Below are 56,255 nucleotides of genomic sequence, written 5' to 3'. Positions count from 1 at the left end.
TTCGTCGCCGCTCCACCGGTTCGTTCCTCACCGGTGCCGGGCTGCGCCCGGGCGCCCGCCTCGCTTCGCTCGGCCCGTGGTCACCACCGGTGGTTGAGGTGTGAGTGCCGCCTGCGGCGCGAGCCTCGAAACCCCGTGCACCTGACGGGGAGGGGAGCCCCGATCTCCGACTTTCGGCGGACGCGGACCGGGGTCCTGAGCCACTAGCGTCGGGCCCATGGGGGTACAGATCGAGGTCGATCACCTGACGATGCGCTACGGCGCCGTCACCGCGGTCGAGGACATCAGCTTCACGGTCGCACCGGGCGAGTTCTTCGGCCTGCTCGGACCCAACGGGGCGGGCAAGACCACGACGCTCGAGACGATCGAGGGCCTACGTAGCCCCACGAGCGGCCGGGTCTCGGTCGACGGTCGCGACCCGGGCAAGCGGGAGCCCGACCTGCAGCGCCGCATCGGCGTGCAGCTGCAGTCGTCGGCGTTCTTCGAGCGACTCACGGCCGTCGAGCAGCTGCAGACCTTCGGGGCCATCTACGGGGTCCCGACCTCGCGCCTCGACGACCTGCTCGAGCAGGTGGGCCTCACGGAGAAGGCCAGCGCCCAGGTCCAGGACCTCTCCGGTGGTCAGAAGCAGCGGCTCTCGATCGCCTGCGCGCTGGTGCACGATCCCGACGTCGTCTTCCTCGACGAGCCCACCGCGGCGCTCGACCCGCAGGCACGGCGAAACCTGTGGGACGTCCTGCGCGGCATCAACGACTCCGGCCGCACCGTCGTCCTCACGACGCACTACATGGAGGAGGCCGAGGAGCTCTGCGACCGCGTCGCGATCGTCGACCACGGAAGCCTCCTCGAGATCGACACCCCGGGCGCGCTGATCCGCCAGCTCGACGCCGCGACCCGCATCGGGCTGGCGGTCGAGACGATCACGATCGACGACGCGCGGGCGCTCCCGGGCGCGGACTCGGTCACGCTGGGCGGCTCCGGCCTCGTGATCGAGACGCGCGAGCCCGCGACGGTGCTGGCCGAGCTCGGTCGCCGCGAGGCGCTCGAGGGACTCAGCGTCAGCAAGGGCACGCTCGAGGACGTCTTCCTCGACCTGACCGGACGGGAGTACCGCGCATGAGCACCAGCACCAGCACCAGCACGAGCACGAGCACGGGGACCAGCGCCGGGCCCGGCAGCCGGACCGAGCCGTCGACGGGTGCCGGCGACGCGAAGGCGGCCCGCCCGCTCAAGGCCCTCACCGTCGCGATGTTCAAGGGCTTCGTGCGCGATCGCATGACGCTGTTCTGGGCCATCGCCTTCCCGCTGATGTTCTTGGTCCTCTTCGGCGGCATCTTCACGAGCCAGGGCGACCTGGACCCGGCCGAGGTCGTCGTGGTGGGCGACGTCTCGGTCATCGACGACGCACCCGACGAGGCGCGGGAGTCCATCGACCAGTCGGTCGACATCACCCGCTCCGACGACCTCGACGCCGCGCTCGAGCAGGTCCGCGAGGGAGACGCCGACGCCGTCCTCACCGAGGAGGGCGGTGAGGTGACGGTGCGCTACTCGGCGGCCGACCCGGTCGCGGGTGCCCAGATCCAGAGCGTCGTGCAGGCGATCGTGCAGCAGGCCAACACCGCCGTCTACCAGCAGACGACGGGGGAGGCACCGGCCTTCACGTTCGCCTCGAGCCAGGTCGAGGACGAGTCGCTGGAGCAGATCCAGTACGTCACGCCGAGCCTGCTCGGCTGGGCCGTCGCGATGAGTGCCACGTTCGGCGCCGCCGCCAACCTCGTGATGTGGCGCAAGAGCGGCCTGCTGCGCCGCTTGCGCCTGGCGCCGGTGCGCACCAGCTCGGTCGTGCTGGCCCGGGTCGGCGTCAGCCTCGTCATCGCGCTCGTCCAGGCGGTCATCTTCGTCGGACTCGGCGTCGGGGCGTTCGGGCTGCAGCTCTCGGGCTGGTGGCCGCTCGTCGTGCCGCTGCTGCTGACCGGCACGCTGGCGTTCCTCTCGATCGGCATGCTCGCGGGCGCCGTGTCCAAGACCGAGGAGGGGGCCATCGGGCTGGCGAACTTCGTCGTGCTGCCGATGGCCTTCCTGTCCGGCTCGTTCTTCCCCCTCGACGGGGCGCCGACCTGGCTGCAGGTCGTCAGCAACTGCCTGCCGCTCAAGCACCTCAACCAAGGCATGCTCGACGTCATGGTGCGCGAGCAGGGGCCGTCGGCGATCGTGCTGCCGATCCTCATCCTCCTGGGCTTCGCCGCCGTGTTCGCCACGGTCTCGGCGCGCCTGTTCCGCTGGGAGGCGTGAGGCTCACGTGAGTGGTTCCTCGTGGACGTGGGACCAGCACGCCTGCCTGCCGCTGAAGCCCGACGCCGACGTGAGCGTGCTCGATCGGTACGACCGACCCGGCGGCGGGTTCGTGTCGGTCAACGTGGGCTACGCGCCGCAGACCGGTGACGACGCGCGGGCGCTCGTGGCGGCGTTCCGGCGCGGCGTCGAGGCGCGGCCCCGGCTGAGCCTGGCGACGACGCTGCCCGAGCTCGCGGCGGCCCGCGGGGCCGGGCTGATCGGTGTGGCGTTCGACCTGGAGGACTCCGCGCCTCTCGACGGTGACCTGGGGAACGTGCGGGCCTTCGTCGAGGCTGGCGTGCGCACCCTGCTGCCGACGTACAACCACGCGAACGCCGCGGGCTGCGGGTGTCTGGACACCCACGACACGGGCCTGACCCGGTGGGGTGTCGACCTCGTGCGTGAGATGAACGCGGCCGGCATGGTCGCGGACGGCTCGCACTGCAGCGAGCGGACCGGCCTGGACCTGTGCGCCATCTCGGAGAAGCCCGTCGTCTACAGCCACTCCTGCCTTACGTCGGTGTGGGACCACCCGCGCAACATCACCGACGACCAGGCCGTGGCCTGTGCCGAGACGGGCGGGGTCGTCGGCATCACGGGGGTCGGCATCTTCCTGGGGCCCAACACCCCCACGCTCGACGCCATGGCGCGGCACCTCGAGGCCGCGGTCGAGCTCGTCGGCATCGACCACGTGGGCGTCAGCACCGACCACTCCTTCGACCAGGCCGACTTCCACGCCGAGCTGGCGACGAACCCCGATCTGTTCGACGAGAGCTACACGCGCTGGGGGCCGCTCCAGTGGGTGTCGCCGGAGCTCTTCGTGACGCTCGACGACGTTCTCCTGGCTCGCGGCTGGTCCCAGCGCGACGTCGACGCGGTCGTGTCCGGAAACTTCCGGCGCGTGGCCGAGGCCGTCTGGTGACCAGCGCGCTCGCCCACCCGCGAACGGGTGCCGGCGTCATGGCTGCGCGTCAGCGTCGGCGCCGGGCAGCAGCTCGCGGGCCTCGACGCTGACGGTCTCAGATGCCGCGTAGGTAGTCGGGGTCGTCGTCGGGGCCGCGGGGCGGCCGCGGACCGCGACGGGGGCCGGGACGCATGCGCTTCGTGCCCGCGAAGATCCAGGCCAAGGCACCGAAGACGGGGATCAGCAGGATCACGATCAGCCACGCCGGCTTCGGCAGGAGCTTGACCTGCTGGCGCGGTGTGGCGATGGCGTCGAAGAACGCGTAGATCACGAGCACGACGGCGATGCCGACGAGGATGGCCTTGCCCATGGCCACACCGTAGCGAACGGGCCCAGCGATTCGGCTGCTGCACGTCTGCTGACTACGCTGGAGTCATGTCGCCGTTCTGGACCTACACGCTCTCCCGCCTCGGACTCCTCGCCGCCACGTACGCGGTCCTCGCCGGCGTGGGCTTCGGGTTCGGCCTGCTCGAGTTCAGCGAGCTGACCAACCTGATCGTCCTGTTCGCCGCGATGGTCATCTCGTCGGCCATCGGTTTCGTGCTCCTGAGCCAGCAGCGCGAGGCCCTGGCCCTGCAGGTCCAGGAGCGCGCGGAGAAGATCTCCGCCCGCATCGAGGAGTCCCGCAGTGCCGAAGACGTCGACTGAGCAGCGGGCCTGGATCGCCGAGGCGGTCCGCATCGTCGAGGCCGACGCCAACCGCAGCGCCGACACGCACCTGCACGTCCTGGACCTGCCGACCCCGGGCGTGGGCCTCTACCTCAAGGACGAGTCGGTCCACCCGACCGGCAGCCTGAAGCACCGGCTCGCCCGGTCCCTGTTCCTGTACGCGATCTGCAACGGCTGGCTCGGACCCGACTCCACCGTCGTCGAGGCGTCGAGCGGGTCGACCGCCGTCAGCGAGGCGTACTTCGCGCGGCTCATCGGCCTGCCGTTCGTGGCCGTCATGCCGCGGACCACGAGCCGGGAGAAGGTCGCGCTCATCGAGTGGCACGGCGGACGCTGCCACTTTGTCGAGTCGTCCTCCCACACCTACGACGAGGCGCGCCGCCTCGCCGCCGAGTGCGGCGGGCACTACATGGACCAGTTCACGTTCGCCGAGCGCGCCACCGACTGGCGGGGCAACAACAACATCGCCGAGTCGATCTTCGAGCAGATGGCGGCCGAGCCGCATCCCGTGCCGAGCTGGATCGTCGTCGGGGCAGGCACCGGCGGCACGTCGGCCACGATCGGTCGCTACGTGCGGTACCGCCGGCACGACACCCGCGTGCTGGTGGCCGATCCCGAGGGGTCGGCGTTCCTCGAGGGCTGGACCACGGACTCCTCCGACGTCGTCACCGGCACGACGTCGCGGATCGAGGGGATCGGTCGCCCGCGGATCGAGCCCTCGTTCGTCGGAGGTGTCATCGACGACATGCTGGAGGTGCCCGACGGCGCCTCGCTCGCCGCGATGGCCTGGACCTCCCACCGCCTCGGTCGTGACGTCGGACCCTCGACGGGCACCAACGTGTGGGCGGCGCTCACGCTGGCCACACGCATGGCCGACGCGGGGGAGCCGGGGAGCATCGTGTCGCTGCTGTGCGACGGCGGGGAGCGCTACCGCGCGAGCCACGCCGACCCGGCCTGGGTCACCGAGCAGGGCATCGACCCGGCGCCGTTCGCCGCGCAGCTCGACGCGTACGACGCGACCGGCCGCCTGGCCTGACCCCCCCCGGCCGGCGGGGTGTGCCGGGGGTCAGGCGAGGCAGAGGCCGACGGTGAGACCGAGGGCGAAGACGAGCTCGGCCACGCCCGTCGACTGGAGCACGGGGATCAGCGCCGGACCCGTGGCGCCCGAGGTCACGACGCGCACCCCGCGCACGGCCAGGGGGGCGAACAGCAGCGCCAGCAGCGCCCAGGGGGTCTCGGTCACGGCGAGACCGACGGCCGTGGCCACGGCCACGAGCACGAGCGCGACGTAGAACCCGCGGGTGCGCCGGTCGCCCAGCAGGACCGCCAGGGTCCGCTTGCCCGCGACCGTGTCGGTGGCGATGTCGCGCAGGTTGTTGGCCACGAGGATCGCGCACGCCAGCGCCCCGACTCCGACGCCGGCCAGCACGCTGGCCCACGTGACCTCCTCGACCTGCACGAAGGTCGTGCCGACGACCGCGACGAGGCCGAAGAACAGGAACACGCTGACCTCGCCGAGCGCACGGTAGCCGTAGGGCGACGGGCCCCCCGTGTAGGTCCACGCGGCGCCGAGGGCCGCGGCGCCGACGAGCAGCAGCCACCAGGTCGTGGTCGCGGCCAGGACGAGCCCGAGGACGCCGCCGAGGGCCAGGAACCCGAGCGCCGCCGCCTTGACCCGAGCAGCCGGGACGAGTCCGGAGCCGACGAGCCGCAGGGGACCCACGCGGTCGTCGTCGGTGCCGCGCACGCCGTCGGAGTAGTCGTTGGCGTAGTTGACGCCGACCTGGAGCGCCAGCGAGACGCCGAGCGCGAGCAGGGCCTTCCACCAGACGAAGCCGTCGGCCAGCACGGCCGCACCGGTGCCGGCCGCGACCGGGGCGACGGCGGCGGGCAGGGTGCGGGGCCGCGCGCCCGCGAGCCACAGGGCGAGGCCGTGCGGCGTCTGCGACGTGGGGGGCGTGGGGCCGGCGGTCATGGACGATGAGTCTGCCAGCCCCCTGATCGGTACGGTGGAGGGGTGGACCGTCCATTCCCGTGGGGCCTGCTCGTCATCGGTGTGCTGCTGGGCTGGGGCACGCTGTCGCTCGAGGACGGCTGGGTGCGGTACGGCGGCCTGGTCGCTGTCGTCGTCGTGGCCGGTGCGCTGGCCTATCAGATCACCCAGCGCGACAAGGCCCGCGCCGACGCGAAGCGACGTGCGGCCGAGGAGGACGCCCCCGACCCGTGGGACGGGGCCTGAACCGATGACGGCGTCGCTCCGTCCGGTGTCGGGAACGGCTGACGAGCTCGTCCCGCTGCTGCGCACCTGGATCGAGGGCGAGGAGCCCCTCTGGATCCGCACCAGCGGCAGCACGGGACGACCGAAGGACGTCGTGCTGTCACCGCATGCCGTGCGCGCGTCGGCTGCCGCGACGCACGCCCGTCTCGGGGGTCCGGGGCAGTGGCTGCTGGCGGTGCCCCCGACCGGGGTCGCGGGACTGCAGGTCGTGGTGCGGTCGCTGCTGACCGGCATCGATCCCGTCACGTCCCTGGACTCGTACACGGCGGAGCGCCGGTATGCCTCGCTCGTGCCCACCCAGCTGCACCGGCTGCTCGAGGCGGGTCGGGCCGGGCCGTGGGCCGCCTTGGACGCAGTGCTCGTCGGTGGCGGTCCGGTCCGGGCGTCGCTCGTCGAACGGGCGCAGGACGCCGGGATCAGCGTCGTGCGCACCTACGGCATGTCGGAGACCTGTGGCGGGTGCGTCTACGACGGGTTCGCGCTTGACGGCGTGCGGCTGCGGATCGACGACGGCCAGGTCATGGTGGCGGGAGACGTCCTGTTCGACGGCTACGTCGACGCGCCCCGTACGGACGAGTGGTTCGCGACGAACGACCGGGGCGAGATCACGAACGGTGAGCTGCGGGTCGTGGGCCGCCTCGACGACGTCGTGCTGAGCGGCGGTGTCAACGTGCCGCTGCCCGCGGTCACGGCGGCCCTGCAGGACGCCGCGGGCGTCGCCGACGCGCTAGCGGTGGGGGTCGACGACCCGGAGTGGGGGCAGCGCGTCGTCGCGCTCGTGGTGCCCGCCAACGCGGTGTGCCTCGAGGGCCTGTCGGCCGAGCGCCTCCGCGATGCCGTCGAGGAGGCGGGCCACCCCCGCACCTGGGGACCGCGCGCCATCGCCCTGGTCGACGCGATCCCGCTGCTCCCGAACGGCAAGCCCGACCGCCTGGCCGCTCGCGCCCTCTTCTCCTGAGTGCCGCTCGCGAGAGACTTTGTGTGTGCACAGGAGAGACTTTGTTGCTGCCGCGGACCAACAAAATCTCTCCTGACCACCAACAAAGTCGCTCGTGACCACCAACAAACTCTCTCGCGAGCGGGACGTCATCCTGCGGGTGGACGACGGGGGTGTGCGGCTCGCCTAGGGTCGAGGACGTGCTGGAAGGGACGCGGGCGCAGGCGGAGCGCGAGACGGGGGTGCGGGCGCCGTGGCGACCGGGACCCCGGCTGCGCCGACTGCTCGATGTCGCACCGGTGGGCGTCCTCGCCCTGGTGGTCGTGCTCGTGGGCGTCCAGTCCGGCGACCGGTGGTGGCTCCTGCTCGGCCTCGCCCAGACCGTGCCGCTCATCTGGCGCAGGAGCCATGCCGGCATGGTCTACGCGGTGGTCGCCGGCGCGAGTGCGGTGCAGGCCCTCGTGGTCGACATCCCCATCGTCAGTCAGCTCGCCTATCCCGTGGCGCTCTACAACCTGGCCCGTCACCGTGGTCCGCTCGCGGGCGCGATCGGCCTGGGGGTGGGCCTCGCCGGCGCCGTCGTCGCCTCGGTCGTGTGGGTCGAGGGGTATCGACCGCCGTACGTCGAGCGGGTCTGGGCCGACTACGTCCCGTACGCGTTCACGGTGGGCGCGATCGTCGTCGTGGCCTGGGCCCTCGGCACGCTGAGCCGGGTGCGCGAGTCGTACGTCGCGGCGATCCTCGAGCAGGGCGAGCGGAGGGTCGTGGAGGCGGAGCAGCGTGTCCTGCTGGCGGCCGGCGACGAGCGGGCCCGTATCGCCCGGGAGATGCACGACGTCGTGGCCCACGGCCTCTCGGTCATCGTCGTGCAGGCCGACGGCGCCCGGTACGCCGCCGCCCAGGATCCCGACGTCGCGGTGCGCACGCTGGAGACCGTGGCAGCGACCGGCCGCGCCTCCCTGGCCGACATGCGACGGTTGCTCGGCCTCCTCCGCACCGGCGAGCAGGCCGAACGCGCGCCGCAGCCCGGCCTCCCGCAGCTGGACGACCTGATCGACCTCGCGCGCGGGTCCGGCACGCGCGTGACCGCCCGGCTCCCCGCGGAGCACCTCGAGCTTTCCGAGGGGGACGGGCTCACGGTGTACCGGATCGTGCAGGAGTCGCTCACCAACGTCCGCAAGCACGCCGGTCCCGACGCATCGGTCGCGATCTCGGTGCACGTCGGCCACGAGGTCGACGTCACCGTCTCCGACACGGGCAGCGGCGGGCGGCCCCTCGCCCCCGGCGGCGACGAGCGCGGGCTCGGGCTCCTCGGGATGGGGGAGCGGGTCGCCGTGCACGGCGGTGAGCTCACGGCCGGCCCCGGGGTGGACGGCGGCTGGGTCGTGCGGGCACGGTGGACGCGATGACGTCCCCACCCCGCTCCGTGATCCCGACCACGGGCCCGATCCGGGTCTTCGTCGTCGACGACCAGCAGATGGTCCGCGCCGGGTTCCGCATGCTCGTGGAGAGCCAGGCCGACATGGTCGTGGTGGGGGAGGCCGGCGACGGCGGCGAGGCGCTCGAGCGGCTCGCCGTCACGACGGCCGACGTCGTGCTGATGGACGTCCGCATGCCCCGACTCGACGGCGTCGAGGCCACCCGTGCGCTGCTGGACCGGACTGCCGAGGCCGAGACCGCCCCCCGGGTCATCGTGCTGACGACGTTCGACCTCGACGAGTACGCGTTCGCGGCGCTGCGGGCAGGGGCGTCGGCGTTCCTGCTCAAGGATGCCGCGCCGCCGGAGCTCCTCGGCTCGATCCGCTCGGTGCACGCGGGCGATGCCGTGGTGGCGCCGTCGACGACGCGTCGCCTGCTGGAGCACTTCGTGCGAGGTGCACCGGAGGGCGGTTCGTCGTCCGCCGGACCTGCCGTCCCGGCGGAGACGCACGCACGTCTCGCGGCCCTGACCGAGCGCGAGCGCGAGGTCCTGCAGCTCGTGGCCGCGGGGCGCTCGAACACCGAGATCGCGGCCGACCTCGTCGTGGCCGAGGCCACGGTCAAGACCCACGTGAGCCGGCTCCTGGCCAAGACCGGGTCGCGCGACCGGGTGCAGCTCGTGGTGCTGGCGTACGACGTGGGTCTGACGGGCCGCTGATCCCCGAGGTCGTGGGTACGACCAGGGGTGGACCCGCGACCGGCCGAGACCGTCCTGCGGGCAGACGATCGCGGGGCGTGATCTTCCTAGCGTTGTCGACATGAACCAGACGACCTCGACCCACCCGTCCCCGCCCGCCCCGTCGCCGGACCCGGACACTGCCGCCGCGGCCCGCGGACTGTCGCGCACCTACGGGTCCGGCCCGACCGCGGTCCATGCCCTGCGCGAGGTCGACCTCGACCTGCCACGGGGGCGGTTCACCGCGATCATGGGTCGCTCGGGGTCCGGGAAGTCGACCTTGATGCACTGCCTCGCGGGCCTCGACCAGCCGAGCGCCGGCACGGTCACGATCGCCGGCACCACGATCACGGGTCTCGGCGACGACGACCTGACGCGCTTCCGGCGCGATCACCTCGGCTTCGTGTTCCAGGCCTTCAACCTGCTGCCGATGCTCACCGCCCGCCAGAACGTGCTGCTTCCGCTCGAGCTCGGTGGGCATCGTGTCGACCGTGACGTGCGGGCGCGGCTCGACCACGTCGCCCGGGTGCTCGACCTCGGCGATCGCCTCGACCACCGGCCCGGTGAGCTCTCCGGCGGTCAGCAGCAGCGCGTCGCGATCGCCCGGGCACTGGTGAGCGAGCCCGACCTGGTGTTCGCCGACGAGCCGACCGGCAACCTCGACAGCGAGACCTCGGCCGAGGTCCTCGGCCTGCTGCGCCGCGGGGTGCACGAGCTGGGGCAGACCGTCGTGATGGTGACCCACGAGCTCGAGGCCGCGGCCCATGCCGATGACGTCGTGGTGCTGGCCGACGGTCGCGTGCGCGAGCACCTGATCTCGCCGGACGCCGAGACCGTCGTGCAGGCCCTGCACGGCTCGGCGCTCGGTGCGCCCGTCGGAGGTGCGCGATGAGGACCGTGCTGCTCGCCTCCCTCCGGGTCCACACGCGGCGCTACGTCGCCGCACTGCTGGCGGTCGGACTGGCGGTCGCCTTCGTCGTCGCGACCGACGCCCTGTCGTCGGCCGCACGGTCGGGGCTCAACGCCGGTGTCGGCGCGCCCTATGCAGGAGCGGACCTCGTGGTCGGCGAGTCCTACGGGACCTCGCTCGACGACGAGGCGCGGGCGGTCGAGGCGGTCCGCGACGCGGGCGGCTCGACCGCCACGATCGGTCGGGCGTGGGAGCAGCTCACGTCCGAGGACGGGCGCCAGCTCGACGCCGAGACCTCGGTCGGCACGGTCTCGACCGACGAGGCGTTCCGCTGGCAGGAGGTCGCGGCGGGTCGCGCGCCGACCGATGACGACGAGGCGTTGGTCGACGAGCGTGCGGCCGCCTCGCGGGGCATCGAGGTCGGTGACACCCTGACGATCGGGTCCGGGTCCGACGTGCTCGAGATGACCGTCGTGGGTCTCGCGGCCCCGACGTCGTACCTGTCGTCGACGATCTATGTCCCGTGGGACGCGCTCCGGGCGCTGCCCGGGGCGCAGCCGGACGTCGTCCTGGCCGCCGCGGGAGGGTCGGGCGCCGACGTCGACTCCTTGACCGCCGACCTGGCGGGTGCGGTGGGGACCTCGGTCCGCCCGACGGCGGACTTCGTCGACGAGCGCCGGACCCAGGTCAACAACGGCATCGACGTCGTCTCGTACCTGGTGCTCGTGTTCGCGGCGGTGGCAGCGTTCGTGGCGGTCCTGGTCGTGGCCAACACCTTCACGATCCTGTTCGCCCAGCGCGCGCGTGACCTCGCGCTGCTCCGCGCCGTGGGCGCGCGCCGCAAGCAGCTCCTGCGCGCCGTGCGCGTGGAGGCGCTGGTGATCGGCCTGCTCGCCTCGACCCTCGGCCTTGTGGCCGGCGTTCTCGGCGGCCTCGGGATCACGGCGGCCGTCCGAGCCGTCGCGGGGCCCGAGCGCATCGGTGCGGTCTCGTGGTCGCCCGGCTGGTGGGTCGCGGCCTTCGTCGGCGGCGTGCTGGTCACGGTCGTGGCCTCCTGGTGGCCGACCCGGTCGGTCGTGCGCATCAGCCCGTTGGCCGCCCTGCGTCCGGAGGAGCCGACGCACGCGCGCAGCGCGGTCGGACGCCGGCGCATCGTGCTCGGCACGGCCGTCGCCGCCGTCGGAGCCGTGCCGCTCGGCCTCGGGGTCGCGACGATGCACCTCGCACTGGCGATCCTCGGGTGCTTCGCGACGTTCGTCGGGGTGCTGGTGCTCGGCCCCGTCGTGATGCCGGCCGTGATCCGGCTCATCGGCCGGTTGCTCGGTCGGGCTGGGGCGCCGGCCCGCCTCGCGGTCGACAACGCGGTCCGCAACCCGCGCCGCACGGCGGCGACCACCGCGTCGTTGCTCGTCGGCGTCACGCTCACGGCGACCGTGCTGACCGTCATGGCGACGGGACGCGGCGCGATGCAGGCCCAGATGGACCAGGAGTACCCGATCGACCTGGCGCTCTCGTCCGCGAGGGCCGCGTCCGACGAGGTGCTCGCGAAGGTCGAGAGCACGCAGGGCGTCGAACGCGCGGTCGGGGTGCCGGGGACGACCGCGACCGTGGGTGATCTCGGGGAGGTGGTGGTGCTGGCGCCCGGCGACTCGGCCGCTGCAGCCACGCGGGACGGCGGCGCGGCGCTGGACGTCGGTCGCGAGGAGGTGCTGGTGCCGTACGACGCCGCTGGCCTGGGCGACGTCGGGATTCCGGAGCGGCTGACGCTGACCGGTCCTGCGGGAGTCGTCGAGGTCGCGACCCGCGTCGTGCCGGCGCGGTTCGGTGGCGCGTACGTCGTCTCGCCTGCCACCCTCCAGCGGCTCACGCCCGAGCCCGAGCTGCAGGCGGTGTGGGCCCGGGCCGAGGTGGGCGCGGACGGCGACGAGCTCGGCGGGAGCCTCGGTCTGATCGCTCGCGAGAGCGGCCTCGAGCTGACCAACCAGCTCGACCGGAGAGCCAGGGTCGACCTGCAGCTCGACGTCCTGGTGGGTGCGGTCGTCGGCCTGCTCGGCATCGCGGTCCTGATCGCGCTCGCCGGCATCGGCAACACGCTCGGTCTGTCGGTCCTGGAGCGTGGCCGTGAGAACGCCCTGATTCGCGCGCTGGGGCTGACCCGCGGTCAGCTGAGGCGGTCGCTGGGGGTGGAGGGCCTGCTGCTGGCCGCGGCGGCCGGCCTGCTCGGCACGGTGCTCGGTATCGGGTACGCGTGGGCCGGTGTCAGGACCGTGATCGACGTCGCGGTGCCCGACGCCACGATGGTGGTGCCGTTCGGCCAGCTGTCCCTCGTCGTCCTGGCCGCTGCGGTGGCCGGGCTCCTGGCCTGCGTCCTGCCGGCGCGACGAGCGGGTCGCATCGCTCCGGCTGAGGGGCTCGTCGCCGACTGAGCGGAGGGCCGATCACGCACGAGACGTCTGCACCCCGGCCGGGGTGCAGACGTCTCGGGGGAGCGGGTCCCTGTCAGTGATGGCCGGCGGTCGCCTGGGTGACGGCCTCGAGCACGGGGGTGGTGCCGCCCACGACGTCCCACTGCTGGCGGACCGAACGGCCGTCGTCGACGACCGCGGCGATCGCGGAGGCGACGTCCTCGCGGCTGATCTCGCCCCTCGCTACGTCGACGCCGAGCGTGATCTGCCCGGTGCCGGGATCGTCGGTGAGACCACCCGGACGCAGGATCGTCCAGGACAGCGACGACTCCCGCAGGTGGGCGTCGGCATCACGCTTCGCCTCGACGTAGACGCGCCAGACGGGCTCGACGTCGTCGCCGAGCGGCTCGTCGACACCGATCGCCGAGACCTGCACGAAGCGGGCGATGCCCAGCGTCTCGGCCGCCTGCGCGGACCGGATGGACCCCTCGAGGTCGACGGTTCGCTTGCGGGCGGCGTCCCCGTCGGGTCCGCCTCCAGCGGCGAAGACGACGGCGTCGGCGCCCTCGAGCGCGGCGCGGAACGCCTCGTCGTCGTCCTTCTCGATGTCGAACAGGCGGGCCTCGACGCCGGCCTGCTCGAGCTCGTCAGCCTGCTCCTGGCGACGGACGAGGGCGCGGGGCTTGTGCCCGGCATGGATGAGCTTGGGATGGAGGAGGCGAGCGATCTGGCCCGCCCCTCCGACAATTGCGATGGTGGCCATGTCTCGAGCCTACGGTCGCTCGGGTGACTAGGCTCCCTGAGTGTGGACCCCCGTGTGACGCCGATCGTGTTCTCGCTGCCGCTGCGTGACCGGTTCCGCGGCATCACGCACCGCGAGGGTGTCCTGCTCGAGGGGCCGTCGGGCTGGGGCGAGTTCGCGCCCTTCCTCGAGTACGACGACGCGGAGGCCGTCCCGTGGTGGTCCGCGGCGCACGAGGCAGCCCGGCTCGGGTGGCCCGATCCGGTGCGCGACCACGTTCCGGTCAACTGCATCGTGCCGGCCGTCACGCCGGAGCGCGCCGCCGAGATCGTGCGGGCGTCAGGATGTCGCACGGCGAAGGTCAAGGTCGCCGAGCAGGGTCAGGACCTCGCCGACGACCTCGCCCGGGTGGCCGCGGTGCGCGAGGCACTGGGCCCGGACGGGCGCATCCGCGTCGACGCGAACGGCGGCTGGGGTGCGACCGAGGCGTTCGTCGCCGTGCTGGCGCTCGACGACGAGGTCGGGCTCGAGTACGTCGAGCAGCCCTGCATGCGGGTCGAGGACCTCGCGCGCGTCCGGCGCGAGACGGGGGTGCTGGTCGCGGCCGACGAGTCGATCCGCAAGGCGGACGACCCGTACCGCGTCGCCGAGCTCGAGGCCGCCGACATCGCGGTGCTGAAGGTGGCCCCGCTGGGCGGTGTCCGCGCCTGCCTGACGATCGCGGAGCAGATCGGACTGCCGATCGTGGTCTCCAGCGCCGTCGACTCCTCCGTGGGGCTCGCCGCCGGACTCGCCCTCGCCGCGGCGCTGCCGGAGCTGCCGTACGCGTGCGGTCTCGGCACCCAGGCGCTGCTCGAGGCCGACGTGGTCGCCGACGTCCTGGCGCCGGTCGACGGGATGCTGGCGATGCGTCGTCCCCCGATCGACCCCGAGCTCCTCGAGGGGGTCCGCGCCGACGAGGAGCGCACGGCGTGGTGGCTCGACCGGCTCGCGCGGGTCGAGGCGCTCGCGGGCGGTCCGGCGTGACCCCGCGCCCCACCGCCGTGGAGACGGCCCGCCACCTCGTCGAGCGACTCCTGGCCCTGGGTGCCAGCGAGGCGGTCCTGGCGCCCGGCTCGCGGTCCGGGCCGCTGGCGTTGGCCCTGCACGCGGCCGACTCGCAAGGGCTCCTCCGCCTGCACGTCAGGGTCGACGAGCGCGAGGCCGGCTTCCTCGCGCTGGGCCTGTCGAAGAGTCTGCGGCAGCCGGTGCCGGTCGTCACGACGTCGGGCACCGCGGTCGCCAACCTGCATCCCGCGATGCTCGAGGCGTGGCACACCGGCGCCCGGGTCGTCGCGGTCACGGCCGATCGGCCGGCGCGCATGCGGGGCACCGGGGCGAGCCAGACCACCGACCAGCGCGCGATCTTCCCGCGCGTGCGCTTCGTCTCGGCCGTCGCCGACCTCGCACCGATCGGCGGACCCGTGCACCTCAACCTCGAGCTCGACGAGCCCCTGGTCGAGCAGGTGGCGTGGGACTTCCGTGTGGAGCGGCTCGCTCCGCCGCACCCCATGCCCGCACCGGGGGAGCGCCTCACCGCCGGTCCGCGGACCGTCGTCGTCGCCGGTGACGGTGCCGGCCCGACAGCGCGCGAGATCGCCGAGGCCGGGGGATGGCCGCTCCTGGCGGAGCCGAGCTCGGGCGCGCGTGACGACCGGGCCCTCGGTGCGTACCACCTGCTCCTGGCCTCGCACCCGCTCACCGCACGGATCGAGCGGGTCGTCTCCTGCGGGCACCCCACGCTGTCGCGGTCCGTGACGGCCCTGCTGATGCGCGCCGATCTCGACGTGGTCCACGTCGGGGGTCCTTCCACGTTCCCCGGTCCGGCGGGGTCGAACGTCCGGTTCGCCTCGTGGATCGACGTCGACGAGCCCGACGACACCGACTGGTTCGACGCGTGGCGCGAGGCGGACCAGCTCGCCCGCACCGCGATCGACGCGGTGGCCCCGCCCGCGCACCGGCTCGCCGAGGCGGTGTGGCGCGCGACTGCGGGGGGTGTGCTGGTCGTCGGCTCCTCGAGCGTCGTCCGCGACCTCGATTTGGTGACTCCCGGCCCGGGGCCGGACGTCGTGGTGGCCAACCGCGGACTCGCCGGGATCGACGGCACGGTCTCCACCGCCGTCGGTGTCGCGCTCGCGACGGGCCGACCCACCACCGTCGTGATGGGCGACCTCACGTTCCTCCACGGCGCGAACGGGCTCCTGATCGGCCCCCGAGAGCCTCGGCCCGACCTGCGCGTCGTGGTGGCGTCGGACGACGGGGGAGCGATCTTCTCGCTGCTGGAGCAGGGTGCTCCGACGTACGCCGACGCGTTCGAGCGGATCTACGGCACCCCGACGGGCGCCGACCTCGCAGCCCTCTGCCGGGCGTACGGAGCGGGCCACCGGCTGGTCGACGTCGACGACCTCGCTGCGGTGCTGGCGACCGCACCCGAGGGGCTATCCGTGGTCGAGGTGCCGCTCGACCGCACGACCCGCCGGGCCGACTCCGTGGCGGTCGCGGCAGCGGTCCGGGCCGCATTCTGACAGTGCCACTGGCACGGTCAACCGACCGGGAGTACGGTGGTGGCGTGGGTCACAACGCTGAGGTCTTCGACTACGTCATCATCGGGTCCGGAAGCGCGGGCGGCGTCATCGCCGCCCGGCTGAGCGAGGACCCCCAGGTCAACGTGCTGCTGCTCGAGGCAGGGCCGATGGACGACGACGACATGATCCATCTGCCGGCCGGGTTCTCGACGCTGTTCCGCACCAAGTGGGACTGGGCGTACCGCACCACGCCGCAGAAGATGCTGTCCGGACGCCGCTCCGACTGGCCGCGCATGAAGGCGCTCGGCGGCTGCACGTCGATGAACGCCATGATCTACATCCGCGGCAACCGGGCCGACTACGACGAGTGGCGTGACGCCTACGGTGCAGAGGGCTGGGGCTACGACGACGTCCTGCCCTACTTCAAGCGCTCCGAGGGCAATCAGCGTCTCGGCGGCGAGTACCACGGGTCCGACGGCCCGCTGTGGGTCGAGGACCGTCGCTACAACCACGAGCTCACGCACGCCTTCGTCGACTCCGCGGTCGCCTCCGGCTTCAAGCCCACCGACGACTTCAACGGCGCCGAGCAGGAGGGTGCCGGGCTCTACCAGGTCACGTGTCGCAAGGGCCGCCGCTGGTCGGTCGCCGACGCCTTCATCCGGCCCGCGATGGACCGTCCGAACCTGACGGTGCGCACCGAGGCGTTCGTCACCAAGATCGAGCTCGACGGCACGCGCGCCACCGGTGTCACCTACCGGCGCCACGGGGTCACCGAGACGGTCAGGGCCGAGGCCGAGATCGTCCTCTCCGGCGGCGCCGTCAACAGCCCGCAGCTGCTGATGCTCTCGGGCATCGGTCCGGGCGCGCAGCTGCGCGAGCACGGGATCGACGTCGCGGTCGACTCCCCGGAGGTGGGCCGCAACCTGCAGGACCACCCGATCACGGCGGTGCTGTTCGACACCAAGAACACGTCCGACCTGTCCGAGAACCTGAACCTGCTGAACCTCCTGAAGGCGCAGAAGCTGGGGCGCGGTCCGCTGAGCTCGAACGTCGCCGAGTCGGGGGCGTTCTTCAAGTCCAGCGAGGACCAGCCGGCGCCCGACCTGCAGCTGCACGTCCTGCCCACGGGCTTCTGGGACAACGGCCTGCACGAGGTCACCAAGCGCGGCCTGGTCATCGCGCCCACCCTCGTGCGGGTCGAGAGCGTCGGCCAGATCACGCTCCGCTCGGCCGATCCGACCTGGCACCCCGAGATCGACCCCGCGTACTACTCGGAGCCGTCGGACATGGACCGCATCATCGTGGGCATGCGCAAGGCCTTCGAGGTCGCCTCCACCGGGGCCTTGACCCGCTACGTCGACCGCCCCTGGACGCCCAGCAGCTGGAACCCCACCGACGACGAGATCGTCGCCACGGTCTCCCGCCTGGGCCAGACCGTGTACCACCCGGTGGGCACCTGCTCGCTGGGCAAGGTCGTCGACGCCGACCTGCGGGTCATGGGCGTCGATGGCCTGCGCGTCGCCGACGCCTCCGTCATGCCCCGCGTCCCGCGCGGCAACACCAACGCCCCCACCATCATGATCGGCGAGAAGGCCGCCGACCTCATCAAGGAGTCTGCATGAGCGTTAGTCCTACCGGCCCCGAGATGTCCGGTCCGCTGTTCGGCGCCGGCGAGCCGCCCGTGTCGTCCCTCCCGGTCCGCGAGGGCCCCACGTTCGAGTCGCTCGACCCCCGCACGGGTGACGTCGTCGGCGAGCACGCGATCCACAGCGCCGAGGAGGTCGAGGCCGCCGTCGAGAAGGCCCGCCTCGCCGCGATCTGGTGGCGCGACATCGGCTTCGAGGGTCGCAAGGAGTTCCTGCTGCAGTGGCGCAGTGTCATCACGCGCCGGCTCGCGCAGCTCTCGCACCTCGTGCACCTCGAGACGGGCAAGCCCCACGGCGACGCGCAGCTCGAGATCGGGCTCGCGATCGACCACGTCAACTGGGCGGCCAAGAACGCCAAGAAGGTCCTGGGCGCCTCGTCGGTGTCGTCGGGCGTCTTCGCGATCAACCACGCGTCGTCGGTGCGGTACAACCCGCTCGGCGTCGTCGGCGTGATCGGCCCCTGGAACTACCCGGTCTTCACGCCGCTCGGCTCGATCACCTACGCGCTCGCGGCGGGCAACGGCGTCGTCTTCAAGCCCAGTGAGTACACGCCCGGCGTGGGCCGCTGGCTCGTCGACACCTTCACCGAGGTCGTCGGCGGACGCCCGGTCCTGCAGCTCGTCACGGGCTACGGCGAGACAGGTGCGGCGCTGTGCCGCGCCGGCGTCGACAAGGTCGCGTTCACGGGCTCGGCCAACACCGGCAAGCGCGTCATGGCCGCGTGCGCCGAGAACCTCGTGCCCGTCGTGATCGAGGCCGGCGGGAAGGACTCCGTCATCGTCGACGAGGACGCCGACATCGCCGCCGCCGCCGAGGGTGCGCTCTGGTCGAGCATGTCCAACGCCGGTCAGACGTGCATCGGCGCCGAGCGGGTCTACGTGCACCGCGCGATCTTCGAGCCGTTCATGGCCGAGCTGCTCGAGCAGGCCCGCGCGGTCACGGCACACGCCGCCCCCGACTCGCTGATCGGCCCCATCACGATGCCGTCGCAGCTGCCGATCATCCAGCGTCACATCGACGACGCGATCGCCAAGGGTGGCCGGGTCGTGCTGGGTGGCTCCGACGCGGTCGGCGAGCGCTTCGTGCAGCCCACGATCATCACCCACGTCCCGGAGGACTCCCAGGCCGTCACGGAGGAGACCTTCGGCCCGACGCTCGTCGTCAACCCGGTCGACGACATGGACGAGGCCGTGCAGCTCACCAACGCCACGGAGTACGGGCTCGCCGGCTCGGTCTACGGCAAGCGGCGCGCGGTCTCGATCGCCGAGCGGGTCCGGTCGGGCATGACCTCGATCAACGCCGTGGCGATGTTCGCCGGGGTCCCGTCCCTGCCGTTCGGTGGTGTCGGCCAGTCCGGCTTCGGCCGGATCCACGGCCCCGATGGCCTGCGCGAGTTCACGTACGCCAAGGCGATCACGCGTCAGCGCTTCAAGCCGCTGCTCAACCTCACGTCGATGCAGCGCGACGAGTCGACCGACAAGAACGCCGCCCTGCTGATCAACCTGCTGTACGGCGGCCGCAAGACCCTGCGCTGACCCAGCTCTGACTCCGTCAGCAGCACCCCACGTGACCCGCCGGGCGAGAGTTGCCCGGCGGGTCACGTGTCGTTCACCGGCCGCCTGACCGGTGGCCGCCGTGGTCCCCGTAGCCTGCAGGGGTGACGAGGCGGATCATCCACCGGCGGTTTGTCGCCCTCGGCGACTCCTTCACCGAGGGGATGGGCGACCCCGATCCGCAGCGCCCGAACGGGGTGCGCGGCTGGGCCGACCGGGTCGCCGAGCAGATGTCGGTCGCGACGCCGGGCGTGCAGTACGCCAACCTCGCGATCCGCGGCAAGCGGCTCGAGCAGGTCGTGGCGGAGCAGCTCGGTCCGGCGCTCGCGCTGCGCCCGGACCTGGTGGCCCTGTTCGCCGGGGTCAACGACCTGATGCGCCTACGCGTGCGCATGGACGAGCTCATGGCGGCCTACGAGGACGTCGTGGTCGCGGTCCGCGCCACCGGGGCCCGCGTGCTGCTGTTCACGATCAGCGATCCCGAGCCCGTGTGGGTCTTCCGTCCGTTCCGTGGGCGCATCGCGATCTACAACGAGCTCGTGCGTCGCATCGCGCGCCGCCACGACGCCACCGTCGTCGACCTCTGGGACGTGCTCGACCTGGGCGATCGCCGGTTGTGGGGCGACGACCGCCTCCACCTGGCTGCATCCGGCCACGCGGTCGTGGCCGGCGCGGTCTGCGCGGCGATCGGACTCGCGCCCACCGCGTCGGTCGAGCCGGAGCTGCGCGCCGCCTCACGCGGACGCCGTCACCGCCTGGCGTGGCTCGCGCGCCACGCCGTCCCGTGGGTCCTGCGCCGTGTGCGGGGGCGCTCGCTGGGCGACGGCCTCGCGCCGCGCTACCCGGCACTGACGCCGCCGGTGCTGTCCGGTGCCCCGGTCGTGGGTGCGACGTCGCCGTCTAGCCTTCAGGCATGCGATTCCGCCGTTACGTCGCCCTCGGAGACTCCTTCACCGAAGGCGTCGGCGACGCCGATCCCGGCCGACCCAACGGGGTTCACGGATGGGCCGACCGATGTGCCGCCGCCCTCGCGCAGCGCGATCCCGCACTGACCTACGCGAACTTGGCGATCCGAGGTCGCAAGCTGCGGCCGATCCTGGCCGAGCAGGTCGCCCCGGCGCTGGCGCTGGAGCCGGACCTCGTCTCGATCTACGGCGGTGCGAACGACGTGCTGCGGCCGCGGATCGACATCGACGCCCTCGTGGCGGAGTACGACACCGCGGTGGCGCGGCTGTCGGAGCGGGCGCACGTCGTGATGTTCACGGCCTACGACCCGGGCGAGGCGCCGGTCTTCGCGTTCCTGCGGGGCCGGTTCGCGATCTACAACGAGCTCGTGCGGGAGGTCGCCGAGCGGCACGGGGCGACCCTCGTCGACTTCTGGCGGCTGCGCGAGTACCGCGACGACCGCTACTGGGACATCGATCGCATGCACATGTCGCGGGCCGGCCACGAGCGCATGGCGATCGCGGTGCTCGACGCGCTCGGCGTCGACCACGACCTCCAGCCGCCGGTGCTGCCGCCGCCCCCGCCCCGGTCACCGGCCGAGCGCCGGTCGGCCAACGTGGCCTGGGCCCGCGAGCACGCCGGCCCCTGGATCGGCCGCCGCCTCCGCGGCACGTCCTCCGGCGACACCCTCGCCCCGCGCTTCCCCACGCCCGTCACCCCCACCTGACGTTCCGCTCGCGAGAGACTTTGTTGGTGGTCAGGAGCGACTTTGTTGGTGGTCACGAGCGACTTTGTTGCGCTTCGTGGTGGACGACCTCGAGGCGCGACGCGCCCACGCTCTCGCCGGCACCACCAAGCCCCCTCGCGAGGGGAACGTTCAGTCGCGGGGGGAGAGGGCGGCGCGGACCGGGATGAGCTTGGCGTCGGACTCGGCGAGCTCGTCGGCGGGAACTGATCCGGCGACGATGCCGCAGCCGGCGAAAAGCCGGGCCGAGCGGGCGTCGGGCGCGAGCTCGGCCGACCGCAGGCCGATGCCCCACTCGCCGTCGCCGTTGCCGTCGATCCAGCCGACCGGACCGGCGTAGCGGCCGCGGTCGAGTCCCTCGATCTGCGCGATCAGCGCGATGGCGTCGGCCGTGGGGGTACCGCCGACGGCGGCTGACGGGTGCAGGTCGGCGACCACGGACAGCACCGAGGTGCCGGCGGGCACGACGCCCGCGACGTCGGTGGCGAGGTGCATGACGTTGGGCAGGTGCAGCACGAACGGCGACTCCGAGCGCTGCACCGCCGAGCAGTGGCTGTGCAGCGCGTCGGCGACCGAGCGCACCGCGTACTCGTGCTCCTCGAGGTCCTTGCTCGACCGGGCGAGCGAACCCGCCAGGGCGGCGTCGTGCGCGTCGTCGCCGGTGCGGCGGATCGTGCCGGCGAGCACGCGCGAGGTCACCAGGCCGCTGTCGAGCCGCACCAGCATCTCGGGCGTCGACCCGAAGAATCCGTCGACGTGGAACGTCCAGCAGGCCGGGTAGTCGCGGGCGAGGCGGGCCAGCGGCCACCGGACGTCCAGCGGGTGCTCGAACTGAGCTCGGCTGGCCCGCGCGAGCACGACCTTGTCGAGCTCGTCGTCGTCGATGCGCTGCACGGCCGCGGCGACGGTGGCGGTCCACGCCTCGACGTCGCCGTCGTCGAACGTGACCGGCCCGGGCGGCGCCGGTCGGTCGGTGGGTCGCAGGTCGGGAACCGGGGTGAGGGCGGCGCCGATCGTCGAGACCCAGGTGCGTCCGTCGCGCCGGCCCACCACGACCTCGGGCACGGTGAGGTGCCCGGCCCCGTCGGCGGCGAAGTCGAACGTGCCGAACGCCACGAGGCCCGAGCCGGGCGCGCCGACCTCGTCGCGCACGACGGCCTGGCGCCGCACGGTGTCCCACCAGCGGGAGGCCTCGGCGAAGCGGTCGGTGCCGGTGACGTCGTACGTGGCGGCGCGTCCCCACCCCACGAGGCCGTCGCCGTCGTGCACCCAGGCGAGGAAGTCGTGCGAGGGGACCAGGGCCAGCAGGTCGTCGACCTCGACCTCGCGGGTGCGGACCAGGAGACGCACGGGGGCGTCCGAGGCGGCAGGTCCGGCGGGGTTGGTCACGACGATCCACGATACCCGTGGGAGAGTGATCGGGTGAGTCGAGCCGGATTGGACAAGGACCCCCGCGCGGTCGCGAGCATGTTCGACCAGGTCGCGGATCGCTACGACCTCACGAACGACGTCCTCTCGCTCGGGCAGGACCGTCGCTGGCGCCGAGCCGTCGTCGACCTCGTCGACCCGCAGCCGGGGGAGCGCATCCTCGACCTCGCGGCCGGCACCGGGACCTCCAGCGAGCCCTTCGCGGCCGCCGGGGCGCTCGTGGTGCCCTGCGACTTCTCGCTCGGCATGCTGCGCGTGGGCAAGCAGCAGTTTCCCGACCTGCCGTTCACGGCTGGCGACGGGATGCGCCTGCCCTTCGCCGACGACTCCTTCGACGCCGTCACGATCTCGTTCGGCCTGCGCAACATCCACGACCCGGTCGAGGGCCTGCGCGAGCTGCTGCGCGTCACCCGCCCCGGCGGGCGCGTCGTGGTGTGCGAGTTCAGCACGCCGACCTGGGCACCGTTCCGTGGCCTCTACGTCAACTACCTGATGCGGACGCTGCCGCCGGTGGCGCGTGCGGTGTCGTCGAACCCCGACTCGTACGTCTACCTCGCCGAGTCGATCCGCGCCTGGCCCGACCAGAAGGGCCTCGCGCTGCGGTTCGTCGAGGCGGGCTGGGGGCGGGTCGAGTGGCACAACCTCTCCGGCGGCATCGTGGCGCTGCACCACTCGGTCAAGCCCGGCTGAGTCGCAACAAAGTCTCTCCTGGCCACCAACAAAGTCTCTCGTCGGCACCAACAAACTCTCTCGCGAGCGGTACCTAGGGGGCTTGGGCGCGGAGCGCCTGGAGGTACGCCTCGGTGTCGGCCTGGCTCCTGAGGTGGACCAGGGCCAGGTCGGGGTGGGCGGCGCGTGCCTCGGGCACGAGCGTGCGGTAGTCGTGGCGCGTGCGCCAGGCCCAGCGGACGATGTGGTTCGGCTCGGTGAAGACCGTGCGCAGGGGCGGCTCGACGTTGCCGGCCCAGAGCTCGGTGCGGTTCCGCACCCGGCCCACGGTGCGCCGGGTCAGTCGCGTCATCGTGACCCGCACCGGCAGGTCGAGCCACACCAGCAGGTCCGCGTGGGCCGCCAGCACGGGACGAGCCTGCGGGTACTGCCACTCCGTGACCCAGGCCTCGGACGTGGCGAGCGCCAGCACGTCGTCGTCGAACTGCGGCCGCGGCGTCCAGTCCGGACCGTGGTGCAGCGCGTCGAGCTCGGTGTACGGCACATCGGCTGCGGCGGCGACCTGCCGGGCGAGCGTCGACTTCCCAGCGCCGGGTCGGCCCGCGACGAGGATGCGACGAGCGGCGGGCACGGGTCCATCCTCTCGCAGGCGCCGGGGCGGACCACGCCTCCGATCTTCTTAGTGTGACCTAAGTTACACAAGGCTCTCAGGCGGGCGTAGCGTGTGCCGCGACGCGGATGTGACCCGGTTCACAGCCCGTCATTCATCCGACCGAATGCCCTGCGGGAGGTGCGATGGACGCCTACACCCCGGTCCTGGTGCTGGGCGCTCTTGCGGCGGGCTTTGCCGTCTTCAGCATCGCGATCGCCCCCTTCACCGGCCCGCGTCGGTACAACCGCGCGAAGCTCGACCGGTACGAGTCCGGCATCTCGCCCAGTCCCCTGCCCGACGGCGGCGGCAAGGTCAGCGTCAAGTACTTCTTCACCGCGATGATGTTCATCGTCTTCGACATCGAGATCGTCTTCCTGTACCCCTTCGCGGTCGCCTTCGACCAGCTGACGTGGTTCGCGGTCCTCGCGGTGCTGCTGTTCCTCGTCAACCTCACGATCGTCTACGCCTACGAGTGGCGTCGCGGTGGAATGGAGTGGACCTGATGGGTCTTGAGGAGAAGCTTCCCAGCGGAGTCCTGCTGTCGACCGTCGAGGGCCTCGCGGGCTACATGCGCAAGGCCTCGTTCTGGCCGGCCACGTTCGGCCTCGCGTGCTGCGCGATCGAGATGATGACGTTCGGTGCGCCCCGGTTCGACTCCTCGCGCTTCGGCATGGAGGTCTTCCGTCCCAGCCCGCGCCAGGCCGACCTGATGATCGTGGCCGGACGCGTCAGCAACAAGATGGCCCCCGTCCTGCGACAGATCTACGACCAGATGGCCGAGCCGAAGTATGTGCTCGCGATGGGCGTGTGCGCGAGCTCGGGCGGCATGTTCAACAACTACGCGATCGTGCAGGGCGTCGACCACGTCGTGCCGGTCGACATGTACCTGCCGGGCTGCCCGCCGCGACCCGAGATGCTGATCGACGCCGTGCTCAAGCTGCACGACAAGATCCAGCACACCAAGCTCGGCGTGAACCGCGAGAACGAGATCACCGAGCTCGAGACCGTCGCGCTGTCCGCCACCCCGACCCTGGCGCAGAAGGGCCTGCTGCGGTGAGTCAGGACGACCAGACGACGCCCGAGACGGCCGTCGTCCCCAGCGACGCCCAGCAGCTGGAGGTCATCGGGGTCCGTGAGGGCGCCTTCGGCGTCACGGGCACGGGCGACACGAGCGGCTTCGGCGGCCTGACCCGACCGGTCCTCATGCCGCCGCCGAGCACCGCACCGTTCGGCGGCTGGTTCGACGAGGTCGCCGAGCACCTCGAGGACGGGGTGGCCGGCGCGATCGAGAAGGTCGTCGTCGACCGAGGCGAGATCACGTTCCACGTCCGCCGCGAGCTGCTCGTCGAGACGGCCCGTCACCTGCGCGACGACCCCACGCTGCGCTTCGAGCTGTGCTCGTCGTTGTCGGCGGTGCACTACCCCGGCGAGGTGGGCCGCGAGCTGCACGTCGTGATCCACCTGACCTCGATGAGCTTTCGCCGCCGCATCCGTGTCGAGGTCTCGGTCGCCGACGCCGATCCGCACCTGCCGAGCATCACGGGCGTCTACCCCACGGCCGACTGGCACGAGCGCGAGGCGTGGGACATGTTCGGCATCGTCTTCGACGGCCACCCGGGCCTGACCCGCATCCTCATGCCCGACGACTGGCCGGGGCACCCGCAGCGCAAGGACTACCCGCTCGGCGGCATCCCGGTCGAGTACAAGGGCGCCACGATCCCGGCCCCGGACGAGCGTCGGAGGTACTCCTGATGAGTGCAGTCGGCATCCATCACCGCTCCCTGAGGTGCGAGCGAGGAACGAGCGAGCCTCGAAGGGCGCACCTCAACCACCGGTGGTCGAGGTGCGAGTGCGCTCCGGCGCGCGAGCCTCGCAACCTCGGTCAGTGCGAAGGAGCCCACGCATGACCACCACGAACGACCCGTACGCGGGCACGACCGACTCGGCCGACGGCCCGGTCTTCACCGTCACCGGTCAGGACTGGGACACGATCGACCCGTCCCTGGCCGACGGCGATCACATCGTCGTCAACATGGGCCCGCAGCACCCGTCGACGCACGGCGTGCTCCGCCTCGTCCTCGAGATCGACGGCGAGTCCGTCACCGACGCCCGGGCCGGCATCGGGTACCTGCACACGGGCATCGAGAAGAACATGGAGTACCGCACCTGGACGCAGGGCGTGACGTTCTGCACCCGCATGGACTACGTGGCCCCGTTCTCGAACGAGGCGGCCTACGTCGCGGCGGTCGAGCGGCTCCTCCAGATCGAGGACCAGATCCCCCAGCGCGCCCAAGACATCCGAGTCCTGATGCTGGAGCTGAATCGCATCAGCTCGCACCTGGTCTGCATCGCCACGGGTGGCATGGAGATCGGCGCCCTGACGGTCATGACGTGCGGCTTCCGCGACCGTGAGCTGATCCTCGACTGCTTCGAGGCGATCACCGGCCTACGCATGAACCACGCCTACTTCCGCCCGGGCGGCGTTGCGCTCGACCTGCCCGAGGACGGCGTGCAGCGGGTGCGGGACACGGTGGCCATGCTGCGCAAGCGGCTCCCGGAGTACGCGGCCCTCTGCAACGCCAACCCGATCTTCAAGCGTCGCCTCAAGGGCGTGGGCCACCTCGAGCTCTCCGGCTGCCTCGCGCTCGGGCTCACCGGCCCGGTGCTCCGCGCGACCGGCTACGACTGGGACCTGCGGCGCACGCAGCCCTACTGGGGCTACGACACGTACGACTTCGACGTGGTCACGTGGGACGAGCCCGATGCCTACGGCCGCTTCCGGGTGCGCCTCGACGAGATGTGGGAGTCGCTGCGCATCGTGGAGCAGTGCCTCACGCGCCTGGAGGCCAACACGGGCGACCCGGTCATGGTGGCCGACCGCAAGATCGCCTGGCCCTCGCAGCTCTCCGTCGGGTCCGACGGCCAGGGCAACTCCGCCGAGCACATCGCCCACATCATGGGCGAGTCGATGGAGGCGCTGATCCACCACTTCAAGCTCGTGACGGAGGGGTTCCGGGTGCCGCCCGGACAGGTCTACACCGCGATCGAGTCGCCCCGCGGCGAGATCGGGTGCCATGCGGTCTCCGACGGCGGCACCCGGCCGTACCGCGTGCACTTCCGCGACCCGTCCTTCGTCAACCTGCAGGGCACCTCGATCATGAGCGAGGGCAGCATGATCTCCGACGTCATCGTGGCCGTCGCCAGCATCGACCCCGTCATGGGCGGTGTTGACCGTTGAGCCCGTTTGACGAGGAGACGATTGACGAGCTCCGTGGGTTGATGGGGCGGTATCCGCAGGCGCGGTCGGCGCTGCTGCCGATGCTGCACCTCGTGCAGTCGGTCGAGGGCCACGTGTCGACCGAGGGCATCGAGCTGTGCGCCGAGCTGCTGGGCCTGAGCGCGGCCGAGGTGTCGGGCGTCGCGACGTTCTACACGATGTACAAGCGTCGCCCGATGGGCACGCACCACGTCGGCGTCTGCACCAACACGCTGTGCGCCGTGATGGGCGGCGACGCGATCTTCGAGCGCGTGTCCGAGCACCTCGGGGTGGGGCACGACGAGACCACGGCCGACGGCCAGGTCACGCTCGAGCGGGTCGAGTGCAACGCGGCCTGCGACTTCGCTCCGGTCGTGATGGTCAACTGGGAGTTCTTCGACGACCAGGACCCGAGCAGCGCGGTCGACCTGGTCGACCGGCTGCGGGCGGGCGAGGACGTGGCCTCCCCGCGAGGCGCCACGATCACGTCGTGGCGCGAGGCCGAGCGCGTGCTCGCCGGCTTCGAGGACGGTCGCGTCGACGAGGGCCCGGCCGCCAGCGGCGCCTCGCTCGCCGGCCTCGAGATCGCGAACGAGCGCGGCTGGGCGGCCCCCAGCAGCGAGGCCGGCGCCGCCAGTCCCGACGAGAGCAAGACTGAGGCGGCAGCCGAGGCCGACACCTCGCGTGCTGAGTCGGAGACCGTCGCCGAGGAGTCCGAGGCCGACGTGGAAGGTGGCGCGACATGACCGACACGCTGACACCCGTGCTGAGCGCCGGCTGGGCCGACGACCGCGCGTGGACGCTCGACGCCTACACCGACCGCGGCGGCTACGGCGCGCTCGCCAAGGCCCTCACGATGACCCCGGCCGACCTGATTGAGCTCGTCAAGGAGTCCGGCCTGCGGGGCCGCGGTGGCGCCGGCTTCCCGACGGGCATGAAGTGGTCGTTCATCCCGAAGGACAACCCCAACCCCACGTACCTCGTGGTCAACGCCGACGAGTCGGAGCCGGGCACCTGCAAGGACATCCCGCTCATGATGGCGAGCCCGCACACGCTCGTGGAGGGCGTCATCATCGCGTCGCGGGCCATCCAGGCGGAGCAGGCGTTCATCTACGTCCGCGGGGAGGTGCTGCACGTCGTGCGGCGCCTGCGGGCGGCCGTGCGCGAGGCCTACGCGGCCGGCCACCTCGGTACCGACATCGGCGGCTCGGGCATGAACCTCGATGTCGTCGTCCACGCGGGGGCCGGCGCCTACATCTGCGGCGAGGAGACCGCGCTCCTCGACTCGCTCGAGGGGCGCCGCGGTCAGCCCCGCCTCCGCCCGCCGTTCCCGGCGGTCGCGGGTCTGTACGCCTCGCCCACGGTCATCAACAACGTCGAGTCGATCGCGTCGGTGCCGGCCATCGTCGAGCACGGCATCTCGTGGTTCGGCTCCATGGGCACCGAGAAGAGCAAGGGGTTCACGCTCTACTCGCTCTCGGGGCACGTGAAGCGTCCCGGTCAGTACGAGGCGCCGCTCGGCATCACGCTGCGCGAGCTGCTCGAGCTCGGTGGCGGCATGCGGGCCAAGCCTGACGGCACCGACGCGGAGCTGAAGTTCTGGACCCCGGGCGGGTCCTCCACGCCGATCCTCACGGCCGAGCACCTCGACGTGCCGCTCGACTACGAGGGCGTCGGCGCCGCCGGCTCGATGCTTGGCACCAAGGCCCTGCAGGTCTTCGACCAGACCACCTCGGTCGTGCGCTGCGTCCTGCGCTGGACCGAGTTCTACAAGCACGAGTCGTGCGGCAAGTGCACGCCGTGCCGCGAGGGCACGTGGTGGCTCGTGCAGGTGCTGCGCCGGCTCGACTCCGGTGAGGGGCGCACGGGCGACATCGAGCTGCTGCAGGAGCTGTGCGGCAACATCCTGGGTCGCTCGTTCTGCGCGCTCGGCGACGGTGCCACGAGCCCCATCACCTCGGCGATCCAGCACTTCCGTGACGAGTTCGAGGCCGGGATGCACACCCCGTCGAGCGAGCTCTTCCCGCCGATCGCCTCGACCCTCTTCGCTGCGGAGCTGACGTCATGACCCTCGAAGCCCAGAGCACATCAGGAGCGGGGGACACCCAGGCGCCGGTCGAGCTCGTGACGCTCACGATCGACGACGTCAGCGTCAGCGTCCCGAAGGGCACCCTCGTGATCCGCGCGGCCGAGGTCGTCGGCATCGAGATCCCGCGCTTCTGCGACCACCCGCTGCTCGAGCCCGTCGGCGCGTGCCGCCAGTGCCTCGTCGACATCCCCGACGCGGGCAACGGTCGAGGCTTCCCGAAGCCGCAGGCCTCGTGCACGATCGAGGCGGCGCCCGGCATGGTCGTGCGCACGCACCTCACGTCGGAGGTCGCTGCGACGGCGCAGCGCGGAAACATGGAGTTCCTGCTGGTCAACCACCCGCTCGACTGCCCCGTCTGCGACAAGGGCGGCGAGTGCCCGCTGCAGAACCAGGCCATGACCCACGGCCGGGGCGAGTCCCGGTTCCACGAGACGAAGCGCACCTTCGCCAAGCCCGTGCCGGTCTCGGCCCAGGTGCTGCTCGACCGTGAGCGTTGCGTGCTGTGCGCGCGGTGCACGCGCTTCTCCGACCAGGTGGCTGGTGACCCGTTCATCGCGCTGGTCGAGCGTGGCGCCCAGCAGCAGGTGGGCATCGGACCGTCGTCCGACGGCGCCGAGGGCGCACCGTTCCACTCCTACTTCTCCGGCAACACGATCCAGATCTGCCCCGTCGGGGCGCTCACGAGCGCCGACTACCGGTTCCGTTCCCGCCCGTTCGACCTCGTCTCGGTGCCCTCGGTCGCCGAGCACGACGCCTGCGGTGCCGCCATCCGCGTCGACCACCGACGTGGCGCGGTCATGCGCCGCCTGGCCGGCGACGATCCGGAGGTCAACGAGGAGTGGATCAGCGACAAGGACCGTTTCGCGTTCACCTCGACGCGGCAGGACGACCGCCTGCGCACCCCGCTGGTCCGCGACGAGCACGGTGAGCTGCAGCCGATGTCGTGGCCCGGCGCCCTCGCCGTGGCGGGTCGGCTCCTCGAGTCGGTGCGAGGATCGGTCGGCGTGCTGCCCGGTGGCCGCCTGACGCTCGAGGACGCCCACGGGTGGTCGGCCTTCGCGCGGGTCGCGCTGGGCACCAACGACGTCGACTTCCGCTCCCGCGCCGTCGGACCCGAGGAAGCCGACTTCCTGGCGGCCCAGGTGGCCGGCTCCGGGCTGGGAGTCAGCTACGCCGAGCTCGCCCGAGCCCGTCGAGTCGTGCTCGTGGCGCTCGAGCCCGAGGACGAGGCCGCCACGATCTTCCTGCGCCTCCGCAAGGCGGTGCTGGCCGGCGGCCCCCAGGTCGTCACGATCGCCAGCCACCGCAGCCGCGGCAGCGAGAAGCTCGCCGCGACCCTGGTCCCCACCGTGCCCGGGCAGGAGGTGGCCTCGCTCGCCGGACTCGATCTCGGATCGGGTGACGTCGTCCTGGTCGGCGAACGCGCGGCTCTGGTCCCCGGACTGCTGTCGGCCCTGGCCGCGCTCGAGGGCGCCCGGCTCGCCTGGGTCCCGCGGCGCGCGGGTGACCGGGCCGCCGTGGAGGCCGGACTGCTGCCCAACCTGCTCCCTGGCGCCCGACCCGTCGCCGTGGCCGAGGCCCGAGCCGACCTCGCCGCTGCCTGGGGCGTGGCGGTCATCCCCGGCATCCGCGGCCGCGACGTCGTGAGCATCGTCGACGACGCGGCCGACCACGCCCTGCTGGGTCTCGTGGTCGGCGGCGTCGAGGTCGCCGACCTGCCCGACCCGGCGCGAGCCCGCGCGGCGCTCGCGGCGGCCCAGGTGGTCATCAGTCTCGAGGTCCGGCGCAGCGAGGTCACCGAGCTCGCCGACGTCGTGCTCCCGGTGGCCCCGCCGGTCGAGAAGTCCGGCACCTTCGTGACCTGGGAGGGTCGCCGCCGACCGTTCGACACCGCGCTGCACGAGCCCGGTTCCGTCACCGACACCCGCGTTCTCGCCGGCATCGCCGAGGAGATGGAGCGACCGATCGGGTTCCGCACGACCGCCGACGCCCTGGCCGACCACGACTCGGTCGGCCACTGGGACGGCACCCGGGCCGGTGGGCCGTCGGCCGCGCCGACCGCCGAGACCCGTCCGCCCGCCGGGCACGTCGTGGTGTCGGCGTGGCGTCAGCTGATCGACGACGGTCGAGGCCAGGACGGACAGGCCGAGTACTCCGCGACCGCTCGGCCAGCCGTGGCGCGCGCGAGCGCGGCGACGTGGTCGTCAGTCGGCGTCACCGACGGCGGCACGGTCCGGCTCGGCGGCTCGGCCGTCTTCCCGGCCGTGGTCGACGACCTGCCCGACGGGGTGGTCTGGGTGCCGGGCAACAACGGGGTCAACCTGCGCGAGCTCGGCCTCGGCCACGGCAGCGTCACCACCGCGACCTCGGGAGATGACGCATGAGCGGCGGCAACCGTCCGACCCTTGAGGTGCGACGCCCTTCGAGGCTCGTCGCTGGCGCTCCTCGCACCTCAGGACCCGGAACGAGGAGCCTCGAAAGGGGTACCTCAGCCGACCGAGGTTTCGAGGCTCGGGCGCTGGGCGCCCTCGCACCTCAACCAGCGGTCGTCCGGACTGGGGTGAACGCCCATGAGTGAGATCTTCGGGCAGGAACCGTTCTGGGTCGTCGCGCTGAAGGCGACGCTGATCTTCGTGATCCTCGTGGTCTACACGCTGTTCAACATCTGGCTCGAGCGTCGGGTCGTGGCCCGCATGCAGCACCGCGTCGGCCCCAACGTGCACGGTCCGTTCGGCCTGCTGCAGAGCCTCGCCGACGGGGTGAAGCTGGCCCTCAAGGAAGACATCGTCGTCAAGGCGGCCGACAAGTTCGTCTACGTCCTGGCACCGATCCTCGCGACGATCCCGGCCTTCCTCGCCTGGTCGGTGATCCCGTTCGGTCCCGAGGTCCGGATCCCGTTCACCGACACCGTGACGCCGCTGCAGCTCACCGACATGCCGGTCGCGGTGCTGTACGTCCTGGCCGTCACGTCGATCGGCGTGTACGGCATCGTGCTCGCGGGCTGGTCGTCCGGCTCGACCTACGCGCTGCTCGGTGGCCTGCGCTCCAGCGCCCAGGTCATCAGCTACGAGGTCGCGATGGGCCTCAGCTTCGTCACGGTGTTCCTCTACGCCGGCTCGATGTCGACCTCCGAGATCGTCGCGGCGCAGACCGACCTCTGGTACTTCCTGCCGCTGCTGCCGTCGTTCGTGGTCTACCTGATCTCCATGGTCGGCGAGACCAACCGCGCGCCGTTCGACCTGCCGGAGGCCGAGGGTGAGCTCGTCGGTGGCTTCCACACCGAGTACAGCTCGCTGAAGTTCGCGCTGTTCTTCCTGGCCGAGTACATCAACATGGTCACGGTCTCCGCCCTGGCCACGACCCTGTTCCTCGGCGGGTGGCGGGCGCCGTTCGGCATCGCCCAGGTCTGGGAGGGCGCCAACGAGGGCTACTGGCCCGTGCTCTGGTTCCTCGGCAAGACGTTGTTCTTCATCTTCGGCTTCATCTGGCTGCGCGGCACCCTGCCGCGCATGCGCTACGACCAGTTCATGGCGTTCGGGTGGAAGATCCTGATCCCGGTCTCGCTGGGCTGGATCTTCGTGGTCATCGTGCTCCGCAAGCTGCAGAACGAGGGCTCGATCGACGAGGCGGTCGTGAACTGGGCGGGTGTCGTCGCGGCGCTGCTGCTGATCGCGGTCATCGCCCTGCGTCGCGAGAAGCCCACGCCCGAGCGCCCCGAGCAGGCCACCGGATCGGCCCACGAGGGCTACCCCGTGCCCCTGCCCTTCGACGACTCCGAGAAGGAGAGTGCCCGATGAGCGAGCGGCAGCGAGCGAACCATCGAGGTCTTGTCATCGTGGCTCCGACCTACCGTCGCTTTTCCTGGGAGGAGGCACGATGAGCATCAAGGGCAACCTGTGGGACCCGGTCGCCGGGTTCGGCGTCACGTTCCGGACGATGTTCAAGAAGGTCGTCACGGAGCAGTACCCCTTCGAGAAGGTTCCGACGGCCCCGCGTTTCCACGGACGTCACCAGCTCAACCGGTGGCCCGACGGGCTCGAGAAGTGCATCGGCTGCGAGCTGTGCGCCTGGGCCTGCCCGGCCGACGCGATCTACGTCGAGGGCGCGTCGAACGTCGACGTCCTGCCCGACGGCAGCCCGGACGCCTCCGGCCGGTTCAGCCCGGGCGAGCGGTACGGCCGCGTCTACCAGATCAACTACCTGCGCTGCATCCTGTGCGGGCTCTGCATCGAGGCCTGCCCGACCCGCGCGCTCACGATGACCAACGAGTACGAGCTGGCCGACGACAACCGCGAGGCGCTGATCTACGAGAAGTCCGACCTGCTCGCGCCCCTGCTGCCCGGCATGACCGAGCCGCCGCACGAGATGCTGATCAGCGACGACCACAAGGACTACTACCGCGGCCAGCAGCTCCCGATCGTGGAGGCGGGCGAATGAGGCGCGCTCGCTTCGCTCGCTCCCGCGACTTCGTCGCGGCCGGGCTTCGCCCGGGCGCCCGCCTCGCTTCGCTCGGCCCGTGGTCGGCGCGGGTGGCTGGGGCTGCCGTCGTGCATTCGGAGGGCGTCCGGTGACGGCGTTCGGGGTCGTGGCGCCGATCGTCGTGATCGCCGCGCTCGGTCTGCTGTTCGCGCGCAAGGCCGTGCACGCCGCCCTGTCGCTGGCCGTCGTGATGATCGGACTCGCCGTCCTCTACGCCGCGAACGGGGCGCCGTTCCTGTTCGCGGTGCAGATCATCGTCTACACCGGCGCGATCATGATGCTGTTCCTGTTCGTCGTGATGCTCGTGGGCGTCGAGTCCGGCCCCCAGGCGGTCACCGAGCCACTCCCCGGACACCGCGGCGCGGCAGCCCTCGTGGGTCTCGGCTTCGGCGCGATGCTGGTGGTCGGCATCGGCCAGGTCGTCGCGAACGGCTTCTCGATGCCGGTCGCCGCGGTCGAGGACGAGAACGTCGAGGGCCTGGCGGCGCTGATGTTCGGGCCCTACGTGCTGGCCTTCCAGTTCACCGCGGCCCTGCTCGTGACGGCTGTGCTGGGCGCGATGGTGCTGGCGCACCAGGAGCGGTTGACGCCGCAGCCCAGCCAGGCCGAGCTCGCGGCGCAGCGAATCCGTGACTTCGGCACTGACGGCAAGCATCCCGGCAACGCCCCCACCCCGGGCGTCTACGCCCGCCACAACGCGGTCGACGCGCCGGCCCTGCTGCCCGACGGCACGCCGCTGGAGTCCTCGGTCCCGGGTGCGCTCGTGCGGCGCGGCCAGGTCATCCGGCCTCCGGTCACGGGCCCCGGGCTGGGTGACGGCAACGGCGAGGCCCTTCGAGGCTCGCAAGCTCGCACCTCAGGGACCGGCGATGGCAAGACCGACGGGGAGGACCACTCGTGAGCGACCTCCTGAGCCTGTCGATGATCCTGTTCACGATCGGCGCCGTCGGTGTCCTCGTGCGCCGCAACGCCCTGATCGTCTTCATGTGCGTCGAGCTCATGCTCAACGCCACCAACCTCGCCTTCGTGGCCTTCGCCCGCGAGCACGGCAACCTCGACGGCCAGCTCGCCGCCTTCCTCGTCATGGTGGTGGCAGCGGCCGAGGTCGTCGTGGGCCTGGCGATCATCATCGCGATCCACCGGTCCCGGGGATCGATCAGCGTCGACGAGGTCAGGCAGGTCCGCGGATGATGGTCTGGCTGCTCGTCGCGTTCCCGGCCCTGGGCGCGGCGCTCCTGCTGACGTGGGGCAATCCCCCAAGCACTCGCAAGCTCGTGCAGGGAGGTACCCCCACGAGCGACAAGTACGGGCACCTCATCGCCACCGCTGCGTCGGCGGCGTCCTTCGTGTGGGGCCTGGTGCTGTTCATCCGCCTGCTCGCGCGCGACTCCGACGACCGCACCGTCACCGACTCGCTGTTCACGTGGATCTCCACGGGCGACTTCCACGTCGAGATGTCGTTCGTCTACGACCCGCTCGCCGCGCTCTTCGTGCTGCTCATCACCGGCGTCGGCACGCTGATCCACGTCTACTCGATCGGGTACATGGAGCACGACGAGCGCCGGCGACGGTTCTTCGCGTTCCTCAACCTCTTCATCGCGGCGATGCTGGTGCTGGTGCTCGCGGGCGACTACCTCGTGCTGTTCCTCGGCTGGGAGGGCGTCGGCCTGGCCTCGTACCTGCTGATCGGGTTCTGGCAGCACAAGCCGTCGGCTGCGGCCGCCGCGAAGAAGGCGTTCGTCGTGAACCGCGTGGGCGACGTCGGCATGGCGCTGGCGATCATGCTGATGTTCAAGGAGTTCGGCACGACCGAGATCGCCGCGGTCGGTGACTCGGTCGCCGGCACCGCGGCCACCACCATCACGGCGCTCGGCCTGCTGCTGCTCCTCGGCGCGTGCGGCAAGTCCGCCCAGGTGCCGCTGCAGAGCTGGCTGCTCGACGCGATGGAGGGCCCGACCCCGGTCTCGGCCCTCATCCACGCGGCCACGATGGTGACCGCCGGCGTCTACCTGATTGTGCGCAGCAACGCGATCTTCGACGCCTCGGAGGCGGCACGCACCGCGGTCGTGGTCGTGGGCCTCGTGACGCTGATCGTCGGCGCGATCATCGGTTGCGCGAAGGACGACATCAAGAAGGCGCTCGCGGGCTCGACGATGAGCCAGATCGGCTACATGATGCTGGCCGCCGGCCTCGGCCCGGCCGGCTACGCGTTCGCGATCTTCCACCTCGTGACCCATGGCTTCTTCAAGGCCAACATGTTCCTCGGCGCGGGCTCGGTCATGCACGCGATGGGCGACGACGTGAACATGCGCCACTACGGCGCCCTCCGCAAGGCCCTGCCCGTCACGTTCGCGACGTTCGGACTCGGCTACCTCGCGATCATCGGCTTCCCCGGGTTCTCCGGCTTCTTCAGCAAGGACAAGATCATCGAGGCGGCACTGGCCCACAACGTCTGGATCGGCCTGGCGACCGTGCTCGGCGCCGGCATCACGGCGTTCTACATGACCCGGCTCATGACCATGACGTTCGCGGGGGAGAAGCGCTGGCGCGACGACGTGCACCCGCACGAGTCGCCGCGGGTCATGACCGTCCCGCTGATCGTGCTGGCGGCCGCCTCGGTCCTCGGCGGCATCCTCGTGCTGGGCGACTGGATCACCGACTGGCTCGAGCCGGTCGTGGGCCACACCGAGCACGAGCACGTGGTGATCCTCGGGGCCGAGTGGCCGCCGATCGCGGTCTCGGTCATGGTCACGGCGGTCGTGGCCGCCGGCGTCGCGCTGGGCTGGTTCACGTACGGCCGCCAGCCGATCGCGGGCGAGACACCCGAGAAGGTCTCGCTCCTCACCCGTGCGGCGCGCGCCGACCTCTACGGCGACACGATCAACGAGTGGGTCGCGGTCCGCCCCACCGTCACGGTGGCCCGTGGCATCGCCTGGTTCGACCAGTTCGGCCTGCACCGGGCGATCACCGGGTTCGTCACGCTGATCGGTGAGGGAGCCACGGCGATGCGGAGCTGGCAGAACGGTTTCGTCCGCAGCTATGCCCTCGGGGTGTTTGCCGGTGCGCTGGTCGTCACTCTGAGCCTGCTGGTGGTGATCTGGCGATGATCACGCTCCTGGCCCTGGTGCCGATCGTCGGTGCCCTCCTCGTCACCCTCCTGCCGCGCTCCTCGCGCTCGCAGCAGCTCATGGCCCGGCACGTCGCGCTCGGCGTCAGCCTCGTCGCGCTCGTCGTGGCGCTCGTGATCGCCGCGCGGTTCGACGTGGGCGGTGGTGGCTACCAGATGGTCCAGGAGCACTCCTGGATCGAGCCCCTCGGCGCCTACTACTCCGTGGGCCTCAACGGCATCGGGCTGACGCTCGTGCTGCTGACCGTCGTCCTGACGCCCGTCGTGCTGCTCGCGGCGTACCGCGACGAGCTGCCCGGCAACCGCAGCGCCAACTCGTACGTCGCCTGGATGCTGGTGCTCGAGGGCCTCGCGATCCTCGTCTTCACCGCGACCGACGCGTTCCTGTTCTACGTCGCCTTCGAGGCCACCCTGGTGCCGATCTACTTCCTGATCGGCAGCTACGGCGGTCAGGGCCGGCAGAAGGCCGCGACCACGTTCCTGCTCTACAACCTGCTCGGCGGGCTGCTGATGCTCGCCGCGATCGTCGGCCTGTACGTCGTCTCGTCCGACGCGGGCGAGGCCAGCTACCGCCTCGCCGACCTCGCGAACCTGCCGTTCGCCGAGGACACCGAGAAGCTGCTGTTCCTCGGCTTCATGGCGGCGTTCGCGGTCAAGGCACCGTTGTGGCCGTTCCACACCTGGCTGCCGGAGGCGGCCGCGTCGGCCACGCCGGCGACCTCGGTGCTGATGGTCAGCGTGATCGACAAGGTCGGCACGTTCGGCATGATCCGCTGGGGCCTGGAGCTGTTCCCCGGGGCGGCCGACTGGGCCTCGCCCACGATCATGGCCCTGGCGGTCGTGAGCATCGTCTACGGCGCCCTGGCCGCGATCGGCTCGACCGACATCCGGCGGCTCGTGGCGTACACCTCGGTCTCGCACTTCGGCTTCATCATCCTGGGCATCTTCGCCTTCACGCAGACCTCGACCACGGGGTCGGTGCTCTACATGTTCAACCACGGCCTCTCGACCGCGGCGCTCTTCCTCGTCACCGGCATCATGATCAGCCGACGGGGCTCGGCGGAGATCTCCGCCTTCGGCGGCGTGCAGAAGATCGCCCCGGTCATGTCGGGCATCCTGCTCATCGCCGGTCTGTCGAGCCTGTCGTTGCCGGGCCTGGCGCCGTTCGTGAGCGAGTTCCTCGTGCTCGCCGGCACGTTCACGGTCAACGTCCCGCTCGCGGTGATCGCGACGCTCGGCATCGTCCTGGCGGCGGTCTACGTGCTGGTGCTCTACCAGCGCACCGTGACCGGACCGCTCACCGAGCAGTCGAAGGTCGTGACCGACCTGACCACGCGTGAGGTCGCGGCGCTCGCGCCCCTCGTGGTCGTCATCATCGGCCTGGGCCTGTTCCCGCAGCCCCTGCTCGACCTCGTCAATCCGGCCGTGGCCGTCGTCCTGGGAGGTCTGCCGTGATCCCGGCTCCGGAGCTCGACTACGCCCTGCTCACGCCGCTGCTCATCGTCGCCGCGGCGGCGCTGTCCGGCGTGCTGGTCGAGGCCTTCTGTCCCCGCGGACCCCGGTTCGTCGTGCAGACGACGCTCGCCGGCCTGGCTGCCGTGGGGGCCCTGGTCTCGAGCATCGTGGTCTACACGAGCGCCGACCTGGGCGTGACCGACGAGCCCGGCCGCACGGTCGTGGCCGACGAGGCCGCCGTCATCACCTGGATGATGCTCGCGGTCTTCGCCGTCCTGGGCATCGCCCTGTTCGCGGACCGGAAGCTCGACGCGGGCCTCAGCGCGTTCACGGGCCGCGCGGCCGACCGCCCCGGTTCCGAGTCCGAGGCCGAGGCGCTCCGCCTGCGCGTCGAGCACACCGAGATCTTCCCGCTCGCGATGTTCGCGCTGCTCGGCATGATGCTGTTCGCAGCGAGCGCGGACCTCCTGACCATGTTCGTGGCGCTCGAGGTGCTGAGCCTGCCGCTCTACCTGCTCTGTGGCATCGCGCGTCGCCGCCGCCTGCTGAGCCAGGAGGCCGCGCTCAAGTACTTCGTGCTCGGGGCGTTCAGCTCGGCCTTCTTCCTGTACGGCATCGCGCTGGCGTACGGCTACTCCGGCTCGTTCGCGATCGGCGCGCTGGGCGAGACCCACGGCGAGGACGAGCTGCGCATCGCGGCGGTCGGCCTGATGGCCGTAGGCCTGCTCTTCAAGGTCGGTGCCGTCCCGTTCCACACCTGGACCCCCGACGTCTACGTCGGCGCCCCCACGCCGGTCACCGCCTTCATGGCGGCCGGCACCAAGGCGGCCGCGTTCGTCGCCCTGATGCGGGTGCTGTTCGCGGCGACCGACACGGAGTGGCAGCCGATGATCGCCGTCGTCGCGGTCGTCACGATGGTGGTCGGCTCGCTGCTGGCGATCGCCCAGACGGACGTCAAGCGGATGCTGGCCTACTCGTCCGTCGCGCATGCCGGCTTCCTGCTGACCGGTGTGCTGGGCGGGAGCGACGCCGCGGCGGTGCTGTTCTACCTGGCCACCTACGGCCTGGCGTCGATCGGTGCGTTCGCCGTGGTCATGCTGGTGCGCGACGCCGGGGGCGAGGCCACGGCCTCGTCGCGCTGGGCGGGCCTCGGCCGGGAGAACCCCGTGCTGGGCGTCAGCTTCGCGGTGTTCATGCTGTCGTTCGCGGGCATCCCGCTGACCGGCGGCTTCGTCGGCAAGCTGTCGGTCTTCATCGAGGCGGGTGCTGCCGGATACGGCGCCGTGGTCGTCGTGGGCGTCCTCGTCAGCGCCGTCGCCGCCTTCTTCTACGTCCGCATGATCACCCTGATGTTCTTCGCCGAACCCGACGGCGTGGCGGTCGCGTCGGGGGCCGTGGTCACCACGGGTGTCGTCGTGCTGGCCGCCGTCGGTACGGTGATCCTCGGCATCGCTCCTGGCCCTGTGCTTGAGTTGGTGCAGCAGACCGGTTCCCTCATCCCCTGAGGAAGCCGTCGGATCGACCAGGAGGACCCGTGCAGACCTCGTCGTCATCCCCCGTGTCGGCCCTGCCCGTCGCGGTGGCCGACCCGGCCCTCGAGGCGCGGATCGTCGCGGGTGTCTCCGAGATCGAGCGGCAGCTGGCCGACGCCGCGCACAGCGACGAGCCCTTCGTGGCCGAGGCGGCCACGCACCTGCTTCGTGCCGGCGGCAAGCGCTTCCGTCCGCTGCTCGTCACGCTCGCCGCCGAGTTCGGCGACCCGGCCGCCCCGGGAGTGGTTCCCTCGGCCGTCGTGGTCGAGCTGACCCACCTGGCCACGCTGTACCACGACGACGTGATGGACGAGGCCGACAAGCGGCGCGGGGCCCTGAGCGCCAACGCCCGCTGGGACAACACCCTCGCGATCCTCGTCGGCGACTTCCTGTTCGCCCGGGCCTCCGAGATCGTCGCCTCGCTCGGGCCCGAGGCCGTTCGCATCCAGGCCCGCACGTTCTCCCGGCTGGTGCACGGCCAGATCCGCGAGACGATCGGTCCCGGCGACGGCGACCCGCTCCAGCACTACCTCGCCGTGGTCGCCGACAAGACCGGGTCGCTCATCGCCACCGCGGCGCGGTTCGGCGCCATGATGGGGGCTGCTCCGGTCGAGGTCGAGCGGGCGCTCACGGAGTTCGGCGAGCGCATCGGCGCGGCCTTCCAGCTGCGCGACGACATCATCGACATCGCGAGCGAGACGGGGGAGTCGGGCAAGACTCCCGGCACCGACCTGCGTGAGGGTGTGCCGACGCTGCCGGTCCTGCTGGCCCTGGCCTCGGACGACCCCGCCGACGCGCGGCTCAAGGAGCTGCTGTCGAAGCCGCTGGTCGACGACGCCGAGCACGCCGAGGCGCTCGAGGCGCTGCGTCGTCACCCGGCCATGGACGAGGCCCGCGCCCACGTGCAGGCCGAGGCCGACGCGGCCCGTGCGCTGCTGCACACGCTGCCGGACATCCCGGCCCGCGCGACGCTCGAGCAGCTCTGCGACGCCGTCGCGACCCGCCTCGGCTGACGCAGCCCCGCTGATCGAGGCACGAGGAGCGCCAGCGACGAGCCTCGACACCACGGCTGGTCGCGCCTCGGCAGAATCTGCGCGACGAGCGGCCACGGACCGAGCGCGGTCGCCGGGGCGGTGAGTCAGCAACCGTTCCCGGGGGCCAGAGGTTGCTCGGTCACCGCTGCTCGAAGCCGGCGGTCGGAAGGCAACCTCATCCGACGTCCAGAAGGTTGCTGACTCACCGCTCGTCCCGGGGGAAGGGTCGTGGACTCAACGGCTGTCTGCCGGACGGCGCGTCACACCGGCAGCGGCTCCACGGGGAGCGGCTTCCGGCGGCTGCGGAGGGCGTCGGTCGTGAACAGCGCCAGGGCGAGCCACACCAGACCGAAGCCGGCCCAGCGAGCGGGCGTCATGGTCTCGTCGAAGACCAGCAGCCCGAAGATGAACTGCAGCGCCGGGCCCAGGTACTGCAGCAGCCCGATCGTCGTCAGGTTCAGTCGGGTGGCCGCAGCGCCGAAGAGCAACAGCGGAATGGCGGTCACGACGCCGGTGCCGGCCAGCAGCAGGGCGTTGCCGGTGCCCTCGTGGCCGAAGGCCAGGGTGCCGTTGAACGCCAGCCAGGTGAGGAAGGCCAGCGCGAACGGCGTCAGCAGGAGGGTCTCCATGCCGAGCCCCTCGATCGTTCCGAGGTCGACCTTCTTCTTGAGGAACCCGTACGCCGCGAACGAGAACGCGACCGACAGGGCCACGAGGGGCAGGCGGCCGTAGTCGAGCGTCAGCACCACGACGGCCACCGTGCCGATCGCGACCGCGGTCCACTGCAGCCGGCGGAGCCGTTCACCCAGCACGACGACGCCGAGCATGACCGTGACCAAGGGGTTGATGAAGTACCCGAGCGACGTCTCGATGACGCGGTCGTTCGTGACGCCGTAGATGAACGTGCCCCAGTTGATTGCGATCACGATCGAGGCGGCGAAGAGCAGCGCCACGATCCGGGGCCGGCGTGCGATCGCCAGGAACGAGCCCCATCGCCCGGTGACGGTGAGCAACAGGGCCACGAACGCCAGGGACCACACGACGCGGTGGGCCAGGGCCTCGAGCGGCCCGGCGGGGTCGAGCAGCGGCCAGTACAGCGGGAAGAAGCCCCAGCACAGGTAGGCGGCAGCACCGAATGCGACGCCCCCGGCGCCCCGGTCAACGCGTCCCTCCGGCGTCCGCCCCGTCGCCGTCGTCGTCTGGTCCACGGGAGCAGTCAACACCCGGAGCGGCGCATTGCTTCCTCGACCAGGTGCTCGGTGTGCGTGCGTGTCGTCGGCGCAGCGAGCGACGACGTCACCCGCGCGATCGTCCGCACCGGTGAGACGTTCGGGCGGGTTACCCTGCGGCCATGGAAGCGGCGAGGTTCGAGGCTTACGACTCCTCCCATCTCGTCGTCCTGACGATCTTCGCGATCGGGTGTGTGCTGGCGGTGCTCGCCGGGCGTGCGCTGCGGGGCACCGACACTGCGCGCGTGGTCTCTCGCTGCGGCGCGGTCGCGGTCGCCGGCGTGACGATCCCGCTGCAGCTCCTGCAGTTCACGCCCGGCGAGTGGAACCTGAACACCTCGCTCCCGCTGCAGCTGTGCGATCTGGCATGGATGGTTGCGGTGCACGCCCTGTGGACCGGGAACCGCACGACGGCCGCGATCACCTGGCTCTGGGGACTCACGCTGACGATGCAGGGCATGCTGACGCCCGACCTGTCGTCGCCGTTCCCCGAGCCGCGCTTCCTGATGTTCTGGGCGATGCACGTCCTGATCATCTGGGCGGGGTTCCTGCTGGTCCCGGGTCTCGGCACCGGGCCGACCTGGCGCACCTACCGCCGGGCCGTCGCGGCGACGCTCGTGTGGCTGGTGTCGGTGTTCGCCTTCAACGTGGTGGTCGGCACGAACTACGGCTACGTCAACCGCAAGCCACAGCGTGCGTCGGCGCTCGATCTGTTGCCCGTGTGGCCCTGGTACCTCGCGGTGGAGGTCGTCCTGCTCGCCGCGGTGTGGGCGCTGCTGGTCCTGCCGTGGGCCCGCCGCGCGGTGCCGAGCGAGGCGCCCGATCCCGCGATGCGCTGAGGGTCAGCCGCGACGCAGCAGCGGACCGCGGTGGACCTTCTTGTTGCTCGCCTGGGCCAGCGGACGCACCACGAGCAGGTCGACGTTGACGTGGGCGGGACGTCCGACGACCCACCCGATCGTCTGGGCGATGTCCTCGGCCGTCAGTGGGTCCTCGACGCCTTCGTAGACGGCGTCGGCCCGTTCCTGCGAGCCCAGGCGCACCAGGGAGAACTCCTCGGTCTGCACCATGCCGGGCGCGATCTCGGTGACCCGGATCGGACGCCCGTTGAGCTCCAGGCGGAGCGTCTCGGTGGCGGCAGCGACGGCGTGCTTGGCCGCGACGTACCCGCCACCGCCCTCGTAGACCCAGTGACCGGCGGTCGACCCGATGTTGACGACCGTGCCCGCCCCGCTGGCGTCGAGCGCCGACACGAGGGCCTGGGTGACCTGCACCATGCCGATCACGTTGATCTCGTACATCCGGCGCCACTGGTCGACGTCGGCCTCGGCGACCGGGTCGACGCCGAGGGCGCCGCCGGCGTTGTTCACGAGGACGTCGAGCGTGTCGCCGACGGTCTCGGCGAGCCGTGCGACGGCGCCGGCGTCGGTGACGTCGCAGGCGACGGCGGTGCCACCGATCTCGGCGGCCAGCGCCTCGAGGCGGTCGACGCGGCGCGCGGCGCAGAACACGTGGAAGCCGGCAGCGGCGAGCTCACGCGCGGTGGCGGCTCCGATCCCACTGCTGGCTCCGGTGACGACGGCGGTGCGGGTGCGGGTCATGGACCCATCGTCCCGCGCCGCCGTCGTCGGTGCCCGCTGGGGTCAGCGTGCAGCGCCCTCGAGCGAGCCGGTGACCTCGGGGTTGGCGGGGTCCACGATCAGGCAGGAGACCAGACGGTCGTCGAGCTGGTCCCATGACGCCTCGGTCGGCGCGAGGTACGTGAACTCGAGCGTCGACGTGTCGTAGGCGGCGCCCACGAAGGTCTCGAACTCGGCGAGGCACTCGGCATCGGCCTGCTCCTCGACGGCCGGGGTGCCCGGGAACTCGTCGCCCTCGAGCTCGACCTCGTGGTAGGCCTCGGCCTGGTGCGGGTCGGCGCACGGGACGGCCGAGAGCGTCTCGACCTCGCTCGACGTCGCGGAGTCGTCCGGGAAGTTGTAGCAGTCGCCGACCTGGATCTCGAAGACGCTGGCGTCGTCGTTGCGCTCGGTGACCTCGCCGGACTCGTCGCGCTCCGTCTCGGTCGTGGTGTCGGAGCAGGCGGACAGGATGAGGCCCGCGACGGCGATGGCGGTCAGGGTCAGTAGGCGGCGAGTTGTCGTCATGGCGGAAGCGTAGGCGAGGCGAAGCTCGGGTGAGCCGCAAGTCGCCGATTTCGGCGTGTGGGAGATGATGGCGAGGTGAGCGTTCGACGGGTGGCCATGCTGTCGGCCCACACCTCGCCCCTGGCGCAGCCCGGCGACGGTGACGCCGGCGGCATGAACGTCTACGTCATGGAGCTCTCGCGACGACTCGCCGCCCGTGGGGTCGAGGTCGAGATGTTCACCCGCGCGACGTCCCGGCACCAGGAGCCGTTCGCCCAGGTCGCCCCCGGCATCACCGTGCGCCACGTCGCCGCGGGGCCCTTCGAAGGACTTCGCAAGGAGGACCTGCCGGCCCAGCAGTGCGCGTTCGTGCGCGACGTCCTCCGGGTCGAGGCGGAGCACGGCCCCGACTACTTCGATCTCGTGCACTCCCACTACTGGCTGTCGGGCCAGGTCGGCACGGTGCTCCGCGACCGCTGGGGGCTGCCGCTGGTGCACTCGATGCACACCATGGCCAAGGTCAAGAACGCGCTCCTCGCCTCCGGTGACGCCCCCGAACCCCTCGGACGCGTCCGAGGCGAGGAGGACATCGTGCGTCTCGCCGACCGTCTCGTCGCGAACACCGATGACGAGCGTGCTCAGCTCATCGGCCTGTACGACGCCGATCCGGCCCGGGTCGACGTGGTGCACCCCGGGGTCGACCTCGACCGTTTCCGGGCCGGCCGCCGGGCCGAGGCGCGCCGACGACTCGGCATCGATCCCGGCGTCGCGCTGGTGCTCTTCGCGGGCCGCATCCAGCCGCTCAAGGCGCCCGACCTCGTCGTGCGGGCGGCCGCACGGCTCGTCGCCGACGATCCCTCTCTGCGATCGCGCCTCCAGGTCGCGGTCGTCGGCGGTGCCTCGGGGTCCGGGCTCGAGCGCCCCACGTCACTGGCCGACCTCACCGACCGTCTCGGGCTGAGTGACGTCGTGACGTTCGTGCCCACGGTCCCGCAGGCCGAGCTCGCCGACTGGTACGCCGCCGCCACCGTGGTGTGCGTGCCGTCGCACAACGAGTCGTTCGGTCTGGTCGCGATCGAGGCCCAGGCGTGCGGCACTCCGGTCGTGGCCGCTCGCGTCGGTGGACTCCCCACCGCGGTGGCCGACGGCGTCAGCGGTGTGCTGGTCGACCGGCAGGACCCGGCCGCCTACGCGGCTGCCCTGCGCCCCTTCCTGCTCGACGAGGGTCTCCGCGACGCGATGGGGGCCAAGGCCGTCGTGCACGCCGAGGGCTTCAGCTGGGACATGACCGCCGAGCGCACCCTCACGTCCTACGCCGCTGCGAGCCAAGGAGCCGTTCGTGTCCCCAGCTGATCCCACCCCGCGCGAGGTCATCCTCCACGCACTCGCCGACGCCGACATCGACCACGTCGAGCACACGCCCGGTGTCTTCGACGTCGATCTGCCGGGGGAGCGCAAGCTCAAGACGTCGGTTCGGCTCGAGGTCGGCCGCCACTCGCTCGGCATCCATGCCTTCGTGGCCCGGCGACCCGACGAGAACCACGAGGGCGTCTACCGCTGGTTGCTCGAGCGCAACCTCAAGCTGTTCGGCGTGGCCTTCGCCGTCGACGCCGCCGGCGACATCTACCTCGACGGCAGGGTGCCGCTGCACGCCGTCACCTCCGACGAGGTCGATCGCCTCCTCGGCGCGGTGCTGACCTACGCCGACGAGTCGTTCAACGTCATCCTCGAGCTGGGCTTCGCCACCTCGATCCGCAAGGAGTGGGCGTGGCGCGAGTCGCGCGGCGAGTCCACGCGCAACCTCGAGGCCTTCACCCACCTGCGCCCCGAGAGCAGCAACTGACGCACGCCTCGGAGCCGGAGCGCTGACGGCCGACCTCAGCCGTACACGGCGCCGTGGCTGAGCGCAGCGTGGACGAACTCGCGGGCGTACCCCTGCTCGCGCATGTCCTTGAAGCCGTTCTGCGTGAAGCGATTGACGTGCTCGCGGCTCACCGTGCAGCGCACCTGGCCCATCGGCCCGTTCAGCTCGACGTCGCCCTTGGCCACCAGGGCGCCGAGCTGACGGACGCGCAGGAGCGTGCAGGGGGTGCTCCAGTCGGGGCCGGTTGCACCGTCCCGGGTGAATGAGAGGACTCCGGAAACGACGTCCATCCGCCCGAACGTGGCGTTGACGGTGCCGCCCATCGCACCGAACAGGCCACCACCGGCGATCATCGCGTTCCACGTGCCGTCGACCGCGCCCGGACGCGGCGGCGGGGCAGGGGCTCCCTCGGTGCTGGGCAGGGGGCCGGGGGGCGGCCGCGGACCGAGTTCTGGACGCGCGCGCCGACTCGTCGAGAGCGTGAAGACGGTGGCGAGCACGCCGACGACCGTCGCCGTCGCCACGACGACGCTGACGATGACCCAGATCACGGTGCCTCCCCGTCCACGCCCCCATCATCACCGGTCATCCAGCGACGCGCGACCGACACGGTTCCGTAACGCGGGTCGATCATTCTGGGCCGATGTGGCGCGACGGCGCCGCCTTCACCCCCGACGAAGGACCTCATCCATGAGCGCGAACCCGGTACGTCTGCAGGCCATCACCGACGTCGAGGCGTACGTGCCACCGGCCCCCGACTTCAGCCCCGACGAGGGCCCCGGTGAGATCTTCGGCAGCAACGTGTTCAGCAAGACCGTGATGCAGAAGCGTCTGCCGAAGTCGATCTTCAAGTCCCTCATGGCGACGATCGAGAAGTCGGAGAAGCTCGACCCGCTGGTCGCCGACGCGGTCGCCTCGGCGATGAAGGACTGGGCCCTGGAGAAGGGCGCCACCCACTACGCCCACGTGTTCTATCCGCTGACCGGGTTCACGGCCGAGAAGCACGACGGCTTCTTCGACCCCGTCGGTGACGGCACCGCGCTCGCCGAGTTCGCCGGCAAGACGCTGGTGCAGGGCGAGCCCGACGCCTCGAGCTTCCCCAACGGCGGCCTGCGCAACACGTTCGAGGCGCGCGGCTACACGGGCTGGGACGCCACGAGCCCGGCGTACATCCTCGAGAACCCCTATGGCAACACGCTCTGCATCCCGACGGTGTTCATCTCGATGACCGGCGAGGCGCTCGACCACAAGACGCCGCTCCTGCGGGCGCAGCAGGCGATGGCGGTCCATGCCGAGCGCGTGCTCCGGCTGTTCGGCCACGACCCGGCCGCCGTCGTCTCGTACTGCGGCCCCGAGCAGGAGTACTTCCTGGTCGACCGCCACTTCTTCGTCGCCCGCCCCGACCTGCTCAACTCGGGGCGCACGTTGTTCGGCGCCAAGCCCCCCAAGGGTCAGGAGTTCGACGACCACTACTTCGGCGCCATCCCGGCCCGCGTGCTCGCCTTCATGGCCGACACCGAGCGTGAGCTCTTCAAGCTGGGCATCCCGGCCAAGACGCGCCACAACGAGGTCGCCCCGGGCCAGTTCGAGGTCGCCCCGATGTTCGAGGCCGCCAACGTGGGCGCCGACCACCAGCAGCTGCTCATGACGACGTTCAAGACGATCGCTCGCAAGCACGGCATGGAGTGCCTGTTCCACGAGAAGCCGTTCGAGGGCGTCAACGGCTCGGGCAAGCACGTCAACTTCTCGCTCGGCAACGCGACGGAGGGCAACCTGCTGCTGCCGGGCGACACCCCGCACGACAACGCGCAGTTCCTGGTCTTCTGCGCCGCCGTCATCCGGGCCGTCCACCAGTACGGCGGACTGCTGCGCGCGTCGGTCGCCTCGGCGTCGAACGACCACCGTCTCGGCGCCAACGAGGCACCTCCGGCGATCATCTCGATCTTCCTCGGCGACCAGCTGGCCGGCGTCTTCGAGCAGCTGGCCAAGGGTCCGGCGACCTCGTCGAAGGGCCGCGGCACCCTGCAGATCGGGGTCGACACCCTGCCGGAGCTGCCGACCGACCCGGGTGACCGCAACCGCACCAGCCCGTTCGCGTTCACGGGCAACCGCTTCGAGTTCCGGGCCCCCGGCTCGCTGCAGTCGGTCGCCGGCCCGATGACGACGATCAACGCGATCATGGCCGAGGCGCTCGACCACATCGCCACGAAGCTCGAGACCGCCGTCGAGCTCGGCGCGGAGTTCAACACTGCGGTGCAGGAGCTGCTGACCGAGCTCATCACCGATCACGGTTCGGCCGTGTTCAACGGCAACGGCTACTCCGACGAGTGGCAGGTCGAGGCGGCCGAGCGGGGTCTGCCCAACCTGCGCACGACGCTGGACGCGCTTCCCGAGCTGATCTCGGAGCCGGCGGTGCAGCTGTTCGAGCGCTACGGGATCTTCAGCGAGAGCGAGTCGCACAGCCGTTACGAGATCGGGCTGGAGCACTACACGCAGAGCATCATGGTCGAGGCGCTCTCGACGCTCGAGATCGGTCAGACCTCGGTGCTGCCGGCGGGGGTCCGGTACCAGACCGAGCTCGCGACCAACGTAGCCGCACTGACGGCGGTCGGCGTCGAGGCCGACATGGATCTGCTCGAGGAGGTCTCGGCCATGATCACCGATCTCCGGGTCGGTATCGGTGCCCTGCGCGCGGCGATCCACTCGGGCCATGCCGACGACGCCCTGGGGGAGGCCACCCACGCCCAGACCGCCCTGTTGCCGGCGATGGCGGCCGTGCGTGCGGCGGCCGACGGCCTCGAGGCCGCGGTCGCCGACGACCTCTGGCCGCTGCCGACCTACCAGGAGATGCTCTACATCCTCTGACCGGTGCGGGCCGGTGGCTGCTCGCTGCCGGCCCGTCACGTCGCGCCGGTAGCGTGGGCGGCATGAAGGCCACGCTGTTCGTCGACGTCACCGATCCGTGGTCCTTCATCGGCGCCACCCGTTTCACGCGCGCTGCGGCGACGTACACGATCCTCACGGGGGAGCCGGTCCGCACCACGCTGCGGGCCCACCTGCTCGACCCCGAGGTCGTGTCGGCGGGGCGGCCGCTCATGGCGGCGCTCGCCGATCGCCTCGGCGGGGCCGACAAGGCCGAGCTCATGAACATCCGGGTCACCGGCGCGGCCCGCATCACCGGGATCGACCTGAACTTCGAGGAGGCCGTCGAGGCCAACTCCTTCGATGCCTGGCGCCTGCTCACGTGGGCCGACGAGGCCGGGCCCGGCGTGCAGTACGACCTGGCGCAGCAGCTCTGGCGCGCCCACCTGCTCGAGGGTGCCGACATCGCCGACCATCTCGTGCTGGCCACCCGGGCCGCCCTCGTGGGGCTCGACCTCGAGACCGCCGAGGCGCTGCTGGCGAGCACCGAGTACACCGACGCCGTGCACGCCCAGCACGCCGCCTCGCTCGAGATCGGCGCGCTCGACGTCGGCTTCGACCAGCTGCCGGCCATCGTCGTCGACGACGAGTGGTCGATGTCGGGCGTGCACTCCCAGCACGACTACGTGCAGTCGCTCGAGCGGGTCCGCAACGAGCGCGGAGAACCCTGGCCCGAGAGCCGCTAGGCCCGCGGCGCCGCTAGGCTCGGGGCCATGACTTACACGCTCGTCCTGCTGCGCCACGGGCACAGCGAGTGGAACGCCAAGAACCTGTTCACCGGGTGGGTCGACGTCGACCTCAACGAGCAGGGCGTCGAGGAGGCGGGCCGCGGCGCCACGCTGCTGGCCGACGCCGGCATCGCGCCCGACGTGTCGCACACGTCGCTGCTGCGTCGCGCCATCCGCACCTCGCAGATCGTGCTCGACGGCATCGACCGCCACTGGATCCCGGTCAAGCGCTCCTGGCGCCTGAACGAGCGCCACTACGGCGCGCTCCAGGGCAAGGACAAGAAGGCCACGCTGGCGGAGTTCGGCGAGGACCAGTTCATGACCTGGCGCCGGTCGTACACGACGCCGCCGCCACCGCTGGCCGACGACTCGGAGTTCAGTCAGGCCGAGGACCCGCGTTACGCCGCTCTGCCCGACGAGCTGCTGCCGCGCACCGAGTGCCTGGCCGACGTGCTCGACCGGATGCTGCCCTACTGGTACGACGAGATCGTGCCCGACCTGCTCGACGGTCGCACCGTGCTCGTCACGGCCCACGGCAACTCGTTGCGTGCCCTCGTCAAGCACCTCGACGGGCTGGGTGAGGATGAGGTCGTGGGTCTCAACATCCCCACCGGCATCCCGCTCGTGTACGAGCTCGACGCCGACCTGCGCCCCATCATCGCCGGCGGCACCTACCTCGATCCCTCCGCGGCCGAGGCGGCCATCGCCGCCGTCGCCAACCAGGGCCGCTGATTTCCGCTCGCGAGAGACTTTGTTGGTGGCCAGGAGAGACTTTGTTGGTGGTCACGAGCGACTTTGTGCGGAATCAGCGCCAGAATTGATGCGTGGCCAGTGATCCGGAGGTCGTGGTGCGCCTGCGGGAGTGGTTCGTCGAACGGGGCGTGACCGACGAGCGACGGATGTCCGGCGGGATCGCATTCCTCGACGAGGGACGCCTGACGGCGTGCGCGAGCTCCCGGGGCGGGCTCATGGTGCGGTGTGACCCGGCCCTGACCCATGAGCTCGCTGCCGCCCCGGGAGTCGCCGCGTCCGAGATGCGCGGCCGACACGTGAAGGGCTGGCTCGACGTCGAGCGGTCGGCCGTGGCCGAAGACGCCGACCTCGACCGCTGGCTGTCAGCAGCCCTCACCTACGCCAGAACCCTGCCCCCGAAGTAGCCAGCCACCACCGGTGGGACACGAGCCGGTCGGGTGCGGGGGTTTCGACATCTGACCGGCTTCGCCGGTGGAACGCTCAACCTGGGTTCACGCTCGCTCGCTGGCGCTCGCTCGGTTCACCCGTCCAGCTTGTAGCCCAGGCCACGCACCGTCGTCAGCGTGACCGGGTTGGCCGGATCCTGCTCGATCTTGGCGCGCAGCCGCTTCACGTGGACGTCGAGTGTCTTGGTGTCGCCGACGTAGTCGGCGCCCCAGACCCGGTCGATCAGCTGGCCGCGGGTCAGCACGCGGCCGGGGTTGCGCAGGAAGAACTCGAGCAGCTCGAACTCCTTCAGCGGCAGGCGCACCTCGTCGCCGTCGACGCTCACGAGGTGGCGGTCGACGTCCATGCGGATGCGACCCACCTCGATCGAGGCGGTGTCGTCGATCTCGTCGACCGTGCCGCGGCGAAGAACCGCGCGGATGCGGGCCACGAGCTCGCGCGGCGAGTAGGGCTTGGTCACGTAGTCGTCGGCGCCGAGCTCCAGGCCCACGACCTTGTCGACCTCGGTGTCCTTGGCGCTGACCATGATGATCGGCACCGACGACGTCTGTCGGATCTGCCGGCACACCTCCGTGCCCGACAGCCCGGGCAGCATCAGGTCCAGCAGCACGATGTCGGCGCCGTTGCGGTCGAACTCCAGCAGGGCGTCGGGCCCGGTCTCGGCCACGGCGACGTCGAATCCCTCCTTGCGGAGCACGTAGGAGAGGGCCTCGCTGTAGCTGGTCTCGTCCTCGACCACCAGAACTTTGGTCACTTACTTCTCCTCATCGACTTCGGGATCGAACGCCGGGAGCACCAACGTGAACGTGGAACCGAGTCCCGGTTCGCTCCAGACCTCCACGGAGCCGCCGTTGCTGGCGGCCACGTGCTTGACGATGGACAGGCCGAGGCCCGTCCCTCCGGTCGACCGCGCACGCGCGGGGTCGACCCGGTAGAACCGCTCGAAGATCCGCTCGAGCTCGGAGGCGGGGATGCCCACGCCGTTGTCGGACACCGTGATCTTGACGTCGTCGTCGACCCGCTTGGCGGTGACGGCGACGCGGGACTCCTCGGGGGAGTAGGTCACGGCGTTCTCGACCAGGTTGCTGACCGCGGCGTGCAGCTGCGCCCGGTCGCCGAGCACGAACAGGTCACCGTCGACGGTGGATCGCAGGTCGATGCGCTTGGCCTCGGCCTCGGTCAGGGAGTGCTCGCAGGCCTCCGCGACGAGCTCGCCGACCTTCATCGTGACGGCGTCCTCGCTCAGCGTGTCGGCCTGCAGGCGCGACAGGTCGATGATCTGCTGCACGAGGCGGGTGAGCCGGTCGGCCTCGTCGGACATGCGCGACGAGAAGTGGGTGACGGCGTCCGGATCGTCGGTGGCCTCGGAGACCGCCTCGGCCAGCAGCTTGATGGCGCCGATCGGCGTCTTGAGCTCGTGGCTGACGTTGGCCACGAAGTCGCGCCTGATCATGTCGAGTCGTTGGGCGGCCGTGCGGTCCTCGGCGAGCACGAGCACCAGGCGGGACGTCAGCGGTGCGATGCGGACGTGGACCTGCAGCGGCGCCGCCCGGCGGATCGGCACCTCGACGTCGGCCTCGCGGATCTGGCCGTCCCGGCGCACCTGGCGGACGAGCTCGACGAGCTCGGCAGGGTGCAGGTGACCCTCGCGGACGATGCCCAGCGCGACGGCGGGGGCCGACGCCTGACTGACCTCGTCGTCGACGTCGACGATGACCGCCGAGGACGACAGCACGCGCAGGACCGCGTCGGCGCCGATCGGCACGAGGGGTGCCGGGGCGACCTCGGGCTCCTCGCGGCGCCGTTCGTCGACCCTCCAGATGAAGGTGATGAAAGCACCGAGCACGAGCCCGGCGGCACCGGACAGCACCCAGGCGACTTCTGTGTCCACATCCGCGATCGTACGGTGCCGTTCACCTCGAGATCGCTTTCCGACCCCTGACATCGCGGGCCTTTCCGCGCCCGTTCACGTCTCGTTCACCGGGGGTCGCTCGTCGTTCACCGCCTCGGACTAGCCTCAGGGTCATGCGTGATCTCTACTACGAGCAGCTCGACGCGATCGTCGACGACATGGTGACCCTCACGGGTTCCGTGCGTCGCGCCGTCGCCGCTGCCACCGCCGCCCTCCTCAACGCCGACGCGCCGCTCGCCGAGCAGGTCATCGACGGCGACAAGGTCATCGACGAGACCATCGAGGGCATCGAGGAGCGTGCACTCCTGCTCCTCGCCACCCAGCAGCCGGTCGCCACCGATCTGCGCCAGCTCGTCGCGACCTTGCGCATGCTGACCGACCTCGAGCGGATGGGCGACCTGTCCGTCCACGTCGCGAAGGTCGCCCGCCTGCGCATGCCCGAGGTCGCGGTCCCGACCAGCCTGCAGCCCACGATCATGGCGATGGCCTCGGTGGCCGACCAGATGATCCATGCGGCCTCGCGCATCGTCGCGAACCGCGACCTCGTCGCCGCCGAGAAGCTCGAGGACACCGACGACGAGATGGACAAGCTCCGCAAGGAGCTGTTCCGCGTCCTGCTCGGTGACACCTGGGACCACGGTGTGGAGCCGGCGATCGACCTGGCGCTGCTGGGTCGCTACTACGAGCGCATCGGGGACCACGCGGTCTCGATGGCGCGCCGCGTCGTCTACCTGGTCACCGGTGAGGTGCCCACCCACGAGTGAGTCCTCCTCCCACCGAACGACGAAGGGCCCCCACCGCACGGTGGGGGCCCTTCGTCGTTCTCGCGAGGCGTCGGTCAGTGCGCCCGGCGAGGGTTCGTCAGTGGGCGCCCTCGTTCTCGGCGTTCTTCTTGGTGGCCTCGGCGCCCGGAGCCTTCAGGTTGCCGCCCGGGTCGGCGCCCGGGGGCAGGGCGACGTCGGCGTACACCGAGGTGCGCGTGACCGAGGGGATCGCGATCTCGACGTCCTCGGCACCGCTGAAGGTCAGGGTCAAGGTGAAGTAGAGGCCGATGTCCTCGATGCCGCTGGTCGTGTAGACCTTGCTGGGCGACTGGCGAGCCGCCTCCTCGGTCTGGCCGAGCGCGCGGGCCTGGTTCGGGGCGATCTGGAGGTCTTCGGAGTCGGTGCTCACGAGCTCGAGCTCGTTGCCATCGCCATCGACGAGCGTGGCCGAGGTGAGTCGCTGGTCGCTGTCGGTCTTGTTGATGAGCGTCGCCGACAAGGTGGCAGCGCCGTTGGTGCTGACGACGAGCAGCGCGTTCAGGACCTGGACGTCGGCGGCGCGGTCGTCGGCCCCCACGGCGGCCTGGTACTGCTGGTTCGTCTGCGCGTCGAAGCTGGTGCCGCAGGCGCCGGTCGACAGCACGGCGGCCACGAGGGCGGTGGCGGCAAGAGTTCGGCGGTGGCGGGGCAGACGCACGACGAGGGCCTTTCGCGGGGGGCGGGCAACGAGGCCGATCCTATCCAATTCCGGTGTGCCGCCGCGCACCGACCATCGTTCGCCGCCCAGGGAATGAAAAACGGCCAAGAAGCACCTGAGTTCCGCGTGGTAAACTGGGCTCTCTAGGAAAGGTGCTTTCTCTATGACTTTTACGGTCGGCGAAACGGTTGTCTACCCGAACCACGGGGCGGCAGTGATCGAAGACATCGAGACCAGGAAGATCAAGGGAGAGGACCGCGACTACCTCGTGCTGCGCATCATCGCGCAGAACGACCTCGTCGTCCGTGTCCCCGCCTGCAACCTCGACCTCGTGGGTGTGCGTGACGTCGTCGACGCCGAGGGCCTCGAGAAGGTCTTCAGCGTGCTGCGTGCCGAGCACGTCGAGGAGCCGACCAACTGGTCGCGCCGCTACAAGGCCAACCTCGAGAAGCTGCACTCCGGAGACGTCATGAAGGTCTCCGAGGTCGTGCGCGACCTGTGGCGCCGTGGCAACGACCGCGGTCTGTCCGCGGGCGAGAAGCGCATGCTCGCCAAGGCTCGTCAGATCCTGGTGTCCGAGCTCGCGCTCGCCGAGAACACCAACGAGGACAAGGCTGAGGCCCGCCTCGACGAGGTCCTCGCCAGCTGATCTGCTCCACCTCGTACGAACGGCCGCACCCTCGGGTGCGGCCGTTCGTCGTGGGCGGACGTGGGTCAGGAGACCAGCAGGAGGGCCGTCGCGATCGCGGCGACGCCCTCGCCGCGGCCCGTGAGCCCGAGGCCATCGGTCGTCGTGCCGGAGACGCTGACCGGCGCACCGATGGCACGCCCGAGCGCGGACTGGGCCTCGTCCCGGCGGGTGCCGACCCGGGGCTCGTTGCCGATGACCTGCACCGCGACGTTCGCGATCTCGAACCCGGCGGCCCGGACCCGCGTGGCGGTCTCCTGCAGGAACTCCACGCCCGAAGCGCCGGAGCGCCGGGGGTCGTCGACCCCGAAGACCGAGCCGATGTCGCCCAGTGCGGCGGCGCTCAGCAGGGCGTCGACCATGGCGTGGGCCGCGCAGTCGCCGTCGGAGTGGCCGTCGAGCCCGCGGTCGGCGTCCGGCCAGTGCAGCCCGGCGACCCAGAGGGGCCGACCGTCCACGAGCCGGTGCACGTCGGTGCCGATGCCGGTTCTCATGCTCCGATCATGCCGCACGGTGCTGTGGCGTCGGGTGGAACCGGTGAGGGTCCGAGGCCGATAGGCTGGTGCGGTGACCTTGCGGCTGCATGACTCTGCGACCCGGGAGATCTCCGACTTCGTGCCGGTGGTCCCCGGGCACGTGAGCATCTACCACTGCGGCCTGACGGTGCAGGGTCCGCCGCACCTGGGCCACATCCGCAAGGAGGTCGTCTTCGACGTCCTGCGGCGCTGGCTGGAGCGCGCCGGGTACGCGGTCACGATCATCGCCAACGTCACCGACGTCGACGACAAGATCATCGCGAAGGGCGCCGAGCAGGGCCGACCCTGGTACGCCGTCGCCTACGAGAATGAACGGGCGCTGCACGCGGCCTACGAGGTGCTGGGGTGCACGCCGCCCACCTACGAGCCGCGCGCCACAGGTCACGTGCCCGAGATGATCGAGATGATGCAGACGCTGATCGGGCGGGGCCACGCCTACGCGGCCGACGACGGCTCGGGCGACGTCTACTTCGACGTCCGCTCCTGGCCGGCCTACGGCGAGCTGAGCAACCAGAAGGTCGACGACATGCAGGCCGCCGAGGACGCGCCCCCGGAGGGCAAGCGTGATCCGCGGGACTTCGCGCTCTGGAAGGGCAGCAAGGCCGGCGAGCCCGAGACCGCCAGCTGGCCCACGCCCTGGGGGCGCGGCCGTCCCGGCTGGCACCTGGAGTGCTCGGCCATGGCCGCGAAGTACCTCGGCCACGAGTTCGACATCCACGGCGGCGGGCTCGACCTGCGATTCCCCCACCACGAGAACGAGCTGGCCCAGTCCTCGGCGGCGGGCCAGGCCTTCGCACGCCGGTGGATGCACAACGCGATGCTGAACCTCGGTGGCGCGAAGATGTCCAAGAGCGTCGGCAACACGCTCTCGGTCAGCGAGGTCGTCAAGCGCTTCCCCGCCATCGCGGTGCGGTACTACCTGCTCTCGGCGCACTACCGCTCGGTCATCGAGTACTCCGAGGAGGCGCTCGGCGAGACCGCCGTGGCGTTCGAGCGGATTGCCGGTTTCGTGACCCGTGCG

The 56,255-nt window shown here is 71.3% G+C and carries 55 protein-coding genes and 1 pseudogene (1 of these 56 only partly in view); 43 read left to right on the top strand and 13 right to left on the bottom strand.

Features of this window, described 5'->3' with window-relative positions:
* Positions 1 to 217: 217 nt before the first annotated feature.
* The 3 genes from V6S66_RS14095 to V6S66_RS14085 are packed head-to-tail and all read left to right on the top strand — an operon-like array spanning position 218 to position 3,256.
* Positions 218 to 1,120: an ABC transporter ATP-binding protein gene (locus tag V6S66_RS14095; RefSeq protein ID WP_334207427.1), complete on the top strand. Its 903-nt coding sequence runs from the start codon at positions 218 to 220 to the stop codon at positions 1,118 to 1,120.
* A complete protein-coding gene (locus tag V6S66_RS14090; protein ID WP_334207426.1) occupies positions 1,117 to 2,292 on the top strand; it encodes an ABC transporter permease in 1,176 nt (391 codons plus the stop codon). Before V6S66_RS14095 ends, V6S66_RS14090 begins: the two co-directional genes overlap by 4 nt.
* 7 nt (positions 2,293 to 2,299) lie before the next feature.
* Entirely contained in the window at positions 2,300 to 3,256 is a 957-nt protein-coding gene (locus V6S66_RS14085) for a dipeptidase (RefSeq protein WP_334207425.1), read from the top strand.
* A gap of 97 nt (positions 3,257 to 3,353) precedes the next feature.
* On the opposite strand, the gene V6S66_RS14080 is transcribed toward V6S66_RS14085, so the two are convergent.
* Positions 3,354 to 3,608, bottom strand: a complete 255-nt coding sequence (locus V6S66_RS14080) for a PLDc N-terminal domain-containing protein (RefSeq protein ID WP_334207424.1) — start codon at positions 3,606 to 3,608, stop codon at positions 3,354 to 3,356.
* A gap of 65 nt (positions 3,609 to 3,673) precedes the next feature.
* Between V6S66_RS14080 and V6S66_RS14075 the strand changes: the two genes are divergently transcribed.
* A complete protein-coding gene (locus tag V6S66_RS14075; protein WP_334207423.1) occupies positions 3,674 to 3,946 on the top strand; it encodes a DUF4229 domain-containing protein in 273 nt (90 codons plus the stop codon).
* The gene (locus tag V6S66_RS14070) at positions 3,927 to 5,003 is read left to right on the top strand and encodes a PLP-dependent cysteine synthase family protein (protein WP_334207422.1); all 1,077 of its coding nucleotides are present in this window, start codon (positions 3,927 to 3,929) and stop codon (positions 5,001 to 5,003) included. The genes V6S66_RS14075 and V6S66_RS14070 overlap by 20 nt, the downstream gene beginning before the upstream one ends.
* Positions 5,004 to 5,033: 30 nt before the next feature.
* On the opposite strand, the gene V6S66_RS14065 is transcribed toward V6S66_RS14070, so the two are convergent.
* Positions 5,034 to 5,942: a 1,4-dihydroxy-2-naphthoate polyprenyltransferase gene (locus tag V6S66_RS14065; RefSeq protein WP_334207421.1), complete on the bottom strand. Its 909-nt coding sequence runs from the start codon at positions 5,940 to 5,942 to the stop codon at positions 5,034 to 5,036.
* Positions 5,943 to 5,984: 42 nt separating this feature from the next.
* Here V6S66_RS14065 and V6S66_RS14060 point away from each other — a divergent pair, with 42 nt between their 5' ends.
* The 6 genes from V6S66_RS14060 (at position 5,985) to V6S66_RS14035 (ending at position 12,673) form a co-directional block, all read left to right on the top strand.
* Positions 5,985 to 6,206: a hypothetical protein gene (locus tag V6S66_RS14060; protein WP_334207420.1), complete on the top strand. Its 222-nt coding sequence runs from the start codon at positions 5,985 to 5,987 to the stop codon at positions 6,204 to 6,206.
* 4 nt (positions 6,207 to 6,210) lie between these two features.
* Entirely contained in the window at positions 6,211 to 7,203 is a 993-nt protein-coding gene (locus tag V6S66_RS14055) for an AMP-binding protein (RefSeq protein ID WP_334207419.1), read from the top strand.
* Positions 7,204 to 7,382: 179 nt separating this feature from the next.
* Positions 7,383 to 8,591, top strand: coding sequence for a sensor histidine kinase (locus V6S66_RS14050; protein WP_334207418.1), 1,209 nt, complete (start codon positions 7,383 to 7,385; stop codon positions 8,589 to 8,591).
* Entirely contained in the window at positions 8,588 to 9,319 is a 732-nt protein-coding gene (locus V6S66_RS14045; protein ID WP_334207417.1) for a response regulator transcription factor, read from the top strand. The genes V6S66_RS14050 and V6S66_RS14045 overlap by 4 nt, the downstream gene beginning before the upstream one ends.
* Before the next feature lie 100 nt (positions 9,320 to 9,419).
* A complete protein-coding gene (locus V6S66_RS14040) occupies positions 9,420 to 10,229 on the top strand; it encodes an ABC transporter ATP-binding protein (RefSeq protein ID WP_334207416.1) in 810 nt (269 codons plus the stop codon).
* Complete coding sequence (locus V6S66_RS14035) at positions 10,226 to 12,673, top strand: ABC transporter permease (RefSeq protein WP_334207415.1); 2,448 nt, start codon at positions 10,226 to 10,228, stop codon at positions 12,671 to 12,673. Before V6S66_RS14040 ends, V6S66_RS14035 begins: the two co-directional genes overlap by 4 nt.
* Positions 12,674 to 12,746: 73 nt before the next feature.
* Here the strand turns inward: V6S66_RS14035 and V6S66_RS14030 are convergent, their stop codons facing one another.
* Complete coding sequence (locus V6S66_RS14030) at positions 12,747 to 13,415, bottom strand: SDR family oxidoreductase (RefSeq protein WP_334207414.1); 669 nt, start codon at positions 13,413 to 13,415, stop codon at positions 12,747 to 12,749.
* 42 nt (positions 13,416 to 13,457) lie between these two features.
* Between V6S66_RS14030 and V6S66_RS14025 the strand changes: the two genes are divergently transcribed.
* The 6 genes and pseudogenes from V6S66_RS14025 to V6S66_RS14000 all read left to right on the top strand — a co-directional run bounded on the left by V6S66_RS14025 (position 13,458) and on the right by V6S66_RS14000 (position 20,829).
* Positions 13,458 to 14,420: an o-succinylbenzoate synthase gene (locus tag V6S66_RS14025; protein ID WP_334207413.1), complete on the top strand. Its 963-nt coding sequence runs from the start codon at positions 13,458 to 13,460 to the stop codon at positions 14,418 to 14,420.
* A complete protein-coding gene (menD, locus tag V6S66_RS14020) occupies positions 14,417 to 15,958 on the top strand; it encodes a 2-succinyl-5-enolpyruvyl-6-hydroxy-3-cyclohexene-1-carboxylate synthase (RefSeq protein WP_334207412.1) in 1,542 nt (513 codons plus the stop codon). Before V6S66_RS14025 ends, menD begins: the two co-directional genes overlap by 4 nt.
* Positions 15,959 to 16,002: 44 nt before the next feature.
* Positions 16,003 to 17,580 (top strand): GMC family oxidoreductase, encoded by a 1,578-nt coding sequence (locus V6S66_RS14015; protein WP_334207411.1) that lies wholly within the window; start codon positions 16,003 to 16,005, stop codon positions 17,578 to 17,580.
* Positions 17,577 to 19,139: an aldehyde dehydrogenase family protein gene (locus tag V6S66_RS14010; protein ID WP_334207410.1), complete on the top strand. Its 1,563-nt coding sequence runs from the start codon at positions 17,577 to 17,579 to the stop codon at positions 19,137 to 19,139. Before V6S66_RS14015 ends, V6S66_RS14010 begins: the two co-directional genes overlap by 4 nt.
* A gap of 122 nt (positions 19,140 to 19,261) precedes the next feature.
* Positions 19,262 to 19,816, top strand: a pseudogene (locus V6S66_RS14005) (SGNH/GDSL hydrolase family protein); the annotation flags it as partial.
* 254 nt (positions 19,817 to 20,070) lie between these two features.
* Positions 20,071 to 20,829 (top strand): SGNH/GDSL hydrolase family protein, encoded by a 759-nt coding sequence (locus V6S66_RS14000; protein ID WP_334207409.1) that lies wholly within the window; start codon positions 20,071 to 20,073, stop codon positions 20,827 to 20,829.
* 150 nt (positions 20,830 to 20,979) lie between these two features.
* On the opposite strand, the gene V6S66_RS13995 is transcribed toward V6S66_RS14000, so the two are convergent.
* Positions 20,980 to 22,236 (bottom strand): isochorismate synthase, encoded by a 1,257-nt coding sequence (locus V6S66_RS13995; protein WP_334207408.1) that lies wholly within the window; start codon positions 22,234 to 22,236, stop codon positions 20,980 to 20,982.
* A gap of 33 nt (positions 22,237 to 22,269) precedes the next feature.
* Between V6S66_RS13995 and V6S66_RS13990 the strand changes: the two genes are divergently transcribed.
* The gene (locus V6S66_RS13990) at positions 22,270 to 22,965 is read left to right on the top strand and encodes a demethylmenaquinone methyltransferase (RefSeq protein WP_334207407.1); all 696 of its coding nucleotides are present in this window, start codon (positions 22,270 to 22,272) and stop codon (positions 22,963 to 22,965) included.
* A 73-nt stretch (positions 22,966 to 23,038) separates the two neighbouring features.
* Here the strand turns inward: V6S66_RS13990 and V6S66_RS13985 are convergent, their stop codons facing one another.
* Positions 23,039 to 23,575, bottom strand: coding sequence for an AAA family ATPase (locus V6S66_RS13985; RefSeq protein ID WP_334207406.1), 537 nt, complete (start codon positions 23,573 to 23,575; stop codon positions 23,039 to 23,041).
* A gap of 164 nt (positions 23,576 to 23,739) precedes the next feature.
* Between V6S66_RS13985 and V6S66_RS13980 the strand changes: the two genes are divergently transcribed.
* The 15 genes from V6S66_RS13980 to V6S66_RS13910 all read left to right on the top strand — a co-directional run bounded on the left by V6S66_RS13980 (position 23,740) and on the right by V6S66_RS13910 (position 40,547).
* Positions 23,740 to 24,099 (top strand): NADH-quinone oxidoreductase subunit A, encoded by a 360-nt coding sequence (locus V6S66_RS13980; RefSeq protein WP_334207405.1) that lies wholly within the window; start codon positions 23,740 to 23,742, stop codon positions 24,097 to 24,099.
* Positions 24,099 to 24,653 carry a NuoB/complex I 20 kDa subunit family protein gene (locus tag V6S66_RS13975; RefSeq protein ID WP_290583303.1) on the top strand — a complete coding sequence of 185 codons (555 nt, stop codon included), beginning with the start codon at positions 24,099 to 24,101 and terminating at the stop codon, positions 24,651 to 24,653. The genes V6S66_RS13980 and V6S66_RS13975 overlap by 1 nt, the downstream gene beginning before the upstream one ends.
* A complete protein-coding gene (locus V6S66_RS13970; protein WP_334207404.1) occupies positions 24,650 to 25,348 on the top strand; it encodes an NADH-quinone oxidoreductase subunit C in 699 nt (232 codons plus the stop codon). The genes V6S66_RS13975 and V6S66_RS13970 overlap by 4 nt, the downstream gene beginning before the upstream one ends.
* A 151-nt stretch (positions 25,349 to 25,499) precedes the next feature.
* Positions 25,500 to 26,834: an NADH-quinone oxidoreductase subunit D gene (locus V6S66_RS13965; protein ID WP_334207403.1), complete on the top strand. Its 1,335-nt coding sequence runs from the start codon at positions 25,500 to 25,502 to the stop codon at positions 26,832 to 26,834.
* 41 nt (positions 26,835 to 26,875) lie between these two features.
* Positions 26,876 to 27,598 (top strand): NADH-quinone oxidoreductase subunit NuoE, encoded by a 723-nt coding sequence (nuoE, locus tag V6S66_RS13960; RefSeq protein ID WP_442885929.1) that lies wholly within the window; start codon positions 26,876 to 26,878, stop codon positions 27,596 to 27,598.
* A complete protein-coding gene (gene nuoF / locus V6S66_RS13955) occupies positions 27,595 to 28,920 on the top strand; it encodes an NADH-quinone oxidoreductase subunit NuoF (RefSeq protein ID WP_334207401.1) in 1,326 nt (441 codons plus the stop codon). The genes nuoE and nuoF overlap by 4 nt, the downstream gene beginning before the upstream one ends.
* Positions 28,917 to 31,325: an NADH-quinone oxidoreductase subunit G gene (locus V6S66_RS13950; RefSeq protein WP_334207400.1), complete on the top strand. Its 2,409-nt coding sequence runs from the start codon at positions 28,917 to 28,919 to the stop codon at positions 31,323 to 31,325. The genes nuoF and V6S66_RS13950 overlap by 4 nt, the downstream gene beginning before the upstream one ends.
* A gap of 186 nt (positions 31,326 to 31,511) precedes the next feature.
* Entirely contained in the window at positions 31,512 to 32,738 is a 1,227-nt protein-coding gene (gene nuoH, locus V6S66_RS13945) for an NADH-quinone oxidoreductase subunit NuoH (RefSeq protein ID WP_334207399.1), read from the top strand.
* Between the two features lie 79 nt (positions 32,739 to 32,817).
* Positions 32,818 to 33,378: an NADH-quinone oxidoreductase subunit NuoI gene (gene nuoI / locus V6S66_RS13940; protein WP_334207398.1), complete on the top strand. Its 561-nt coding sequence runs from the start codon at positions 32,818 to 32,820 to the stop codon at positions 33,376 to 33,378.
* A gap of 130 nt (positions 33,379 to 33,508) precedes the next feature.
* Positions 33,509 to 34,321 (top strand): NADH-quinone oxidoreductase subunit J, encoded by an 813-nt coding sequence (locus tag V6S66_RS13935; protein ID WP_334207397.1) that lies wholly within the window; start codon positions 33,509 to 33,511, stop codon positions 34,319 to 34,321.
* Positions 34,322 to 34,341: 20 nt separating this feature from the next.
* Positions 34,342 to 34,611, top strand: coding sequence for an NADH-quinone oxidoreductase subunit NuoK (gene nuoK, locus V6S66_RS13930; RefSeq protein WP_334207833.1), 270 nt, complete (start codon positions 34,342 to 34,344; stop codon positions 34,609 to 34,611).
* Entirely contained in the window at positions 34,608 to 36,527 is a 1,920-nt protein-coding gene (nuoL, locus tag V6S66_RS13925; protein ID WP_334207396.1) for an NADH-quinone oxidoreductase subunit L, read from the top strand. The genes nuoK and nuoL overlap by 4 nt, the downstream gene beginning before the upstream one ends.
* Positions 36,524 to 38,002, top strand: coding sequence for an NADH-quinone oxidoreductase subunit M (locus tag V6S66_RS13920; protein WP_334207395.1), 1,479 nt, complete (start codon positions 36,524 to 36,526; stop codon positions 38,000 to 38,002). The genes nuoL and V6S66_RS13920 overlap by 4 nt, the downstream gene beginning before the upstream one ends.
* A complete protein-coding gene (nuoN, locus tag V6S66_RS13915) occupies positions 37,999 to 39,507 on the top strand; it encodes an NADH-quinone oxidoreductase subunit NuoN (RefSeq protein ID WP_334207394.1) in 1,509 nt (502 codons plus the stop codon). Before V6S66_RS13920 ends, nuoN begins: the two co-directional genes overlap by 4 nt.
* Before the next feature lie 29 nt (positions 39,508 to 39,536).
* On the top strand, positions 39,537 to 40,547 hold the full coding sequence (locus V6S66_RS13910) for a polyprenyl synthetase family protein (RefSeq protein ID WP_442885927.1): 1,011 nt from the start codon (positions 39,537 to 39,539) through the stop codon (positions 40,545 to 40,547).
* A gap of 281 nt (positions 40,548 to 40,828) precedes the next feature.
* On the opposite strand, the gene rarD is transcribed toward V6S66_RS13910, so the two are convergent.
* Entirely contained in the window at positions 40,829 to 41,776 is a 948-nt protein-coding gene (rarD, locus tag V6S66_RS13905; RefSeq protein ID WP_334207393.1) for an EamA family transporter RarD, read from the bottom strand.
* A 143-nt stretch (positions 41,777 to 41,919) separates the two neighbouring features.
* Between rarD and V6S66_RS13900 the strand changes: the two genes are divergently transcribed.
* Complete coding sequence (locus V6S66_RS13900) at positions 41,920 to 42,636, top strand: YwaF family protein (RefSeq protein WP_334207392.1); 717 nt, start codon at positions 41,920 to 41,922, stop codon at positions 42,634 to 42,636.
* A 3-nt stretch (positions 42,637 to 42,639) separates the two neighbouring features.
* Here the strand turns inward: V6S66_RS13900 and V6S66_RS13895 are convergent, their stop codons facing one another.
* Positions 42,640 to 43,398, bottom strand: coding sequence for an SDR family NAD(P)-dependent oxidoreductase (locus V6S66_RS13895; protein WP_334207391.1), 759 nt, complete (start codon positions 43,396 to 43,398; stop codon positions 42,640 to 42,642).
* 42 nt (positions 43,399 to 43,440) lie between these two features.
* Positions 43,441 to 43,944 (bottom strand): septum formation family protein, encoded by a 504-nt coding sequence (locus V6S66_RS13890; RefSeq protein ID WP_334207390.1) that lies wholly within the window; start codon positions 43,942 to 43,944, stop codon positions 43,441 to 43,443.
* Positions 43,945 to 44,019: 75 nt separating this feature from the next.
* Between V6S66_RS13890 and mshA the strand changes: the two genes are divergently transcribed.
* A complete protein-coding gene (gene mshA / locus V6S66_RS13885) occupies positions 44,020 to 45,276 on the top strand; it encodes a D-inositol-3-phosphate glycosyltransferase (protein WP_334207389.1) in 1,257 nt (418 codons plus the stop codon).
* Complete coding sequence (locus V6S66_RS13880; protein WP_334207388.1) at positions 45,263 to 45,766, top strand: YbjN domain-containing protein; 504 nt, start codon at positions 45,263 to 45,265, stop codon at positions 45,764 to 45,766. Before mshA ends, V6S66_RS13880 begins: the two co-directional genes overlap by 14 nt.
* Before the next feature lie 35 nt (positions 45,767 to 45,801).
* Here the strand turns inward: V6S66_RS13880 and V6S66_RS13875 are convergent, their stop codons facing one another.
* Positions 45,802 to 46,338, bottom strand: coding sequence for a hypothetical protein (locus V6S66_RS13875; protein ID WP_334207387.1), 537 nt, complete (start codon positions 46,336 to 46,338; stop codon positions 45,802 to 45,804).
* 139 nt (positions 46,339 to 46,477) lie between these two features.
* On the opposite strand from V6S66_RS13875, the gene V6S66_RS13870 reads away from it, so the two are divergent.
* From V6S66_RS13870 to V6S66_RS13855, 4 genes are all read left to right on the top strand, one after another.
* Positions 46,478 to 48,652, top strand: coding sequence for a glutamine synthetase III family protein (locus V6S66_RS13870; RefSeq protein WP_334207386.1), 2,175 nt, complete (start codon positions 46,478 to 46,480; stop codon positions 48,650 to 48,652).
* Positions 48,653 to 48,714: 62 nt separating this feature from the next.
* The gene (locus V6S66_RS13865; RefSeq protein ID WP_334207385.1) at positions 48,715 to 49,395 is read left to right on the top strand and encodes a DsbA family oxidoreductase; all 681 of its coding nucleotides are present in this window, start codon (positions 48,715 to 48,717) and stop codon (positions 49,393 to 49,395) included.
* Positions 49,396 to 49,422: 27 nt separating this feature from the next.
* Positions 49,423 to 50,169: a phosphoglyceromutase gene (locus V6S66_RS13860; RefSeq protein ID WP_334207384.1), complete on the top strand. Its 747-nt coding sequence runs from the start codon at positions 49,423 to 49,425 to the stop codon at positions 50,167 to 50,169.
* Between the two features lie 92 nt (positions 50,170 to 50,261).
* Entirely contained in the window at positions 50,262 to 50,594 is a 333-nt protein-coding gene (locus tag V6S66_RS13855; protein ID WP_334207383.1) for a TfoX/Sxy family protein, read from the top strand.
* Between the two features lie 116 nt (positions 50,595 to 50,710).
* On the opposite strand, the gene V6S66_RS13850 is transcribed toward V6S66_RS13855, so the two are convergent.
* Both V6S66_RS13850 and V6S66_RS13845 read right to left on the bottom strand, forming a co-directional pair.
* Positions 50,711 to 51,391, bottom strand: a complete 681-nt coding sequence (locus V6S66_RS13850) for a response regulator transcription factor (protein WP_334207382.1) — start codon at positions 51,389 to 51,391, stop codon at positions 50,711 to 50,713.
* Entirely contained in the window at positions 51,392 to 52,528 is a 1,137-nt protein-coding gene (locus tag V6S66_RS13845; protein ID WP_334207381.1) for a sensor histidine kinase, read from the bottom strand.
* A gap of 134 nt (positions 52,529 to 52,662) precedes the next feature.
* On the opposite strand from V6S66_RS13845, the gene phoU reads away from it, so the two are divergent.
* Complete coding sequence (phoU, locus tag V6S66_RS13840; protein WP_334207380.1) at positions 52,663 to 53,313, top strand: phosphate signaling complex protein PhoU; 651 nt, start codon at positions 52,663 to 52,665, stop codon at positions 53,311 to 53,313.
* A gap of 97 nt (positions 53,314 to 53,410) precedes the next feature.
* Here phoU and V6S66_RS13835 read toward each other — a convergent pair whose 3' ends face one another.
* Positions 53,411 to 54,010: a hypothetical protein gene (locus V6S66_RS13835; RefSeq protein ID WP_334207379.1), complete on the bottom strand. Its 600-nt coding sequence runs from the start codon at positions 54,008 to 54,010 to the stop codon at positions 53,411 to 53,413.
* A 163-nt stretch (positions 54,011 to 54,173) separates the two neighbouring features.
* Between V6S66_RS13835 and V6S66_RS13830 the strand changes: the two genes are divergently transcribed.
* A complete protein-coding gene (locus V6S66_RS13830) occupies positions 54,174 to 54,659 on the top strand; it encodes a CarD family transcriptional regulator (RefSeq protein ID WP_334207378.1) in 486 nt (161 codons plus the stop codon).
* A gap of 65 nt (positions 54,660 to 54,724) precedes the next feature.
* Here the strand turns inward: V6S66_RS13830 and ispF are convergent, their stop codons facing one another.
* Positions 54,725 to 55,192 (bottom strand): 2-C-methyl-D-erythritol 2,4-cyclodiphosphate synthase, encoded by a 468-nt coding sequence (ispF, locus tag V6S66_RS13825; protein ID WP_334207377.1) that lies wholly within the window; start codon positions 55,190 to 55,192, stop codon positions 54,725 to 54,727.
* A gap of 73 nt (positions 55,193 to 55,265) precedes the next feature.
* Between ispF and cysS the strand changes: the two genes are divergently transcribed.
* A protein-coding gene (gene cysS, locus V6S66_RS13820) for a cysteine--tRNA ligase (protein ID WP_334207376.1) crosses the window boundary here: on the top strand, positions 55,266 to 56,255 show its 5' portion. 417 nt of this gene lie beyond the right edge of the window; only the first 990 of its 1,407 coding nucleotides appear in the window; the start codon lies at positions 55,266 to 55,268; its stop codon lies beyond the right edge, outside the window.

It is taken from the genome of Aeromicrobium sp. Sec7.5, from assembly GCF_036867135.1.
Lineage (GTDB): Bacteria > Actinomycetota > Actinomycetes > Propionibacteriales > Nocardioidaceae > Aeromicrobium.
This window is presented reverse-complemented; position numbering and strand designations above follow the sequence as displayed.

Excerpts from the sequence above, each read along its gene's own strand:
- V6S66_RS14095 (WP_334207427.1), top strand. The coding sequence starts at position 218 with ATGGGGGTACAGATCGAGGTCGATCACCTGACGATGCGCTACGGCGCC.
- V6S66_RS14090 (WP_334207426.1), top strand. The coding sequence starts at position 1,117 with ATGAGCACCAGCACCAGCACCAGCACGAGCACGAGCACGGGGACCAGC.
- V6S66_RS14080 (WP_334207424.1), bottom strand. The coding sequence starts at position 3,608 with ATGGGCAAGGCCATCCTCGTCGGCATCGCCGTCGTGCTCGTGATCTAC.
- V6S66_RS14075 (WP_334207423.1), top strand. The coding sequence starts at position 3,674 with ATGTCGCCGTTCTGGACCTACACGCTCTCCCGCCTCGGACTCCTCGCC.
- V6S66_RS14065 (WP_334207421.1), bottom strand. The coding sequence starts at position 5,942 with ATGACCGCCGGCCCCACGCCCCCCACGTCGCAGACGCCGCACGGCCTC.
- V6S66_RS14055 (WP_334207419.1), top strand. The coding sequence starts at position 6,211 with ATGACGGCGTCGCTCCGTCCGGTGTCGGGAACGGCTGACGAGCTCGTC.
- V6S66_RS14045 (WP_334207417.1), top strand. The coding sequence starts at position 8,588 with ATGACGTCCCCACCCCGCTCCGTGATCCCGACCACGGGCCCGATCCGG.
- V6S66_RS14040 (WP_334207416.1), top strand. The coding sequence starts at position 9,420 with ATGAACCAGACGACCTCGACCCACCCGTCCCCGCCCGCCCCGTCGCCG.
- V6S66_RS14035 (WP_334207415.1), top strand. The coding sequence starts at position 10,226 with ATGAGGACCGTGCTGCTCGCCTCCCTCCGGGTCCACACGCGGCGCTAC.
- V6S66_RS14030 (WP_334207414.1), bottom strand. The coding sequence starts at position 13,415 with ATGGCCACCATCGCAATTGTCGGAGGGGCGGGCCAGATCGCTCGCCTC.
- V6S66_RS14010 (WP_334207410.1), top strand. The coding sequence starts at position 17,577 with ATGAGCGTTAGTCCTACCGGCCCCGAGATGTCCGGTCCGCTGTTCGGC.
- V6S66_RS14000 (WP_334207409.1), top strand. The coding sequence starts at position 20,071 with ATGCGATTCCGCCGTTACGTCGCCCTCGGAGACTCCTTCACCGAAGGC.
- V6S66_RS13980 (WP_334207405.1), top strand. The coding sequence starts at position 23,740 with ATGGACGCCTACACCCCGGTCCTGGTGCTGGGCGCTCTTGCGGCGGGC.
- V6S66_RS13975 (WP_290583303.1), top strand. The coding sequence starts at position 24,099 with ATGGGTCTTGAGGAGAAGCTTCCCAGCGGAGTCCTGCTGTCGACCGTC.
- V6S66_RS13965 (WP_334207403.1), top strand. The coding sequence starts at position 25,500 with ATGACCACCACGAACGACCCGTACGCGGGCACGACCGACTCGGCCGAC.
- nuoE (WP_442885929.1), top strand. The coding sequence starts at position 26,876 with ATGGGGCGGTATCCGCAGGCGCGGTCGGCGCTGCTGCCGATGCTGCAC.
- nuoF (WP_334207401.1), top strand. The coding sequence starts at position 27,595 with ATGACCGACACGCTGACACCCGTGCTGAGCGCCGGCTGGGCCGACGAC.
- V6S66_RS13950 (WP_334207400.1), top strand. The coding sequence starts at position 28,917 with ATGACCCTCGAAGCCCAGAGCACATCAGGAGCGGGGGACACCCAGGCG.
- nuoH (WP_334207399.1), top strand. The coding sequence starts at position 31,512 with ATGAGTGAGATCTTCGGGCAGGAACCGTTCTGGGTCGTCGCGCTGAAG.
- nuoI (WP_334207398.1), top strand. The coding sequence starts at position 32,818 with ATGAGCATCAAGGGCAACCTGTGGGACCCGGTCGCCGGGTTCGGCGTC.
- nuoK (WP_334207833.1), top strand. The coding sequence starts at position 34,342 with ATGATCCTGTTCACGATCGGCGCCGTCGGTGTCCTCGTGCGCCGCAAC.
- nuoL (WP_334207396.1), top strand. The coding sequence starts at position 34,608 with ATGATGGTCTGGCTGCTCGTCGCGTTCCCGGCCCTGGGCGCGGCGCTC.
- V6S66_RS13920 (WP_334207395.1), top strand. The coding sequence starts at position 36,524 with ATGATCACGCTCCTGGCCCTGGTGCCGATCGTCGGTGCCCTCCTCGTC.
- V6S66_RS13900 (WP_334207392.1), top strand. The coding sequence starts at position 41,920 with ATGGAAGCGGCGAGGTTCGAGGCTTACGACTCCTCCCATCTCGTCGTC.
- V6S66_RS13895 (WP_334207391.1), bottom strand. The coding sequence starts at position 43,398 with ATGACCCGCACCCGCACCGCCGTCGTCACCGGAGCCAGCAGTGGGATC.
- V6S66_RS13890 (WP_334207390.1), bottom strand. The coding sequence starts at position 43,944 with ATGACGACAACTCGCCGCCTACTGACCCTGACCGCCATCGCCGTCGCG.
- V6S66_RS13870 (WP_334207386.1), top strand. The coding sequence starts at position 46,478 with ATGAGCGCGAACCCGGTACGTCTGCAGGCCATCACCGACGTCGAGGCG.
- V6S66_RS13865 (WP_334207385.1), top strand. The coding sequence starts at position 48,715 with ATGAAGGCCACGCTGTTCGTCGACGTCACCGATCCGTGGTCCTTCATC.
- V6S66_RS13860 (WP_334207384.1), top strand. The coding sequence starts at position 49,423 with ATGACTTACACGCTCGTCCTGCTGCGCCACGGGCACAGCGAGTGGAAC.
- phoU (WP_334207380.1), top strand. The coding sequence starts at position 52,663 with ATGCGTGATCTCTACTACGAGCAGCTCGACGCGATCGTCGACGACATG.
- V6S66_RS13830 (WP_334207378.1), top strand. The coding sequence starts at position 54,174 with ATGACTTTTACGGTCGGCGAAACGGTTGTCTACCCGAACCACGGGGCG.
- ispF (WP_334207377.1), bottom strand. The coding sequence starts at position 55,192 with ATGAGAACCGGCATCGGCACCGACGTGCACCGGCTCGTGGACGGTCGG.